The organism is Mesocryomonas lacus (genome assembly GCF_055730105.2).
This window is the reverse complement of the sequence record NZ_JBUZWF020000003.1, coordinates 673,291-730,961: the sequence shown is the minus strand read 5'-3', so window position 1 is coordinate 730,961 and position 57,671 is coordinate 673,291. Positions and strand designations below refer to the sequence as shown.

At 67.8% G+C, this 57,671-nt stretch carries 39 protein-coding genes and 1 pseudogene (2 of these 40 only partly in view); 21 read left to right on the top strand and 19 right to left on the bottom strand.

All coding sequences use genetic code 11. The features are described 5' to 3' along the window. The 4 genes from pstA to phoB form a co-directional block, all read left to right on the top strand. A protein-coding gene (pstA, locus tag ACZLZQ_RS13150) for a phosphate ABC transporter permease PstA (protein WP_472934042.1) crosses the window boundary here: on the top strand, positions 1 to 829 show its 3' portion. 491 nt of this gene lie to the left of the window's left edge; 829 of the gene's 1,320 nt are visible here — the last part of the coding sequence; its start codon lies off the left edge, out of view; the stop codon is at positions 827 to 829. 17 nt (positions 830 to 846) lie between these two features. Next, positions 847 to 1,656: a phosphate ABC transporter ATP-binding protein PstB gene (gene pstB, locus ACZLZQ_RS13145; protein WP_472934043.1), complete on the top strand. Its 810-nt coding sequence runs from the start codon at positions 847 to 849 to the stop codon at positions 1,654 to 1,656. 118 nt (positions 1,657 to 1,774) lie between these two features. Beyond that, on the top strand, positions 1,775 to 2,512 hold the full coding sequence (gene phoU, locus ACZLZQ_RS13140; RefSeq protein ID WP_472934044.1) for a phosphate signaling complex protein PhoU: 738 nt from the start codon (positions 1,775 to 1,777) through the stop codon (positions 2,510 to 2,512). Positions 2,513 to 2,522: 10 nt separating this feature from the next. After that, positions 2,523 to 3,293 carry a phosphate regulon transcriptional regulator PhoB gene (gene phoB, locus ACZLZQ_RS13135; protein WP_472934045.1) on the top strand — a complete coding sequence of 257 codons (771 nt, stop codon included), beginning with the start codon at positions 2,523 to 2,525 and terminating at the stop codon, positions 3,291 to 3,293. Positions 3,294 to 3,322: 29 nt separating this feature from the next. On the opposite strand, the gene ACZLZQ_RS13130 is transcribed toward phoB, so the two are convergent. Continuing rightward, the gene (locus ACZLZQ_RS13130) at positions 3,323 to 4,219 is read right to left on the bottom strand and encodes an alpha/beta fold hydrolase (protein WP_472949727.1); all 897 of its coding nucleotides are present in this window, start codon (positions 4,217 to 4,219) and stop codon (positions 3,323 to 3,325) included. Between the two features lie 342 nt (positions 4,220 to 4,561). On the opposite strand from ACZLZQ_RS13130, the gene ACZLZQ_RS13125 reads away from it, so the two are divergent. Further along, positions 4,562 to 4,807: a DUF3297 family protein gene (locus ACZLZQ_RS13125; RefSeq protein ID WP_472934206.1), complete on the top strand. Its 246-nt coding sequence runs from the start codon at positions 4,562 to 4,564 to the stop codon at positions 4,805 to 4,807. Between the two features lie 173 nt (positions 4,808 to 4,980). On the opposite strand, the gene ACZLZQ_RS13120 is transcribed toward ACZLZQ_RS13125, so the two are convergent. Next, positions 4,981 to 20,031: an Ig-like domain-containing protein gene (locus ACZLZQ_RS13120; protein ID WP_472949726.1), complete on the bottom strand. Its 15,051-nt coding sequence runs from the start codon at positions 20,029 to 20,031 to the stop codon at positions 4,981 to 4,983. Between the two features lie 293 nt (positions 20,032 to 20,324). Between ACZLZQ_RS13120 and ACZLZQ_RS13115 the strand changes: the two genes are divergently transcribed. Genes ACZLZQ_RS13115 through ACZLZQ_RS13100 form a run of 4 tightly spaced genes read left to right on the top strand, consistent with a single transcriptional unit; the run spans position 20,325 to position 26,569 of the window. Beyond that, positions 20,325 to 22,220 (top strand): TolC family protein, encoded by a 1,896-nt coding sequence (locus ACZLZQ_RS13115; protein ID WP_472949725.1) that lies wholly within the window; start codon positions 20,325 to 20,327, stop codon positions 22,218 to 22,220. A gap of 59 nt (positions 22,221 to 22,279) precedes the next feature. Then, on the top strand, positions 22,280 to 23,026 hold the full coding sequence (locus ACZLZQ_RS13110; protein WP_472949724.1) for an efflux RND transporter periplasmic adaptor subunit: 747 nt from the start codon (positions 22,280 to 22,282) through the stop codon (positions 23,024 to 23,026). Then, positions 23,019 to 24,404 (top strand): efflux RND transporter periplasmic adaptor subunit, encoded by a 1,386-nt coding sequence (locus ACZLZQ_RS13105; RefSeq protein ID WP_472949723.1) that lies wholly within the window; start codon positions 23,019 to 23,021, stop codon positions 24,402 to 24,404. The genes ACZLZQ_RS13110 and ACZLZQ_RS13105 overlap by 8 nt, the downstream gene beginning before the upstream one ends. Continuing rightward, positions 24,401 to 26,569 (top strand): HlyD family efflux transporter periplasmic adaptor subunit, encoded by a 2,169-nt coding sequence (locus ACZLZQ_RS13100; RefSeq protein ID WP_472949722.1) that lies wholly within the window; start codon positions 24,401 to 24,403, stop codon positions 26,567 to 26,569. Before ACZLZQ_RS13105 ends, ACZLZQ_RS13100 begins: the two co-directional genes overlap by 4 nt. Positions 26,570 to 26,573: 4 nt before the next feature. Here ACZLZQ_RS13100 and ACZLZQ_RS13095 read toward each other — a convergent pair whose 3' ends face one another. Together ACZLZQ_RS13095 and ACZLZQ_RS13090 are read right to left on the bottom strand one after the other, a co-directional pair. Next, entirely contained in the window at positions 26,574 to 27,329 is a 756-nt protein-coding gene (locus tag ACZLZQ_RS13095; RefSeq protein WP_472949721.1) for an IclR family transcriptional regulator, read from the bottom strand. Beyond that, on the bottom strand, positions 27,326 to 28,750 hold the full coding sequence (locus ACZLZQ_RS13090) for an MFS transporter (protein WP_472949927.1): 1,425 nt from the start codon (positions 28,748 to 28,750) through the stop codon (positions 27,326 to 27,328). Before ACZLZQ_RS13090 ends, ACZLZQ_RS13095 begins: the two co-directional genes overlap by 4 nt. 221 nt (positions 28,751 to 28,971) lie before the next feature. Here ACZLZQ_RS13090 and ACZLZQ_RS13085 point away from each other — a divergent pair, with 221 nt between their 5' ends. From ACZLZQ_RS13085 to ACZLZQ_RS13075, 3 genes are all read left to right on the top strand, one after another. After that, the gene (locus tag ACZLZQ_RS13085) at positions 28,972 to 29,568 is read left to right on the top strand and encodes a sigma-70 family RNA polymerase sigma factor (protein WP_472949720.1); all 597 of its coding nucleotides are present in this window, start codon (positions 28,972 to 28,974) and stop codon (positions 29,566 to 29,568) included. Then, the gene (locus tag ACZLZQ_RS13080; protein ID WP_472949718.1) at positions 29,555 to 30,325 is read left to right on the top strand and encodes an anti-sigma factor family protein; all 771 of its coding nucleotides are present in this window, start codon (positions 29,555 to 29,557) and stop codon (positions 30,323 to 30,325) included. Before ACZLZQ_RS13085 ends, ACZLZQ_RS13080 begins: the two co-directional genes overlap by 14 nt. 61 nt (positions 30,326 to 30,386) lie before the next feature. After that, positions 30,387 to 31,106, top strand: a complete 720-nt coding sequence (locus tag ACZLZQ_RS13075) for a Bax inhibitor-1/YccA family protein (RefSeq protein ID WP_472949717.1) — start codon at positions 30,387 to 30,389, stop codon at positions 31,104 to 31,106. Positions 31,107 to 31,239: 133 nt separating this feature from the next. On the opposite strand, the gene ACZLZQ_RS13070 is transcribed toward ACZLZQ_RS13075, so the two are convergent. Then, the gene (locus tag ACZLZQ_RS13070; protein ID WP_472949716.1) at positions 31,240 to 32,373 is read right to left on the bottom strand and encodes a GGDEF domain-containing protein; all 1,134 of its coding nucleotides are present in this window, start codon (positions 32,371 to 32,373) and stop codon (positions 31,240 to 31,242) included. 681 nt (positions 32,374 to 33,054) lie between these two features. On the opposite strand from ACZLZQ_RS13070, the gene ACZLZQ_RS13065 reads away from it, so the two are divergent. The 3 genes and pseudogenes from ACZLZQ_RS13065 to ACZLZQ_RS13055 all read left to right on the top strand — a co-directional run bounded on the left by ACZLZQ_RS13065 (position 33,055) and on the right by ACZLZQ_RS13055 (position 35,251). Beyond that, entirely contained in the window at positions 33,055 to 33,858 is an 804-nt protein-coding gene (locus ACZLZQ_RS13065) for a transporter substrate-binding domain-containing protein (protein ID WP_472934057.1), read from the top strand. A 5-nt stretch (positions 33,859 to 33,863) separates the two neighbouring features. Continuing rightward, a pseudogene (locus ACZLZQ_RS13060) lies at positions 33,864 to 34,523 on the top strand (amino acid ABC transporter permease); the annotation flags it as partial. A gap of 74 nt (positions 34,524 to 34,597) precedes the next feature. After that, positions 34,598 to 35,251 carry an amino acid ABC transporter permease gene (locus ACZLZQ_RS13055; RefSeq protein WP_472949715.1) on the top strand — a complete coding sequence of 218 codons (654 nt, stop codon included), beginning with the start codon at positions 34,598 to 34,600 and terminating at the stop codon, positions 35,249 to 35,251. A 139-nt stretch (positions 35,252 to 35,390) separates the two neighbouring features. On the opposite strand, the gene ACZLZQ_RS13050 is transcribed toward ACZLZQ_RS13055, so the two are convergent. The 3 genes from ACZLZQ_RS13050 to speB form a co-directional block, all read right to left on the bottom strand. Next, a complete protein-coding gene (locus tag ACZLZQ_RS13050) occupies positions 35,391 to 35,780 on the bottom strand; it encodes a response regulator (RefSeq protein WP_472949714.1) in 390 nt (129 codons plus the stop codon). A 54-nt stretch (positions 35,781 to 35,834) separates the two neighbouring features. Beyond that, a complete protein-coding gene (locus ACZLZQ_RS13045; protein ID WP_472949713.1) occupies positions 35,835 to 37,214 on the bottom strand; it encodes a sensor histidine kinase in 1,380 nt (459 codons plus the stop codon). Positions 37,215 to 37,347: 133 nt separating this feature from the next. Then, positions 37,348 to 38,238, bottom strand: coding sequence for an agmatinase (speB, locus tag ACZLZQ_RS13040; protein WP_472949926.1), 891 nt, complete (start codon positions 38,236 to 38,238; stop codon positions 37,348 to 37,350). 374 nt (positions 38,239 to 38,612) lie between these two features. Between speB and ACZLZQ_RS13035 the strand changes: the two genes are divergently transcribed. After that, positions 38,613 to 40,946: a DUF3772 domain-containing protein gene (locus ACZLZQ_RS13035; protein ID WP_472949712.1), complete on the top strand. Its 2,334-nt coding sequence runs from the start codon at positions 38,613 to 38,615 to the stop codon at positions 40,944 to 40,946. A 203-nt stretch (positions 40,947 to 41,149) separates the two neighbouring features. On the opposite strand, the gene ACZLZQ_RS13030 is transcribed toward ACZLZQ_RS13035, so the two are convergent. Beyond that, positions 41,150 to 41,392, bottom strand: a complete 243-nt coding sequence (locus ACZLZQ_RS13030; RefSeq protein WP_472934062.1) for a DUF6894 family protein — start codon at positions 41,390 to 41,392, stop codon at positions 41,150 to 41,152. A gap of 445 nt (positions 41,393 to 41,837) precedes the next feature. On the opposite strand from ACZLZQ_RS13030, the gene ACZLZQ_RS13025 reads away from it, so the two are divergent. After that, positions 41,838 to 42,590: a Crp/Fnr family transcriptional regulator gene (locus ACZLZQ_RS13025; protein ID WP_472934063.1), complete on the top strand. Its 753-nt coding sequence runs from the start codon at positions 41,838 to 41,840 to the stop codon at positions 42,588 to 42,590. Between the two features lie 54 nt (positions 42,591 to 42,644). Beyond that, entirely contained in the window at positions 42,645 to 43,814 is a 1,170-nt protein-coding gene (locus tag ACZLZQ_RS13020) for a bis-aminopropyl spermidine synthase family protein (protein WP_472949711.1), read from the top strand. A gap of 144 nt (positions 43,815 to 43,958) precedes the next feature. On the opposite strand, the gene ACZLZQ_RS13015 is transcribed toward ACZLZQ_RS13020, so the two are convergent. Genes ACZLZQ_RS13015 through ACZLZQ_RS13005 form a run of 3 tightly spaced genes read right to left on the bottom strand, consistent with a single transcriptional unit; the run spans position 43,959 to position 46,317 of the window. Further along, positions 43,959 to 44,204, bottom strand: coding sequence for an acyl carrier protein (locus tag ACZLZQ_RS13015; protein ID WP_472949710.1), 246 nt, complete (start codon positions 44,202 to 44,204; stop codon positions 43,959 to 43,961). Beyond that, positions 44,201 to 45,961 (bottom strand): HAD-IIIC family phosphatase, encoded by a 1,761-nt coding sequence (locus tag ACZLZQ_RS13010; RefSeq protein WP_472949709.1) that lies wholly within the window; start codon positions 45,959 to 45,961, stop codon positions 44,201 to 44,203. The genes ACZLZQ_RS13015 and ACZLZQ_RS13010 overlap by 4 nt, the downstream gene beginning before the upstream one ends. Next, positions 45,961 to 46,317: an S-adenosylmethionine decarboxylase family protein gene (locus ACZLZQ_RS13005; RefSeq protein WP_472949708.1), complete on the bottom strand. Its 357-nt coding sequence runs from the start codon at positions 46,315 to 46,317 to the stop codon at positions 45,961 to 45,963. The genes ACZLZQ_RS13010 and ACZLZQ_RS13005 overlap by 1 nt, the downstream gene beginning before the upstream one ends. Before the next feature lie 173 nt (positions 46,318 to 46,490). On the opposite strand from ACZLZQ_RS13005, the gene ACZLZQ_RS13000 reads away from it, so the two are divergent. Continuing rightward, entirely contained in the window at positions 46,491 to 46,988 is a 498-nt protein-coding gene (locus ACZLZQ_RS13000; protein WP_472949706.1) for a GNAT family N-acetyltransferase, read from the top strand. Between the two features lie 33 nt (positions 46,989 to 47,021). Here ACZLZQ_RS13000 and ACZLZQ_RS12995 read toward each other — a convergent pair whose 3' ends face one another. Continuing rightward, on the bottom strand, positions 47,022 to 47,783 hold the full coding sequence (locus ACZLZQ_RS12995; RefSeq protein ID WP_472949705.1) for an SDR family NAD(P)-dependent oxidoreductase: 762 nt from the start codon (positions 47,781 to 47,783) through the stop codon (positions 47,022 to 47,024). 277 nt (positions 47,784 to 48,060) lie between these two features. Here ACZLZQ_RS12995 and ACZLZQ_RS12990 point away from each other — a divergent pair, with 277 nt between their 5' ends. Then, positions 48,061 to 49,200: a glycosyltransferase family 4 protein gene (locus ACZLZQ_RS12990; protein WP_472949704.1), complete on the top strand. Its 1,140-nt coding sequence runs from the start codon at positions 48,061 to 48,063 to the stop codon at positions 49,198 to 49,200. 149 nt (positions 49,201 to 49,349) lie between these two features. Here the strand turns inward: ACZLZQ_RS12990 and ACZLZQ_RS12985 are convergent, their stop codons facing one another. After that, positions 49,350 to 51,077, bottom strand: coding sequence for a peptidoglycan D,D-transpeptidase FtsI family protein (locus tag ACZLZQ_RS12985; protein WP_472949703.1), 1,728 nt, complete (start codon positions 51,075 to 51,077; stop codon positions 49,350 to 49,352). Between the two features lie 347 nt (positions 51,078 to 51,424). Here ACZLZQ_RS12985 and ACZLZQ_RS12980 point away from each other — a divergent pair, with 347 nt between their 5' ends. Beyond that, positions 51,425 to 51,982 (top strand): hypothetical protein, encoded by a 558-nt coding sequence (locus ACZLZQ_RS12980; protein ID WP_472949702.1) that lies wholly within the window; start codon positions 51,425 to 51,427, stop codon positions 51,980 to 51,982. 110 nt (positions 51,983 to 52,092) lie between these two features. On the opposite strand, the gene ACZLZQ_RS12975 is transcribed toward ACZLZQ_RS12980, so the two are convergent. From ACZLZQ_RS12975 to ACZLZQ_RS12955, 5 genes are all read right to left on the bottom strand, one after another. Next, the gene (locus ACZLZQ_RS12975) at positions 52,093 to 53,742 is read right to left on the bottom strand and encodes an FGGY-family carbohydrate kinase (protein ID WP_472949701.1); all 1,650 of its coding nucleotides are present in this window, start codon (positions 53,740 to 53,742) and stop codon (positions 52,093 to 52,095) included. Between the two features lie 171 nt (positions 53,743 to 53,913). Further along, positions 53,914 to 54,585, bottom strand: a complete 672-nt coding sequence (locus ACZLZQ_RS12970; RefSeq protein ID WP_472949700.1) for a MarR family winged helix-turn-helix transcriptional regulator — start codon at positions 54,583 to 54,585, stop codon at positions 53,914 to 53,916. 127 nt (positions 54,586 to 54,712) lie between these two features. Next, positions 54,713 to 56,179, bottom strand: coding sequence for a mannitol dehydrogenase family protein (locus ACZLZQ_RS12965; protein WP_472949699.1), 1,467 nt, complete (start codon positions 56,177 to 56,179; stop codon positions 54,713 to 54,715). A 153-nt stretch (positions 56,180 to 56,332) separates the two neighbouring features. After that, a complete protein-coding gene (locus ACZLZQ_RS12960; RefSeq protein ID WP_472934076.1) occupies positions 56,333 to 57,340 on the bottom strand; it encodes an ABC transporter ATP-binding protein in 1,008 nt (335 codons plus the stop codon). A 14-nt stretch (positions 57,341 to 57,354) separates the two neighbouring features. After that, a protein-coding gene (locus ACZLZQ_RS12955; protein ID WP_472937260.1) for a carbohydrate ABC transporter permease crosses the window boundary here: on the bottom strand, positions 57,355 to 57,671 show its 3' end. Its footprint extends 514 nt past the window's final position; only the last 317 of its 831 coding nucleotides appear in the window; its start codon lies off the right edge, out of view — the gene reads right to left on this strand; its stop codon occupies positions 57,355 to 57,357.

The window sequence follows — 57,671 nt, the reverse complement described above, 5'->3', positions numbered from 1 at the left end:
GGGCCAGTTCGACAACACCGTCGAGGAAAGCCGGCGGCCGATCAACGACCGCCAGCTCGGCTGGATCAAGCAGCTCGAGGAAGCCGGCCAGCTGGAGCAGCGCTTCAACTGGGGCCTGTTCACCTTCGGCGGCTCGAGCCGCGCTGAAACCTCGGGCGTCGGCGTCGCGCTGATCGGCTCGGCCTACATGATGCTGATCGTTCTCGCTCTGGCGCTGCCGATCGGCGTCGCCGCCTCGATCTATCTCGAGGAATTCGCCCCGAAGAACCGCCTGACCGACCTTATCGAGGTCAACATCAACAACCTCGCGGCGGTGCCCTCGATCGTCTACGGTCTGCTCGGTCTTGCGGTCTTCATCAACTATTTCGGCATGCCCCGCTCGGCCGCGCTGGTCGGCGGCCTCGTGCTCAGCCTGATGACCTTGCCGACGATCATCATCGCCACGCGGGCAGCCCTCAAGGCGGTGCCGCCCTCGATCCGCGCCGCGGCCCTCGGCCTTGGCGCCTCCAAGATGCAGATGGTGTTCCAGCACGTCCTGCCGCTGGCCGCTCCCGGCATCCTGACCGGCACGATCATCGGCCTGGCGCACGCCCTCGGCGAGACCGCGCCGCTGCTCCTCATCGGCATGGTGGCCTTCGTCGCCGATGTGCCGTCCTCGCCGCTGGCAGCCTCGACCGCCTTGCCCGTGCAAATCTACATGTGGGCGAACGAGGCGGAACGTGCTTTCGTGGAACGCACGTCCGGCGCCATCATGATCCTGCTTCTTTTCCTGGCTGCAATGAACCTTGCAGCCGTCATCCTTCGGCGGCGCTTCGAGCGTCGCTGGTAGAACGGTGGACAGAAATGATGGAAAATATCCAAGCGACACTCAATAAAGGTCCCGCCGTGCATTCAAACCGTCCGATCAAGATGAAGGGCGAGAACGTCACCGTCCATTACGGTGGCAAGCAGGCGCTGCATGGCGTCAGCCTCGACGTCCAGGATCGCCAGGTCACCGCGCTGATCGGCCCGTCGGGCTGCGGCAAGTCGACCTTCCTGCGCTGCCTCAACCGGATGAACGACACCATCGACCACTGCAAGGTCGGCGGTCTCATCACCCTCGACGGCGAGAACGTCTACAACCCCGCCATCGACGTCGTCGAGCTCCGGGCCCGCGTCGGCATGGTGTTCCAGAAGCCTAACCCGTTCCCGAAGTCGATCTTCGAGAACGTCTCCTACGGCCCGCGCATCCATGGCCTCGCCAAGTCGAAGACCGATCTGGAAGAGATCGTCGTCACCAGCCTGCGCCGCGCCGGCCTCTATGAAGAGGTCAAGGACCGGCTCGACGAGGCCGGCACCGGCCTCTCCGGCGGCCAGCAGCAGCGCCTCTGCATCGCCCGCGCGATCGCCGTGTCGCCCGAGGTCATCCTGATGGACGAGCCCTGCTCGGCCCTCGACCCGATCGCCACCGCCAAGGTGGAGGAGCTGATCGACGAGCTGAAGCAGAACTACACGATCGTCATCGTCACCCATTCGATGCAGCAGGCGGCCCGCGTCAGCCAGGTCACCGCCATGTTCCATCTCGGCAACATCGCCGAGGTCGGCCCGACCGAGAAGATGTTCCAGAACCCGGACGACAAGCGCACGCAGGACTACATCACCGGCCGCTTCGGCTGAACCAGCCGGCCGCGCCCCAAGACGGGCGCGGCCGGCGTATCCAATGATCCGCATCGCCGGCCGCGACCCGAGAGTCCCGCGACGGCGGCTGCGCCCAACGAGAACAGGGAGACGAACCATGGACGAGCACATCGTCACGTCCTACGACGAGGAACTGAAGTTCATCGTCCGGCGCATTTCCGAGATGGGCGGCCAGGCGGAACGCATGGTCGAGCGCTCGGTCGCCGCGCTCATCAACAGCGACTGGGGCCTGGCCCAGTCGGTTGTCGCGGATGACCTGATGCTCGACGCCGCCCAGCGCGAGCTCGACGAACGCGCCATCATGACCATCGCCAAGCGTCAGCCAATGGCGCAGGACCTGCGCGAGATCGTCGGCGCGATCCGCATCTCCAGCGACCTCGAGCGCATCGGCGACCTCGGCAAGAACATCGCCAAGCGCGTCATCGCCGTGCACGAGCACCAGCAGCCGATCAAGCTGGTGCGTGGCATCGAGCATCTCTCCGAGCTCGCCATCGAGCAGCTGAAGGAAGTGCTTGACGCCTATGCCAGCCGCGACCACGTGCGCGCGCAGGCTATCCGCGAGGCGGATGAAGAGATCGACGCGATGTACACGTCGATCTTCCGCGAGTTGCTGACCTACATGATGGAAGATCCGCGCAACATCACCGCCTGCACGCATCTCCTCTTCAGCGCCAAGAACATCGAGCGCATCGGCGACCACGCCACCAACATTGCCGAGACCATCTACTACATCAAGACCGGTGAGCAGATGGAATCCGAGCGACCGAAGAGTGACACCACCCCGTCGATGACCGTCGGCGTGAAGGATTCCGGCCCGTCGACCGGAAACATGTAGGAACAGGCAGATGAACGCGCGCATCGTCGTCGTCGAGGACGAGGAGGCCCTGGGCGTCCTCCTCCGCTACAATCTCGAAGCCGAGGGCTACACCGTCGAGGTCATCGACAATGGAGACGAGGCCGATCTTCGGCTGAAGGAGCAGACGCCCGACCTCATCATCCTCGATTGGATGCTGCCTGGCATTTCCGGCGTCGAGATCTGCCGTCGGGTACGCGGCCGGCCGGCGACGGAACGGCTGCCGATCCTGATGCTCACCGCCCGCGGCGAGGAGAAGCAGCGGATCCAGGGACTGACGACGGGCGCCGACGACTACCTCGTCAAGCCCTTCTCGATGGCCGAGCTGATGGCCCGGGTGCGGAGCCTGCTCTGGCGCTCCAACCCGCAGAAGCTGTCCGACCATCTGACCGCCGGCGACATCAAGCTCGACCGCGCCAACCATCGCGCCTACCGCAACGGCCGCGAGCTGAAGCTCGGACCGACCGAGTTCAAGCTGCTGCAGTTCTTCATGATCTCGCCCGGCCGGGTGTTCTCGCGCGAGCAGCTGCTCGACGGCGTCTGGGGCCGCGACATCTATGTCGACGAGCGCACCGTCGACGTCCACATCGGCCGCCTGCGCAAGGCCATCAACCGCGGCCGCCAGCGCGACCCCGTCCGCACCGTCCGCGGCGCCGGCTACTCCTTCGACGAGCATTTCGCCGCCGTGGTGCCGACGTTGCAGCGTAGCGCCGACGACGAGGGCAAGATGGCGCTGGCCGAGCGTCAGGCAAGCGAGGGCTGACGCCGCAGTTTTAGGGAACGCAGCTCCGCTCACCCTCCGCCGCGAACCGCCGGACCAGCCTTGCCCGGTGACGGGTCCTTGAAATCCTGCAGGACCGTGCCGGCCTCGTCGGCCTGCAGGCTCGCGGCGCTGCCGGGGGCGTCGACGAAGGCGAGCACTGCCTCGGCGTAGCCGACCGGGTCCTCCAGCGGGGCGGAGTGTCCAACATTCGGGAGCAGCAGGAAGTGCGCGCCGGGAATGGCATTGGCGATCATCTCGGTATGCTCTCGGCTGATCGCCTCGTCGTGGTCGCCGATGACGATCATCGTCGGCACGGTGATCGAGGCCAGCTGCGCCAGCGTGAAGTTCGGCTCGTTCGCCCAGAGCGCGAAGATTTCGTCGTCGATGTTGTCGTAATGGCCGAGCGCCGGCAGCGCCTTGCCTTCCGCGATCGCCTTGCGGTTGGCGAGGGCGCCGTCGGGCGTCACGTTGGCGGCCTGGATGAACATCCCCGACAGCCGGTCGGGGTGGTGGATGGCGATGTCGAGGCCGATGATGCCGCCATCGCTCCAGCCGACCAGCGATACTTTCGGCAGCTTCAGGAGATCGAGGAGCTTTAGGTAGTCGCGCGCCATCAGGTGATAGGTGATCGGCTTCTTGTCGCGCGTCGAGCGGCCCTGCCCGCGGCTGTCGGCGACGATAACGAGGTGATGCGCCGAGAGCGTCGCGATCTGCTGCCGCCAGACGTCTCCGCTGGCAAGGCCTCCGGGGATCAGCAGGATCGGCGGCCCCTTGCCGTAGATCTGGTAGAACATCGAGATGCCGTCGACATGCGCAAAGCCTGAATCGCGTGGTTTGACGAGCTTCAGCCGCGCTTCGGCTGTCTGGACCCCACCCACGCTCATCGCCAGTGCCAAGGCGCAGAGCAATCCGACGATCCGTTTCATGGGCGGCTCCATGTCCAAATTTTCCCAATCCTGAGCGCTTGCGCGTTGCAGCACAAGCATTGGAAGCGTCGAAAGATCCGGCTTTCCGTGCCTCCGGCTCGGCGCTGCAGGGTCTTCAGGCAGGCGGACACTCTCCCGTCAAGCACGACTGCGTGAGCGGCTGCCGGGAGCGCGCCAGGGCATGGAGCGCCGAGGCGTATTGCAACAAGTGTTGGCGAAACCCCGCCAAGCTTGTATCTCCGGCGCAACGCATCAAAAGATGAGACGCTGGACATGACCGACACACCCAAGGCCGAGACCTCCGAGACGCCAGCCACCGAGACGGCCGAGCAGGCGGCACCGATGGCCGACATCGCCTTGCCCGACCGCCTTGCGGCCGATCCGTCGAGCCCGTTCCACAATCCTGAACTGCTGGCGATGGGGATCGGCGTCCGGTTCAAGGGCGTCGAGAAGACCAATGTCGAGGAATACTGCGTCAGCGAAGGCTGGATCCGCGTTCCCGCCGGCAATGCGAAGGACCGCCGCGGCAATCCGATGACGCTGAAGCTGAAGGGCCCGGTCGAGGTCTATCTGCGCGGCGAGGACTGAGGGCGCCGGCAAGGCGCTTTCCATCTTGGACTGCCGCACTTTGGGGCGCGGCAATCCGTCGAATGCGGTCCGACAGAGCACCGTGCGTCCCTGAGGGACACACGGTGCTCTGTCTTTTTTGTACTGACAGCATTTTTCCTTAATTGGGTAAGTCCAACCACTTGCGGGATGCTCTAGAAGCGGAGCGCGTTGTAGAGGTCGACAATGCCCTCGCCGATATCGGCAAGCTCGGCTCTCAGCTGCTGCGAGAACAGGGCGGCGCCCGCCGTCGTAGCCTCATCGCCCCGGAGGTTCTCCGTCACCGCCCCGCTGCGCACGTCGATGGTGATGACGCTCTGCGACACGGCCCCGTTCTCGTCCACCGCCTGGACTTTCAACGCGATCGTCTCGAGGCCCGCCGGTGGGTAGCCGAAGACGACGCCCCCGTTCTCAGACGACAGCCAGGCCGGCAGCGCGCGCCCGTCCGCCAGCGTCACCCGCGTTTCATGTCCGATCCGCGCGCCTTCGCGCGTCTCGCTTGCGGCCACCATCACGTAGAGGACGCCCTCGTTGATCGTGGTGTCGACGACGAAGGAGGTGCCGTCCCGTTGCGACAGCAGCTGCCCGATATCGGACCCGCCGAGAAAAGGCGCTGCGCTGAAGCTGTCGAGGCGGCCTCCTGTCTCGCTCCAGTCCGTCTGGGCCCGCACCGTGCGGGCGATCAGCTCGTCCGCCGGCATCCCGGCAAGGCCGTTGAGGTCCTGCATCGCGTCGATCGCGTTGTCGAGCGAGCGCTGCCCGACAGGCCCCGCATCGATGCTGCCAAGGCTGCCGACCGCCACCAGCACCTCGCCGTCGGCATCGACCGAGCGAACCGGCCGACCGATCGTCCTCAATGAAGCGTTCGCGTCCGGTCCGGGCGCGGGGACGTCGATATCGACCGTCACCGGTTCGGTGCGGCCAGGGCGAACGCCGATGGTCGCGCTGCCGGTGACCGTCGCCGTGCCATCGCTGACCGAGAAGCTGAAACTGTCGGAACCGGTATAGGCAGGCGTCGGCACGTAGCTGTAGCGGCCGTCCGGCGAAAGCGTCAGCGTGCCGTTCCGCGGCGCCTGCGTGACGGTGTAGACGAGCGGATCGCCATCGGGATCGAACCCGCCGAGCGTTCCGGTAGTCGGGCCGCCCGCCACCGCGTCGATGCGCAGCGGCGGCAGCATTGGCGCATCGTTGATAGCGGCCACTGCCCCGCCGACGCTGCCGGTGCTGGCAAGGCCGGCTGCGTTGCGGACGGTATAGCTGAAGCCCGCGGGACCGTTGTAGTTCGGCGACGGTGTGAAGCTCAGCGTTCCGTCCGGGTTCAGGGCGACCATGCCCGACGCGATCCGGACCGGCGCGCCGACCGCAATCGGCCGGCCGTCGATCTCGGTGACCGTCAGCCCGGTACCGTCGGGGTCGCGGTCGTTGCCGGTCACGTCAAGCGTCACGGTGCCGTCCTCCGGCACGGTGAAGCTGTCGGCGCCGGTCACCGGCAGGTCCGGCACGTCGGCGACCGAGACGCTGAACGTCTCGATCCGCGTCCCGCCCCGCCCGTCGGAGACCGCGACGGCAAAGCTGTCGCCGCCGTTGAAGTCGGCCGCCGGCGTGTAGGTGAAGGTCCCGTCGGCGTTGACGACGACGCTGCCGTGCGCCGGCGCCGCGGCAAGGGTGAACGTCACCGGATCGCCATCAACGTCGCGTGCCAGGATGGCACCGCTCAGCGGCCGGTCCTCGATCGCCGACAGGCGGGTCGGCGAGGTCACGACCGGTGCATCGTTTACCGCCGCGACCGATACGGTGACGGTGTAGACGACGGCCGTCGTCCCGTCGCTGACCGAATAGGTGAAGCTGTCGGAGCCGTCGAAGTCGGCGTTCGGCGTATAGGTGTAGCTACCATCGGCGCGCACCACCGCACGGCCGTTCGCCGCATCGGCCGCGAGCGCATAGGTCAGCGGCGCGCCTTCGGCGTCCACGGCCACCGGCAGCCGGCCGGTCAGCGGCTCGTCCTCGCGGGTCGCCGCCGAGACGTCGCTGCCCACCGGCGCCTCGTTCGGCCGGGTGACATCGACGACGACCCGCACGGTCGCGGTGCCCCCTTGGCCGTCGTCTAGGGCGACCTCGAAGCGAGCCTGTCCGGAAAAGTTCGGCGCCGGGGTAAAGCTGAAGCGCCCGTCGGGGTCGAGACGGACGGTTCCGCCGGGCGGCTGGGCGACCAGCCTGTAGGTCAGCCCATCGCCGTCGACGTCCCGGCCAAGGATCGCGCCAGACACCGGTTGCCCGACCTTGGTCGTCAGGCTGACATCGCTCGCCGTCGGCAGGTCGTTGCGGGCGTCGAGCAGAATGTCGGCGACGGAACTTGCCGATTGCGCACCGCCGGCGCCGGCATTGCCGCCATCGTTCGTCGTCATCGTCAGCCGCACCGTTCCCGTCGCGTCTTGCGCCGGCTGATAGACCGGCGCGTTCACTCCGGCGAGGAAGCCGTTGATCGACGCGAGCGTGCCGGTCAGCGTCAGGTGCGCCGTTCCCGATCCGCCGACCCGGACGCCGCCAGCGCCCGTCGCGATGAGCGTACCTAGGCTGACGTCGAGCGTGACGCTGATCGGGTTGCTGCCGGCGTCGGCATCCGCGACGGACAGGCCCGTTAGCCGCAGCGGGGTGTCCTCGACGGCATTGAACGTCGCCGGCAGCGTGTTCACCGGGGCGTCGTTCACTGCCGTGACGGCGCCCGAGACGGTGCCGATCGCGCGGCTGGGGCCGTCCGAAACCGTGTAGCTGAAGCGCACTGGCCCGCTATAGCCGGGCGTTGCGGTAAAGGTCAGCCTGCCGTCCGGTTCAAGCGTGACGCTGCCGCCGGTCACCGTGCGCGACTGGCCGGCGACAATGGTAATGCCGTCGATCTCGGTCACCGCCAGCGGATCGCCGTCGGCATCCCTGTCGTTGCCGAGCACCGCGAGAATGGCGGTGCCGTTCTCGGCGACCGTAAAGTCATCGGGGGCCGCCACCGGCACGTCGTTCACCGCGGTGACGTCGACCGTGACGGTATAAGGCACCGTCACCCCTCCGGACGTGACGGTGTAGGTGAAGCTGTCCGGGCCGTGATAGTCGGCCGCCGGCGTATAGCGGAAGGTGCCGTCGGCGCGGACCTGCAGGTCGCCATGCGCCGGTGGGGTGCCGATCCCGTAGACGACGGGGTCACCGTCGGGATCGCTCGCCGCGGGCAGCGTCCCGGAATAGGCCGTATCCTCGGTCGCCGTGAAGCCGCTCGCCGACCCGACCGGGGGCTCGTCGGTGCCGGTCACCGTCACCGTCAACACTGCCTCAGCCGTGCCGCCCTGTCCGTCGCTGATGGCGTAGCGAACGCTGGTGGCGCGGGTCTCTCCCGCACCGAGGCCGATGAAGTCGGTGCCGGGCGCGAAGCGATAGGTGCCGTCGTCATTCAGCGTGAAGGAGCCGCCGGCCGACCCGGCGACCGCGGCGCCCACACCGGCGGCACTGCCGGCGACCGACGACACCATCAAGGCATCGCCGTCGGGATCGCGGTCTGCGCCACTGCCGTTGTCGGCGAGGACCGAACCCGAGACGGTGCTGTCCTGGCTCGTGGTCACCCGGTCATCGATGGCGATCGGCGGGGGATTGGTGACGACGATCGTGAAGCGCGCCGTGGTGAAGGCCCCGGCAGCGTCGGTGGCCTGGATGACGACCGCATAGCGGCCGCCGCCAAGCTGGCTGGCGTCCGCATCGACCGTCCCGGAGAGGACGCCCGTCATGCGGTCGAGCGTCAGCCCAGCCGGGAGGTTTGACGCGGTGTAGACGAGCGTGTCGCCATCAGCGTCGCTGAAATAGCCGGCGAGCGATACCGTCGTTCGCGCCGCATCCTGCAGCGCGAGATCAGGCACGGTCGTAGGGCCGGTAGGCCCGTCATTGACGGCCGCGACCGTGACGTTGACGGTGTAGAGGACGGCCGTGGACCCGTCACTGACCGTGTAGGTGAAGCTGTCGGCGCCGTTGAAGTCGGCGAACGGCACGTAGGTATAGTCGCCGTTCAGCGATATCGACACGGTGCCATGCGCCGGCGCGGCCGCCACAGCATAGCGCAGCGCGTCGCCATCGACGTCGCTGGCGAGCGGCAGCGTGCCGGAGGCGGAGCCGTCCTCCTGGAGAGAGATGGCGAGGTCGGCGCCGACCGGCGCGTCGTTCAGGCCGGTCACGGTGACGCTGAGAACCGCCTCGGCCGTGCCGCCGATGCCGTCCGAGACGGTGTAGACCACCGACGTCGTCCGTGTCTCGCCGCCGCGGAGATCCTTGAAGTCGGCGCCGGGATCGAAGCTGTAGCGGCCGTCGGCGCGGATGACGAACTGGCCGCCGCTGGAGCCGGTTACCCCGGCACCCACCCCAGCGGACGCCCCGCCGACGGCACTGACTGTCAGGACGTCGCCCTCGGGATCGCTGTCGTTGACGAGGAGGCTCGGCGATCCGCCGAAGCCGAGCCGCGTATTGGCGTCGGTCGTGGCGGTGTCGGGGCGGGCGATGGGCGCGTCGTTGGCGCCCGCGACGGTGATGCTGGTCGTCGCCGTCGGCGAGGCGAGGCCGGCGCTGTCGGTGGCGGTGAAGGCAAAGCTGCGCACGCCGGCTGTCGGGTTGTCGCTGGTGTTCTCGTAGCGCAGGCTGCCGATCAGCGCCTGCAGGTCGGCCGCGGGCATGGCGGTGCCGTCGCCCGCCGCGCTGGCGATGGCGAGCTTGCCCGCGCCGTCGTAGCGGAAGGCGAAGTTGGTGCCGCCGACGACGATGGTGCCGCTGGCCGCGGTGCCGCTGACGAACGCGACGGAACCGCCGAGGCGGATGATCTCGGCGGCGCCGTCACGTCCGGCACCGGTCACCATCAGCTGAAGCGCGACGATGTCGTCCTCGGCGTCGATAATGGCGGCAGCCGCATCCGCAAGGCGCACCGGGGCGTCGCCCTCGTTGAAGACGGCGGCATAGTCGACGCCGGCCGCCGGGCCGTTGAGGTCGACCGAGGCGGCATCACCAACGGCTGCGATCGCGATCGTCACCACCGCATCGGCGGTCCCGCCCTGGCCGTCGGAGATCTGGTAGACGAAGGACTGGGTGCCGTTGGCGTTGGGATTGGGCGTGAACGTCAACTGGCTCGCGCCGTTCCGCGTGATCGTGCCTTGCGCCAACACCACGCTGCCGCCGTCCGCAATCGCCACGCCGTTGATCGCCGTGATCGTCAGCGGATCCCCATCGGGGTCGACATCCGCGACGCCGTCGACGGTGTTCGTACCGGTGATCGGATCGAAGCTGACGGGCGTATCCTCCGTCGTCGTCACCCGGTCGTTGCCGGCGGTCGGCGCGGGGTTCGCGATCGTGTAGGCGAAGGTCCTATCGACGCCGAGCTGGCCGTCGCTGGCCGTCACGGTCACGCGGTAGACACCGCCCCCGACCTGGCTCGCGTCCGCCTTGAGACGGCCCGAGACGACGCCGGTTGCCGCATCGATCGTCAGCCCGTCTGGCAGACCCGTCGCCGAATAGGTCAGCGTGTCGCCGTCCGGATCGCTGAAGGCGTTGGCGAGCTCAAACCGGACGAGGCCGCCGTCGACACCGCTGCGCGCCGGGATGGTGGCAGCGGTCGGCGCGTCGTTGCCGGCCGCGACGGTGACGGTAATGCTGGCCGAGGCCGTGCCGCCATTGTCGTCGGCGATGCCGTAAGAGAAGGAGTCGGTGCCGTTGAAGTCGGCGTTCGGCGTATAGCGCAGGACGGTGCGCAGGACCCCGCCAACGGCCGTGTCGACGAGTTCGACCTGGCCGTGGGCGGTCGCGACCGGGCCGCCGCCCCGGGTGATCGCCGTGCCGTTGACGCTGACGATGCCGATCGGATCGCCGTCGGGATCGCTGTCATTGGCGAGGACGTCGATGTCGAGCGGGGTATCCTCGGCGGTCGTCCGGGTGTCGAACGCGGCCACCGGGGCGATGTTGGTGACGGTCAGGGTGCTCGAGAAAGACGCGCTGCCCCCTCGCCCGTCGGTCGCGGTGACCGCAAGGACATAGTTCTTCGACCCGGTCGCGCCGGACGCATTGGCGGCGATGGTGCCGGAAATCATACCGGTCGCGGGATCGAAGCTGAGGCCCGGCGGCAAGCCCGTGACGTCATAGGTCAGCTTGTCGCCATCGACGTCGCGGAACGAGCCGGAGAGGTCAAAGGAGACCGGCGCGCCATCACTGCGCACGAGCCTTGGCAGTGGGGTGCCTACTGGGGCATCGTTGACCGCTGTCACCGTGACGGCGACGGTCCCGGTGGCAAAGCCGCCCTGCCCGTCGGAGATACGGTAGGTGATGGTGTCGGAGCCGTTGAAATTAGCGTTCGGCCTGTAGGTCAGGCTGCCGCCCGTCCCGATGTCCACGGTACCGTTGGCGGCGGAGGCGGAGACGAGGGTCAGCGTGTCGCCGTCCGGATCGCTGTCGCGAGCGTTACCGCCGGCTGTGCCGTCGAGAACGTTGATGACGACGGCCGTGTCCTCGGCGGTCGTGGCGGCGTCGTCGACGGCCACGGGTGCCGGGTTCGTCACGCTATAGCGCAGGACGGCGCTCGTCGTCTGTCCGTCCGGGTCGGTGGCGGTGATCGTGATGCTGTAGACGCCGTCACGGGCCGGGCCCCCGAGGCTGGCATCGGCGCTGATCGTGCCGGTGATCCGGCCGGCGGCATCGAGCGTCAGGCCATCCGGGAGGCCCGTCGCGGCGAAGGTCAGGCTGTCGCCATCGGGATCGCGGAAGAAGACGGAGACGTCCACCGGCTTGTCGGTCAGCGACTGTCCGTCGAGGCCGCGATGGTCGGGGATCGTGGAAGCCGTCGGCGTGTCGTTGGCGCCGCCAACGGTGACGGTCAGCGTTGCGGTATCTTTAGTGCCGTTGGTATCCGTGATCTCGTAGCTCACCACCGTCGTCCGGCTCTCGCCCGCCTTCAGGTCGTCGAAGTCGGCGCCGGAATCGAAACTGTAGCTGCCATCGCTTTGGATAGTGAAGCGGCCGCCGTGCGATCCCCTGATTTCAGCACCGACCTGGTTGCCAACGCCCTCGACGGCCGTGACGCTCAGCGTCGCGCCGCCGTTGGCGAGATCGTTGGTGAGGACGTTGCCCGAGGCCCGCTGGTTTTCACCGGCCGTGTTGTTGTCGTCGACCGCCTCGGGCGTCGTGGCAGCGACCGTCCAGTCGAAGCTTCGGGTCACGGTTCCGCCTCGCCCGTCGTCGGCGGTGATGCTGGTCCGGTAAGTGTTGCCGACCGTCCCCGTGACATCGAGCACCCCGGAGATCCTGCCGGTAGCCGAGTCAAACGCAAGGCCCGGCGGCAGGCCGGTCGCCGCGAAGGTCAGCGCGTCGCCGTCAACGTCGCTGAAAAAGCTGCCGGCTTCGAAAGCGATCGTCTCATTGGTGCTGTCGGTCCGATCGAGCAACGGCCGGGCGCTCGGGGCGTCATTGACCGCCGTGACGGTCACCGTCACGCTGGCCGATGCGGTCCCGCCATTATCGTCCGAGACGGTGTAGAAAATCGTGTCGGTGCCGTTGAAGTTGGGGTTCGGCCTGTAGCTGATCACGCCGTTCTGGAAGGTCACGGTGCCATGCGCGGCAGAGGGCTCAACCACGGTCAGCGGGTCGAGGTCGGGATCGCTATCGTTGTCGAGGACGTCAATGTCGACCGCGTTGTCCTCGGCCGTCGTCGCCACATCGTTGACGGCTAACGGCGGCGGGTTCGCGACCGTCCACTGGAAGGACTGCGTCTGGGAGGCCCCGGAGGGGTCCGTGGCGGTGATCACCACCTGGTAGAGCCCGCCATTCACCTGGCTCGCCGCGTGATCGATCGTCCCGGTGAGGCGCCCGGCGGCATCCAGCGAGAGGCCCACCGGAAGGTTTGACGCGGTGAACGTCAGCACGTCACCGTCGACGTCGGTAAACAGCGGGGCGAGGTTGCGGTCGATGCTCTCGCCATCCACCGCCGTCAGCGCAGGCGCCGGACCGGTGGTCCGCGGCGCGTCGTTGGTACCGTTCACCGTCACCGTCACGGCCGCGGAATCCTCGCCGCCGTTCGGGTCTGCAAGTATGTAGTCGAACGATTCCGTGCCGGTGAAGTCGAGTTTCGGCACGAAGCGCAGTACGGCGCGACCGTTGGCATCCGTCACCAGCGTCACGGTGCCGTTCGGGGTAGCGACCGCCGGCCCGCCGAGGGTCAGCGCGGTACCGTTGACCCGGACGATCGTCAGCGTGTCGTTGTCAGCGTCGCGATCGTTGTCGCGGACGTCGATGTCGACAGCGGTCTCCTCGGCGGTCGTCGCGCTATCGTCGCGCGCGTCCGGCGGGATGTTGACGACGGTGTAGTTGAAGGTGACCGACGCTTGCGAAGGGCTGCCGTCGCTATTGGTCAGGCCATCCCGGGCGGTGACGGTGATGGCATAGTCCTGAACGCCGGACACGCCGGACGCGCCGGCATTGATGGTGCCGGAGATGAGGCCGGTCTGCTGGTCGATGGCGAGGCCGGCCGGCAGGCCGCTCGCGGTGTAGGTCAAGCTGTCGCCGTCGGGATCGGAGAAGAAGGCGGACGCGTCCAGATATTCCGGCTGCCCATCGGTGCGGGTCCGATCGGGAATGCCGGTGCCGATCGGCTGGTCATTGACCGAAACGACCGTGACGGCGACCGTCGCGGTTGCCGTGCCGCCATCCACGTCGGCGATGACGTAGGTGATGGTGTCCCGGCCGGTATAGTTGGCGTTCGGCGTGTAGGTGATCGCGCCATCGGGCGTGAAGGCCACGGTCCCGTGCGCCGCACTTGCCGACACCAGGCGGATCGGGTCGCCATCCGGGTCGCGGTCGGCACTGCCGCCGCTGGCGGTCCCATCGAGGACGTTGAACGAGACGGGGACGTCTTCGCTCGTCACCGCCGCGTCGTCGACGGCGACCGGCGCCGGGTTGGTGACCACGGCCGTGTAGGTGCCTGTCACCGTGGCGCCGCTCGGGTCTGTCGCGGTGATCGTCACGGTGTAGACGCCATCGCCGTTCGGACCACCGCGGCTGGCGCTGCGGTCGATGGTGCCGCTCACCTGTCCGCCGGCGCTGATCGTAAGGCCGGCCGGCAAGCCGGTCTGCGAAAAGGTCAGCCGGTCGCCATCTGCATCGGTGAAGTACTGCGACGCGTCGAAGCTCTCGGCTTCACCGTCCAGCCGCAGGCGGTTGGGCATCGCCGTGCTGGTCGGCGTGTCGTTCACGGCGGTGACGGTGACGGCGACGGTGTATTCGCGGCTGCCGCCCTGCCCGTCGCTGACGCTGTAGCTGAAGCGGTCGGTGCCGTTAAAGTTGGCTTTCGGCGTGTAGGTATAGGCGCCGCCGGGCGAGATCGTTACCGTGCCCGAGGCGGGCGCGGTGGTGCCGAGAGCATAGGTCGGCGTGTCGCCATCGGCGTCGATGGCCGTCGGCAACTGGCCGCTGACGGCGGTGTCCTCGGCGGTCGAGAGGCTCGTATCGCCGGCGGTCGGCGCGTCGTTGACCGCCGTCACCGTGCCGCTGACCGTCGCACTGGTGCTCAAGCTGCCGTCGGACACCGTGTAGTCGAAGCGGATCGGCCCGTTGTAATCCGCGGCCGGGCGGAAGGTAAGGCTGCCGTCGGCGTTCAGCGTGACGGTGCCGTGGCCGTTGCTGACGGCGACGGTGCCGCCGACACCGATCGACTGGCCGTCGATCGCGGTGATGGCCAGGGCGTCGCCCTCGGGATCGGCGTCGTTCTGTAAAGGGGTGAGGATAATCGCGGTGTCTTCCGCGGTGGTGAAGCTGTCGGCCTGCACCACCGGCGCATCGTTCACCGCGGTCACCGAACCCGAAACGCTCGCCGTCGCGCTGCCGCCCTTGCCGTCGGAGACCGTGTAGCTGAAGCCGACGGGCCCGTTGACGTCAGCGTCCGGCGTGAAGGTCAGTGTCCCATCGGCGTTCAGCGTCACCCGGCCGCCGGCGACCGCCAGCGTGTTGCCGGCCACAATGCTGGTGCCGTTGATCTCGATCACGCTGATCTCGTCGCGATCGACGTCGCTGTCATTGCCGAGGACGTCAATCACGACAGCGGTGTCCTCGGCCGTGACGAAGCTGTCGGCACGCGCCACGGGCGCGTCATTAACCGCGACGATCGTGCCGGACACCGTCGCCGTCGAGACGTTCCCCTGCCCGTCGGACACGGTGTAGGAAAACGAGACCGGTCCGTTGAAGTCGGCCGCCGGCACGAAGCGAAGCGTTCCGTCGGCATTGAGGGTGACGGTCCCGCCGACCGTTGCCACTGTCCCGCCCACCGCGATGGCGGTGCCGTCTATCGCCGTGATCGTCAGCGCGTCCCCGTCGGGATCGCTGTCGTTGGCAAGGACCGCGATCGTGGCCGTTCCGTCCTCGCTGGCCGAGAAGCTGTCGGCGCCGAGACGCGGCGCATCCTGCACCGCCGCCACCTCGATCAACGCAGTCGCGCTCGCCGTGCCGCTGCGGCCGTCCGAGATGGTGTAGCCGAAACGCACGGGACCGTTGACGTCGGCGGTCGGCGTGAAGGTCAGCGTCCCGTCGGCGTTCAGCCGGATGCTGCCGCCGGACACCGCCACCGATCCGCCGGCGACGATGCTCTGCCCGTCGATCGCCGTGACGGCGAGCGGATCGTTGTCGCGATCGCTGTCGTTGAGGCGCACGTCGAAGGTCACCGGCGTGTCCTCGGTCGCGGCAATGCGGTCGTCGGCGGCAACCGGCGCGGTCTCGACGGACGACACCGTGCCGGAGACCGTGCCCGTCGCCGTGCCGCCTTGCCCGTCCGACACGGTGTAGCGGAAGCTCGGATTGCCGCTATAGGGCGTCGTCGGCGTGAAGGTCAGCGTGCCGTCGGCGTTGAGCGCGACGCGCCCGCCGGTGACCGACACCGCCGGACCGCCCGCGGAGATCGTGGTGCCGTCGACCTCGGTTACCTGCAAGCTGCCGCCGTCGACATCCCGGTCGTTGGCGAGGACGTCGAGGGTCACCGCGGTCTTGTCGTCGGTGCTGAAGCTGTCGGCGCCGGCCACCGGCGCGTCGTTCACCGCGGTGACGCTGACCGTCGCCACCGCAACGTTCGAGCCGAGTGCGCCGTCGCTGACGGCGATGTTGATGCTGCGCGACACCGTCGACGGGTTCTCCGAGGTCGAGAGAAAGCGCACCTGGCCGAGCGCCGCGGCATAGGCCGCCTTCGACGCTGATCCCGACAGGGTCAGCGTCGCGGTCGCGCCGTCATAGCTGGCGCTGATGCCGGACGGCAGCGTGCCGCTGATCGCCAAGAGATCGCCCGCCTGTGCGTTGGCGATGACGATCGTGGCTGAGGTCAAGTTGGCGTTGTCGACGTCCGAGACCGACAGGTTGGCGCTGACCACCGCGACGCCGGCGCCATTCTCGGCATAGGCCACCGCCGTGCCGGTGCCCGACGCCCTCGCGTCGAGGTCGATCACCGGCGCGTCGTTCACCGCCGCCAGCGTGATCGCCACGCTGTCGACGTCGCTCATCGGCCCGCCCGGACCGGTATTGCCGCCGTCGTTCGTCGTCATCGTCAGCGTGACCGGGCCGTTAACGTCGGTCGCCGGCACGTAGACCGGGGCCGCTGCGCTGGCGAGGTAGGCGTTGAGGTTTGCGAGCGTCCCCGACAGCGTGAGGGTCCCTGTCCCCGATCCAGAGACCACCACACCGCCGCCCGAGACGGCGCCGAGGCTGCCCGAGGCGACCGCGAGCGTCACCGTCATCATGCCCGATCCCGCATCGCTGTCGGCGATCGACAGGCCGGTCAGCGTCAGTCTGTTGTCCTCGGTGCCGGAATAGCCCGCCGGCAGCGTGTTCACCGGGGCGTCGTTCACCTCAGCGACGGTGATCGTCGTCGTGTCGGTGTCGGAGAGCGATCCGCCGACGCCGGTATTGCCGTTGTCGCGCGTCGTCATCGTCAGCGTGACCGGGCCCGACGCGTTCGCCACCGGCACGAAGACCGGCGCCGATGCGCCCGCAAGAAAAGCGTTGAGCCCGGAAAGCGTGCCCGTAAGCGTCAGCGTCGCCGAACCCGAACCCGAGACCGTCACGCCGCCGCCGCTCGCCGCCGTCAGTGTCCCCGACCCGACGCCGAGGGTCACCGTCAAGGCGCCCGAGGCCGCGTCGGCATCCGAGATCGACAGGCCACTCAGCGTCAGGCGGGTGTTTTCGCCGGTGGTGAAGCCCGCCGGGAGGCCGTTTACCGGTGCATCGTTCACGGCCATAACGGCGATCGTCGTCGTCGCCGTGTTCGAGAGGAGGCCCCCGTCGCTGACATTGACGGTAACGGTTCGCGCGACGGTCGGCGGGGCGTCCGAGGTCGAGAGATAGTGCACCTGACGGATCGCCGCCTCGTAGCTGGCGCGGCTCGCCGTGCCGCTGAGCGTCACGGTAATGCGGCCGGCGACGTTGGTATCGGTCGCGACGCGGATGCCGGATGGCAGCGCGCCGTCGATGACCAGGAGATCGCCGGCCTGCGCATTCGTCAGCGTCACCACCGCCGCGGCCAGCGTGGTGCTGTCGGGATCGAACACGCTGAGTTGGGGACCACCCACCGAAACGCTGGCGCCGTTTTCGGAATAGGACGTCGCATAGTCGAAGTCAGGCGCGGTGACCGTCAGTGTCCCCGACACGCTGCTCGCGTAATTTCCGCCAGTATTGGTGAAGTCGATCGTATTGCCGCCCTGCACGAAGACCGGCAGCGTCACGGTGCCGCTGTCCGGCACCAGGCGCTCGAGCACGGTCGAACTGGTCGTCCGGGTGCCCCAGAACTCGATGCCCTGTGGCGTCAGGATCACCTGGACGCGCGGCAGCCGGTTCGTGTTGGCGAGTTGCGGACTGGCGACCTCCGCGCCGTCGGCGAAGCGCAACAGGACCTCGCCGGTGGAGCGCGAGTCGGCAACCAGCTGGAAGTCGGTGGCAGAATGGATCGCGCTGCCGTTGACCGCGATCTTGAACGAGCGCTCGATGGTCGAAAGGTTCAGCACGGCCCGCGTGCCCGCGACATCGAGGGGCGAAGCGACCGCAAAGTTCCAGGAGAAGGCGTTGTCGGCGCTGCCGAACAGCGCAATGTTCGGCGAGGCGCCGGAGAAGGTCCCGCCGGAAACGACGTCGCGGGAGCTCGATGACCCAGTGAGCGCGATCGCGGTCGGGGTGCCGCCGTCGAGATCGATCAGCGGCGGGCGCGCGTTGTAGCCGAAGTCGGCGCTGAGATCGCTGCCGCCGACGCGTGATATCGTGACGGCTTTCGTGGTGCCCGTCGTCGCCGGAGCGGTGCCGAGGACACCGCCGGCATCGGAAATGCGGACGACGTAGGCGCCCGGCAGGACGCTGGTGAACAGGTAGCGTCCGGCGGCGTCGGTGGTGTCGGTGGCCAGCACCCGCTCCCCGGCATCCGCCGTGCCATTGCCGTTGACGTCGTCGATCAGTTGGACCGTGACGCCGGACAGTCCGGTATCCCCTGCGCCGAACACGCCGTCGAGGTTGTTGTCGTCGAACACCCGGTCGCCGATCATGCCGGTCTGCGGCGTGAAGGTCGTGGCGTCGGACGGCGCCCCGAGCGGATTGGCGCCATTGGTGGTGATGGTAATCGCCGAGCCGATCAGCGCCCCCGTCACCGGGTCGATCTGCTGGAAGGACGCCCCGACGAGATAGGCGTTGCCTTCCGCGTCGCCGCCGCCCTGGAAGGTCGTGCTGCTGCCGGTGACGGTACTAAGGATTTCCCCTGAGGCAAGGTCATAGCGGGTAATCGTGGCGTCGCCCCCACTGATGCTCAGCAGCACGTTCTTGGCGGGATCGAGTGCGAAATCGCCCCAGTTGTTGCCGCCGCCGACGAGCGCCCCAAAAGTCGAGATCGCGGCGAGCGTGCGGCCGTTGTCGTTGAAGGTCAGGCGGTAGATCTGGTCGTCATTGCCGGAGACGTTCTCGACGCCGAGAAAGAGCGCGTTGTTGGCGAAGGCAGCCGCCCCGCCGCCCAGACCGCTGCTGCCCACCACAAGGCTTCTGCCGGCACCGTTGTCGGTGAGATCGCTGTCGATCAGGAGGTAGCTGTTGTTGACGTAGTCGTAGGCGAAAAGACCGCGGTTGGCGTTCTGCGAGGCGCTATCGGTGAAATAGATCAGGCCGTTCGCCTGGTCGGAGCCGAGCGAGTTCAGGGTGTTGCTGACGTCGATGCTGCCGATCGTCCCCGGCGCCGTCGAGATCGCGGTCGCCTTTCCGGTGGTGGCGTCGACGCTGTAGAAGGTGCGGCCCACCACCACGACGAAGGCGCCCTTGCCGGTGCTGGCGGACGCGTTGAGCGTCGCCTCGAAGGCGGCCTGGGTCGCCGCGTCGATGGCCACGCGGCTCTCGATCTGTCCGGTCTGGCGCTCCAGCACCCAATTGCCCTGTCGGTCGGCAGCGCCCGTCAAATCGGTCGAGGCGGCGATATCGGCGCCGGTCAGCCGGCCCAGCAGGTCGGTGGCGACCGCGCCGCGCGCGCCTTCGCCGAAATTGCAGCCGTAGACGAGGATGTCGGCATCGGCGGAGAGGCTCTCGCCGATCTCCTTCAGCGCCTGCGCGTGCTCGCCCGCCATCGACAGCGAATCCAGCGTCGCCGTGCCGAGGGAGAGCGTGCCGGCATTGCCGTGCGAGATGATGTGGAGAGCCGAAACGTCCCGGCGTCCGGAGAGCGCCGCGGCGATCTGCGCGACGCCGTCCCGGCCGGCATCGAGCACGACCACCTCGAAATTCCCACTAATGCCCGCGACGAGCTGGTCGGTTCCCTCGACCGTCGGATCGACGAAGACGATCTCTACCGGGCCGCGGGCGGGCGCCGTGTCCGCCGCCTGCGGCGTGCGCTCCGCCAAGGCTTCGCGGTGCACGCTCTCGACGGCGGGAGCGGGATGGGCGAGCGCCAGCGCCGCCGACAGCGCCGCTATGTCGTGGTGGCCGGACGCAGCGTCGGCGGATGCCGGGGCGCCACCCTCGTGCGCGCCTTGCTGGGACTTCTCCACCGTCTCCGCGCCGGCGCCGTCGAACGCGATCCGCGCCTCCAGTTCCATGAACATCGCGGCGTAGCGAGCCCCCGTGGAAGGCGTGGCTGCGGCTTGCTCCGGCGTCGCACGGGTCGGCTTGGCCTGCTCCGGCGTGGCACGGGCTGGCTTGGATTGACGGATTGCCATCGGACACTCTCCGCTGTCGGTCGCAAGGACCGCCTTTCGGTTCGATGCTCACCCGCCGCCTATCGAGCTGACCGCAGAACGCATCCCATGCGAGCAGAAACCATAAGTAGCGCAAGGCGAAAAGGGGGTTTTAGTAATCGGCTAACTTACCGTCAGCCTGAGTTAAGTTTCGGTCGTTAAATCGATGAATACTTTCACTCCAAGCATAGGATGGACCGGATACGGCGGTCTGGACGATGCGTTTCCGGCGGCAAGCATTCGTCAGGAGCTTCCGCACACCAACGGGGTATTTCGTGCAGCGCCATCTCGTCCTGATCTCGCTGGCCAGCCTGCTGGCCGGCTGCACGACCCAGCCAAAGCCGTTCGGCAGTGCCCAGCACTATGCCTTCGCCACAGCACGGCTGGCCGATGTTACGGCGCTACAGGAACCCGTCTCGGGCCGCCTCGGCCTCTATGACGCCATGGCCCGTGCGCTGAAGTACAATCTGGACGCGAAGGTCGAGATCATGGCCTCGGCGCTGAAGATGCGCGAGCTGCGGCTGTCGGGCTACAGCATGCTGCCGGGCCTCGTCGCCGGCTCAGGCTATGCCGGCCGCAACACGCCCGACGCCTCGACGGCTGCGCTGCGCGATCCCAGCATCGCCAGCGCCGATCTCGGCTTCACCTGGAACATCCTCGACTTCGGCCTGTCCTACGTCCGCGCCCAGCAAGCAGCGGACGACGTGCTGATCCAGGAGGAAAAGAAGCGCAAGGTGGTCAACCGGATCATCGAGGACGTGCGCACCGCCTACTGGCGCGCTGCCAGCTACGAGCGTCTGGTCGACCGCCTCCGCGCGCTCGAGGGCCGCGTCCAGGGCGCCCTGCGCGACACCCGCAAGCTGGCCAGCGGCGACGAAACCTCGCCGCTGGTCGCCCTCACCTATGAGCGCGAGCTGATCCAGGTGCAGCGGCAGATCGAGAAGCTCGAGGGCGAGCTAAAGGTCGCCAAGAGCCAGCTCGCCGCCCTCGCCAACATCCGGCCGGGCTCGGAGTTTCGCCTCGACGTTCCCGCGCAGCGGCCGGTGGCGCTCGGTCTGCCGCGCGATACCGCGAAACTCTACGCGATCGCTGCGACCAACCGCCCGGAAATGCGCGAGATCGCCTACGAGCTTCGGGTCAACGACCGCGAGGCCGACGCTGCGATCCTCGAACTGCTGCCGAGCTTCAACCTCTATGCCGGTCCGAACTACGATTCGAACCGCTACATCCAGACCAATGACTGGGTCTCCTACGGCGCCAAGGTCAGCTGGAACCTGATGAAGCTGCTGGCCATGCCGTCCACCAAGCAGAAGATCGCGGCGCAGGAGGACCTCCTGCAGCAGCGATCGCTTTCGGTGGCGATGGCGATCATGACGCAGATCCAGGTCAGCCTGATCCGCCACGACCATCTGCAGAAATCCTACGACACCGCCCGCGGCCTTGCCGCCGTCCAGCACAAGATCGTTCGCCAGGTCCGCTCCGAGACCGAGGCGCAGCGGACCTCGGATCAAATCCTGATCCGCGAGGAGATGAACACGCTGGTGGCGGACGCCGAGATGGACATGGTCTATGCCGATCTCCAGAACGCCTATGCCAACGTCTATGCCTCGCTTGGCATCGATCCCTTCCCGCCCGGCATGAGCACGTCGCAGAGCGTGGCGGAAATCTCTTCCGCGCTGCAGGCGATGTGGTTCGAGCGCGGCGAGAAGCTCGGCGATCCCAAGGTCCGCGCCGCCGCCGGACGCAGCGTGACGATCACCGGCTCGGTTCCGGACAGAAGTGCGCCGGCGCAAAAGCGCGAGGCAGGATCACCATCGCCGCTGCCGGAAGTGCCGGACCCGACGATCACCGCTTCCATCGCGCCTGCCACCCTGGCGCCCCCGGCCGCCAGGGCCGCGTCAGCGTCGGCGGCCGAGGCCGTATCGGACACCGCCGCGGCACCGCCGCCCGAGGGCCCTGCCCCGCGCGCCGTCGCACGCCGACCTCGCGCCCCGTCGCGCCCGCCGGAAGCTGCGGCGCCGCCCGCTTCCCCACCGCTGCTCGGACCCGGATCCGAAGCGCCCGCGCTGCGCGGTGCCGTCTCCGCGGCAGCGGAGGATCCGGATGGCCCGGCCTTGGCGGTGCTTGTCGCTGCGGCAACCCCAGACGGCGACGCATCACCTGCACGCTGATGTTCGAGACCGCCCCGATCCTCGGAGAAGGGCCTGAACTGTCGAGACTGGAATTTCCCATGCGCCTGCCGAAGCGGCTGATCTGTCTTGCCGGAGCCGCGACGCTCGCGCTGTCCGCTGCCGCGCCCGCATGGGCCGATGATGCCAGCCTTCGCGGCATTGTCCGGGCGGTGAACGAGGCGTGGATCTCGAGCGATCTCGGCGCACCGATCGCCGTGCTGCCGCTGCGCGAGGGCGAGGCCTTCGTTAAGGGCGATCTCCTTGCCGGGTTCGACTGCGCGGGTCTTGCCGCCGAGCTGAAGTCGGCCGAGGCGAAGCTTCGGGGCGAACAGATCACCTTCGAGAACAACCTCCGCCTCGCCAAGTCGCGGGCGGCGGGCCGCGTCGAGGTGCAGCTGTCCGAGGTGAAGGCCGCCCAGGCCGCGGCCGACGTCGAGGCCTACCGCGCCAAGTACGGACAGTGCGAGGTCCGCGCGCCTTATGCCGGCCGCATCGGCCAGCTGCGCGCCCATGCGCACGAGATTCCCGTGCGCACCGAGCCGATGATGCAGATCGTCGGCGTCGAGGAACTCGAGATCGACATGCTGCTGCCGGCGGCCTGGCTGCGCTGGCTGGCGCCAGGCACGCGGTTCACGCTCGCGATCGACGAGACCGGGGCGCCGGTCGAGGCAGAGGTCGCGCGCATCGCCGCGGTCGTCGATCCCGTCAGCCAGACCGTCAAGGTCATCGGCCGCTTCACCGGCGGCACCGAGGGCGTGCTGCCCGGCATGAGCGGCCCTGCGGGCTTCGTCGTGCCGCATGGTTGAGCCGGTCCGGATCACCGCGGCCGTTCCAGCGCGGCAGCCCACTGCTGTCCCGGCGCCGGAAAGACGCCAGCCGCTGGAGATGCTGCTGCAGATCGAGGCGGAGGCGCGGCGCGCCCCGACGGTCGCCGAACTCGCCTTCCTCGCAGCCAACGAGACGCTGCGCCTCTCCCGCGCGCGTCAGATCTTCGTTCTCGCCGCGAGGGGTCCGGGTTTTCGCATCGCCTCGGTGTCCTCGATCGGCCAGGTCGACCGCAACGCCTTGCGCATCCTTTGGATCGAGAGCGTCGTCGACGCGCTCGCCGCCGATGTCGGGCTCGACCAGCCGCGCGAGTTCACCTTGCCGGCCTATGGCGACGCGGATCCAGTTGAAGCCGGCAGCTATCCCTTCCGCTATCTGCGCTGGCTGCCGTTCCGCTTGCGCGACGGCCACGTCTTCGCCGGCATGCTGCTCGCCCGCGAGATCCCCTGGAACGAGGCGGATGATCTGGTAACCGCGCGCCTCGCCGAGACCTATGCGCATGCCTGGTCCTCGCTCGCCGGGCCGCGTCGCCTGAAGCAGCGCATCGCCATGCGGCCAACGCTCGCCGCCGCCGCTTTCGGCCTTGCGATCCTCGCGATTTTCCCGGTCTCGCTGACAGTGCTTGCGCCCGCCGAAGTCGCCGCGATCGGGCCGCGCATCGTCGCTGCCCCGCTCGACGGCGTGATCCGCGAGATCCGCGTCGAGCCGAACCAGGCGGTCGCGGAAGGCGACATCCTCCTCACCATGGCCGACACGGTGCTGCGCAACGAGCTGGCGGTGGCCGAGCGCGACGTCGGCGTGGCGCTGGCCGGCTTCAAGCGGATCAGTCAGGCCGCGATCGGCGACGCCAAGATGCGGGCCGACCTTGCCGTCGCCCGCACCGAGCTGGAGCTCGCCACCGCCAAGCGCGACTACGCCCGCGACCTCTTCGAGCGCAGCACCGTGCGCGCGCCCGCCGCAGGGATCGCCGTCTACACCGAAAAGCGCGACTGGATCGGGCGGCCGGTCTCGACCGGCGAGCGCATCATGGAAATCGCCGACCCGAACCGGCTGGAGCTGAGGATCGACGTGCCGGTCGCCGATGCCATCGCGCTCGGCGTCGGCGCCAGGGTGCGCGCCTTCCTCGATTCCGATCCCCTCCGCCCGGTCGCGGCCCAGCTGCGCTCGGTCTCGTTCGAGGCCCGTCGGATCGAGGACAATACGCTGGCCTACCGCAGCTATGCCGCGGTCGAGGGCGACAGCCCCGCGATGCGCCTCGGCGTGCACGGGACCGCCCAGGTCGCCGGCCAGACGGTGCCGCTCGCCTATTATCTGTTCCGCCGGCCGATCGCCGCGATCCGGCAGTGGATCGGGCTGTGACAACGGCAGCCCTCGCGGCGCCGAATGCGCCGCCATATGCGACGCCAAATGCCCCGGCGGACGTGCCGCTGCCGGCGCTGCGCGAGGACCTCTCGATCCAGCGGGGCGGCGTCGGCTATTCCGGCGCGCCGGTCTGGATCGTCCAGGATCCGCTGCGCGGCAAGTTCTTCCGCGTCACCTTCGAGATCTTCCAGCTCTTGTCGCTGTGGAACGCCAGCCGCACGCTGCAAGGACTCCGCGCCGCGGTCGAGACACGCTTCGGGCGCAGCATCGAGGCCGACGAGGTCGCGGCCGTCCTGCGACTGCTTGATGCGCGGCACCTCCTGGCGCAGCCGGTCTCCGGCTGGAAGACGCTGCATGCCGCCGCCACCCAGCGCCATTCGCTGACGATGAGCGTCGTCCACAACTACCTCTTCTTCAAGATCCCGCTGGTCCGGCCGGAGCGCTTCCTGCGGGCGACCTGGCCCTCTGTCGCGGTGTTCTGCACGCGCTGGTTCCTTACCGCCGTCGCCCTCATCGGTCTCGCCGGCCTCTACCTCGTCTCGCGCCAATGGGATGCCTTCGTCGGCTCCATTCCGCACGTCTTCACGCTCGAGGGCGCAGCCACCTCGCTCCTCGCCGTGGTGCTGATCAAGGCCCTGCACGAGCTCGGACATGCCTATTCCGCGCATCGTTTCGGCTGCCGCGTTCCGACCATCGGCGTCGCGATGATGCTGATGATGCCGCTTCTCTATACCGACGTCACCGAGGCATGGCGGCTGCGCTCGCGGGCCCAGCGCTTCTGCATCGATGCCGCGGGCGTCGCCGTCGAGATGGCGGTCGCGGCGATCGCGCTCTTCCTCTGGGTGTTCGTGCCGGACGGCGCGGTGCGCAGCGCCCTGTTCGTGCTGGCGGCGACGGGCTGGATCCTCAGCCTTCTCGTCAACGTCAATCCGTTCATGCGCTTCGACGGCTACTACATGTTCGCCGACCTCCTCGGTGTCGAGAACCTGCAGCCGCGGGCCTTCCAGCACATGCGCTGGCGGCTGCGGAAGTTCGTGCTCGGCGTCGATCGCGGGGCTGCCGAAAGCTTCCCGCCGCGGCTCGACGCCATCCTCCTCGCCTATGCCGTGGCGACGACCGTCTACCGCGTGATCCTCTATGTCGGCATCGCGCTGCTGGTCTATCACTTCACCATCAAGCTCCTCGGCGTCGCGATGTTCGCGGTCGAGGTCTGGTTTTTCCTCGCCCGTCCCGTCTATGCCGAACTGAAGGAGTGGTGGGCGATGCGCGCCGATATCGTGACGAGCCCACGGGCCCGCCTTTCCGCAGGCCTTGCCGCCGCCGCGCTGCTCCTGTTCATGCTGCCGCTGTCGGCAAGCGTCACCGCCCCCGCCCTCCTGGAACCCGCCCGCTTCGTCCGGCTCTATCCCGCCGAGCCCGGCCGGGTCGAGCGTGTCGCGGTGCGCGAGGGTCAGGCGGTCCGCCAGGGCGACGTCCTGTTCACGCTCGCCGCGCCCGCCCTCGACCAGGAGCGCTGGCTGACCGAGATCGGCACAGCGCTCGCCGAGCGGCGGCTGGCGCGCATTGGGGCGAGCGCCGAGGACCTGTCGGAGAAGGCGCTGAACGACAGTCGCCTTGCCAGCCTTTCGGCGAAGGCCGTCGGCATCGCCGAGCGGACCGCGGATCTGACGGTGCGCGCGCCGTTCGACGGCGTCGTCAGGGAGATCAACCCGGACATCGCTCCCGGCCGCTGGGTCTCGCGCAAGGAACAGCTCGGCTATCTCTCGGCCGATCAGGACGGCTTCATGGTCCGCGGCTACGTGGCGGCGGGTGCGCGGGCGCGCCTCGACATCGGGGGGGCCGGACGCTTCGTCCCGGACGACGTCAGCCGGCCGGCTGTCGACGTCGCGGTCGAGAACCTCGGCATTGCGGGCCTCGCGGACGTCGGCATCGCCCAGCTCGCCTCGAAGCATGGCGGCAAGTTCGCCGTGCACGAACTCGCCGGCGGCCGCCTGACCCCCGTCGATCCCGCCTACGACGTCGCCGCCCGCGTTCGCGGCCCGATCCTGCCGGAAACCCAGACGGTCAGCGGCATCCTAATTCTCGACGCCGCTCCGCAGAGCATGGCGAGCCGTGCCGTCCAACAGATCCTGCGTGTTCTGGTGCGCGAGGCCGGCGCCTGAGGCTTCAGGCCTCGGGCAAGCCGCTGAGTGGCGCGACCGTTGCGATCAGCAGCGCCGCGTCGCCGCCGAGCAGCACGCTGCAGCGCGCCGCCGCCGCGCGCAGCGCTTCCTCGATCGATGCCCGTGCTTCCTCGATCCGGCGGCGTGGCCCGCCGACGGTGAGCGCGCCGATCAGCACCTGGCCGACGCCGAATACCGGCGCCGAAACGCTGGCGAGGTCGGGATCGCGCTCGCCCGCCGTCGACCAGCTGCCGCGGGCGCGGATAGCCGGATAGTCTTCGCCCTCAGTGCCGAGGAAGGCGGCGAGCACCCGCCCCGTGGCGCCGCCCGGCAAGGGATGCGTATCGCCCACCCGCACGCGGTAGCCGAGCGAGCGGTCGACATTGACCCGGTAGAGGCAGACCCGCTGGTCGCCGTCGGCGACGTAGAACCCGGCGCTCTCGTTGACGATCGCCGTCAGCGCCCGCATCTCCGGAAGCAGCACGTCGCCGGGCACCTGGGTGTTGCGGTAGACGGCGCCCAGCCGGAAGGCCGAAGCGCCCATGCGGTAGCGGCCATCCGGCAGTCGCTCGAGGTAGCGCCGCCGCAGCAGCGTCTCCGCCAGCCGCAGCAGGGTGCTCTTGTGCAGGCCGGTTCGGTCGGCGAGCGTCGCCAGCGTCAGCGGGCCGTCATCCATAGAGAAGGCTTCGAGCAGGCCGAGCGCCCGCTCCACCGCCTGGACGCCGCCCTCGGGGCTCTCGGGCTTGCCCGTGTCGCTCACCGTGAAAGCCCCCCTCCCGGCGCCGGAACGGCAGCCAGATCCTCGTCCGACGCGGCATTGCGCGAGAGATTGGGGCCGACATGGCCGAGCCGCAAGAGGCTGACACATGCCCCCAGCATCGCCGTCCCGGCGGCGACGAAAAGCGAGATCTCAGCCCCGTCCATGCCGTAGCGCGCGAGGAGAAGGCCGACGATCGCCGTCCCGGTCGCCTGGCCGGACAGCCGGGCGGTGCTGAGCATGCCGCTGGCCGCGCCGCTGCGCGATTTCGGCGCGGCGCCGATCATCGTGCGGTTGTTGGGCGACTGGAACAGGCCGAAACCCACGCCGCAGAGCGCCATCCGCCAGACGATGTCGGCGATCCCCGGCTGTGCCGGCAACAGGCCGAGCGCAACAAGGCCCCCCGCCAGGAGGACAAGCCCAATGCCGCCGAGAAGGCCGGGGGCGTGTCGGTCGGACAGCCGTCCGGCGATCGGCGCCGCGATTGCCACCGCGATTGGCCAAGGCGCCATCAGCAGCCCGACGGTCACCGGCGGGAAGCCATAGCGGCTGAACAGGAGGAAAGGCAGCGCTACCTGCGCCATCATATGCGCGGCAAAGGAAGCGATCGAGGTGCCGATTGAGAGGGCGAAGATCGGCTTGGCCAGGAGATCCAGCGGGAGCAGCGGCAGCGGGTTCGGCAGTTCGCGCCGCACCAGGAGGACCGCGGCCACGAGGCCGACGCCGATCTGCAAGGCGACGAGCGTGAGGTCGACGCCATGACCGATGCTGTCGACGCTGGTGATCAAGAGGCCGAACATCGCCGCGCTGAGGAGCGCCGCCGTGACGTCGAAGCGGCGTGGCGACAGGTCGCTGTCCGGCAGCGCCCGCACTGCCAGCACGGCGGCCAGCGCGCCGAAAGGCACGTTGATGGCGAACAGCCAGGGCCAGGACGCCCAGTGCAGCACGAAGCCGGCCAGGGTTGGCCCGATCGTCGAGGCGACGGCCACCACCATCGCGTTCATGCCGATCGCCGTGCCGAGCCGCGCCTTGGGGACGATGTAGCGGATCACCGCAGTGTTGATGCTCATCAGACCGGCCGCGCCGAACCCTTGCGCGATCCGCGAGAGCGTCAGCACCGGCAGCGACGGCGACAGCGCGCAGGCGAGCGAGGCCAGAGTGAACACGGCGAGCCCGGCGCTGTAGACCCGGCGATAGCCGTAGATCTCGCCGAGGGCGGCGAAGGGCAGCAGCGAGATCACCAGCGCCATCTGGTAGCCGTTGACGATCCAGATCGAGCTCGCCGGCGTGACGCCGAAGTCCGCCGCGATCGCCGGCAGCGCGACGTTCGCCACCGAGCTGTCGATGACGGCCAGGCTGATGCCGATGATCACCGTCGCCAGCGCCCATTGCCGCCGTGGCGATTCCAGTCCGTCCGTGTGCATGCCATCACCCGTTGCCGAACGCGCCAGAAATAGAACGTCGTTTCGTCTAGCGAAATACTCCTCGCTGCATTTGAAGGAAAGGCCGAAACTGTTCATCTCCGCAGAATCCAGACCCATGCCCGAGAGACCCGCCACGGGGTGAATGCAGCCCTCCTCGACGACACGGTAAAAAAATCTGGCCGCCGGTGGATGGGAATCCGGCGGGCGCCGTATACCCGGTCATGAAGGACGAAAACCTCGACGTCACAGGACAGCTCGGACCGCTGCGGCGCTATGCGCTGTCGCTGACGCGGCATTCCGCCGATGCCGAGGATCTGGTGCACGACACGCTGGTCAAGGCGATCGAGCGGCAGGCGCAGTTCCGGCGGGGCCACAACCTCCGGACCTGGCTCCTGTCCATTTTGCACAACGCCTTCGTCGACCAGAAGCGGGCGCGCCGCGCGGAAACGCTGCGCAGTGCCGAGTTCGGTCGCAGCACCGAGACGGCCGCTCCCGCAGGCCAGGAGCATTCGGCCCGCCTTGCCGACGTGCGCGACGCCTTCCTGTCGCTGCCGGACGACCAGCGCGCCGCGTTGCACCTCGTTTCGATCGACGGGCTATCCTACGAGGACGCTGCAGCAGCGCTCGGCGTGCCCGTCGGCACCGTCGTTTCGCGCATCTCGCGCGCCCGCGCCCGGCTGCGGGCGATCGAAGACGGCACCGCCGCGGGAGCCAACGTCATTCCGCTGCGTGCCCCCGAGTCCCCGCGAGAATCGTCCGCGCGAGTGTCGCCGCGGCAAACCCCGCTTGCCCTTGGAGGTGTCGATGACAACGCCTGACCCGATTATCGAGACCGACCTCGTTTCCTATGTCGACGGCCAGCTGTCGCCAGAACGGCAGATCGCGGTCGAGGCGCATCTGGCGAGCCAACCCGCGCTTGCCGCCCGGATCATGGCGGACCTGCGTGGCCGGCACGAACTGAAGCTGGCGCTGGCCGAGCCGCCGCTGCCGGGAAGTCTTGCCACTGTCGAGGCCGCCCGCCGGCTGGAGCGCACGCTCGGCCGCCGCCGGGTCGGCGCCAGCCTGCGCCGCGTTGCGGCCGTCGGCCTCTTCATCGCCGTCGGCTGGCTGGCGCACGCCGAGATGGGCCCGCTCGGCGTGCGCGAGGTTTCCGCGTCGGCGCAGCCGCCGGGCTTCGTCGGTGACGCCGTTCTCGCCCACCGCACCGCCGCCGTCAGCGCGAAAATGCCGTCGCACGGCGGCACCAGCCGCTACGCGCCGGCCGAAATCCTCGCCGCCACCGCCATCGCCATGCCGAAGCTGCCGGCCGACTGGACCGTGACGGACGTGCAGCTCTTCCCCTCGCCTTTCGGCCCGAGCGTCGAGATGGCGGTCGAGACCGAGCTCGGATCGCTATCGGTCTTCGCCGTGCGGCCCGGACGGTTCGACGTTGTGGAACCCCGCACCACCACCGATGACGGCGTCACGGCGGCCTACTGGCAAGTCGGCGAGGTCGGCTACGCGCTGGTCGCCGACGCCGCCCCGCGCGAAGCCCTCGGCCGCGCCGCCGTAGCGCTCGCCCGTACCCTCTACTGAAGGCCGCGGCCCTCGGGCCAAGCTTTCGGTCGATCTCCCCCACCCACCAAGGAGCTTCCTGATGAACACACCCACTCAATCCGGCTGGGGCGCACAAACCGCCCAGCAGTCCGGCGTCATCTTCGACGAGGGCCTGCGGCAGCATATGCTGCGCGTCTTCAACTATATGGGCCTCGGCCTCGTGGTCACCGGCTTGGTGGCCTACGTCGTCGGCACGACCCCGGCGCTTTACGTGCCGATCTTCTCCTCGCCGCTGAAGTGGGTAGTGATGCTGGCGCCGCTCGCCTTCGTCCTGGTCTTCTCGTTCAAGATCCAGACCATGTCGGCCGCTACCGCCCAGTTCGCCTTCTGGGCCTTCTGTGCCGTCATGGGCCTGTCGCTCGCCTCGGTGTTCCTGGTCTTTACCGGCGCCAGCATCGCCAACACCTTCTTCATCGCCGCGGCGATGTTCGGCGCGACCAGCCTCTACGGCTACACCACCAAGCGCGACCTGACGAAGATGGGCTCGCTCCTGATGATGGGCCTCATCGGCGTCGTCATCGCCAGCGTCGTCAACATCTTCATCGGCTCGTCGGCGCTGCAGTTCGCCGTTTCGGTGATCGGCATCATCGTCTTCACCGGCCTGACCGCCTGGGACACCCAGAACATCAAGGAGCAGTATGCCGAGAACTTCTCCGAGGAGTCCCGGCAGAAGATGGCGGTGTTCGGCGCCTTCTCGCTGTTCCTCAACTTCGTCAACATCTTCCAGCTCTTGCTGAACTTCACGGGCGAGCGCGAATAGCCCTTCAGCCTTCATCAACCGACAAAGATGGCCCCGGCGTTTGCCGGGGCCATCTTTGTTTGGGAGGCATGCATCGCGCCGATAGCGCGAGCATTTGTCGTCAGGGACAACAGACCGCCGGCACGGGCCGGTTTCAAGCGACCAAAGTGGCTGACGTCGGCTGGTCGAAGATGCGCACCGCGTTGCGCCCGGCGATCTTCGCCGCATAAAGCGCGATGTCCGCGCGCCGCGCCACCGCCTCGTAGCTGTCGCCGTCCTGCACCCGCGCCAGACCGACGCTGCCGCCGAGACTGACGCTGCCGCGGGAGATCACGATCGGCTGGGCGAGCGCGGCGACCAGCGCGTCTGCCACGGCAGCGGCGCAGCCCGCGGCGGTGCCGGTCAAGAGCATCGAGAACTCATCGCCGCCTGTCCGCGCCATCAGCTGCCCCGCCGGCGCGCCGTCCACCAGCCGCCGGCTTACCTCACGCAGCACCTCGTCGCCGGTCTCGTGCCCATGCGTGTCGTTGATCGGCTTGAAATGGTCGAGGTCGATGGCCAGCAGCGTCGCATGCCCCTCAGCCTCGGCAACGAGCGGCATGAACTTCTCTTCGAAGTGCCGGCGGTTCCAGAGACCTGTCAGGAGATCGGTCCGGGCGATCCGGTCGAGCTCCCGGCGGCTCTCCAGCATCTCGCGCACGCTGTCGTACTGGACCTGGATGTTGCTGAGGATCGCCACCCAGCCGAGCAGCAGCGTCAGGGCCATCATCTGGTACATGGGGTCGCCCGTCGTCAGGCAGCCGAGGATGCCGAGCGCCATGACGATGAAGCTCTGCACGCTGGCGATCGCCGGGCGCATCGCGACATACCCGACCAGCCCGGCCGCATAGCCGCAGCCGAGACCGTAGCACCAGGCAAAGGTCGGTACGTCGCCGAGGACAGCGGAGCGGAACATCATCCCGCCGAAGGCGGCGGAGTAGAGAAAGGCGGCGAGCGCATACCGCAACTGCCAGGCCTGCAGCTCGGCGCGAGTCTCGCCACGGCGCCGACGCGACAGATAGGCCACGCTGTTGGCGATCCGCAGCGTGCCCGCTATGGCCGCCGCCACGCTGAGGGCGATGAAGACGCCATCTCCGGTCCGCAGCGAACAGTAAACCGCCGCGACCATCAGCATGGCCGTACTGAAGCAGATCGCCTTGGCGGAGGCATACATCTGGTCCAGCATCTCGCCGAAGACCCGGCCGTCTACGTCGTCGCCCCGGACCCGACGGATAATACTGCCGATCATGCTTGCCCCACTCGAACACTGCCTGAAAGCTAGCACACGATTATTAATTTACTGCGGATAGTTGCTAGCCGGCAGTGGGATAGCCAGCTCATATTCACGTAAGCTTGTCTTTCTCAGTCGGGGCTAAGAAAACTGTCGCTTATACCGCCTTGGCAAAGTCGACAAGCTGCACCTTAGACGGGAAACATTGAGCGGTGCTTCTGCAAGAATGAATCGCGGGACAAACTGCCTGCCCGGACAGATGGCCGGTAATGCACCGGGACGGGAGCGTGGTGACAGGCCGCGCCCGGCGGGAGTGCCGCGCCGCAGAGCCTTTGCAGAAGCCCTTTCAAAGGTTGCCGCCTTATGAGGCGCACTGCTCAAAACTTCGTCTTGGAAATCCGCTCGTGCCGCCGTTTCAGCGTGGATTCACGTGAGGCTTCCCGATATCGTCATATTCGACAAATCATAACCATGCCGCCCTCGGACGAACGGCAGCCGGGCTGAAACCTGAAGTATAGCCCGGCGCAATCAAAGCAACGCTGGCTCACCCCGACGCTGCGGCAAGGTGACGCGCCTGCGAGCCCAAACGGTTCGGGCCCCCCTCTCACCGGGCGCGACGCCCGGCCTTCGCGAATCCGCCGCATCCGCGTCGGTTCTGTTCCCTCGATCCAGTTCCTGCCCCTCGATAAGGACACGCCCATGCCGAACCTCACCCGCCGCGCCCTGGCGCTCCGTGCCGCCTGTGCCGCGGTCGTCCTTGGCTTCAGCCTCGGGGCAACGGCCGCCCGTGCGGATGGCGTCGACACCATCAAGTCGGCCGGTGTCCTTAATGTCGGTGTCTTCTCCGACTTCCCGCCCTTTTCCTCGGTGTCCTCCGACATGAGCCTCAAGGGCTACGACATCGACGTCGCCGAGATCCTCGCCAAGACCATGGGCGTCAAGCTGAACCTCGTCAGCGTCACCGGCCAGAACCGCATCCCGTTCCTCACCGAGAAGCGCGTCGACATCCTCCTCAGCGTCGGCCACAGCGCCGAGCGCGAGAAGGTTATCGACTTCACCAAGGCCTATGCGCCCTACTACATCGGCGTCATCGGCCCGAAGGCGCTTGCCGTGACCGACAAGGCCGGCCTTTCCGGCCACTCCATCGCGGTCAACCGCGGCACGCTGGAAGACACCTCGCTGACCGAGGCGGCGCCGAAGGATGCCGAGATCAAGCGTTTCGACAACTACAACTCGGTGATCCAGGCCTTCCTGTCCGGCCAGGCCGACATGATGGCAGTCGGCAACGACGTCGGCGCGCAGGTGCTGGCCAAGCAGACCGACCTCGCACCGGAGCAGAAGTTCCAGCTAATGAGCTCTCCCGATCACATCGCGCTGGCCAAGGGTGAGCCGAAGCTGAAGGCGATGCTCGAGGAGACGATCGACAAGCTTCTGGCCGACGGCACGCTGAACGAGATCTCGGTGAAGTGGCTGGGCAAGCCGCTGGATCCCAAGGACCTCTGAATCGCATGCATTACAGCCTCGACTTCAGCTGGCTGGCCGAGGCTGCCACGATTCTGGCGAACGGCGCCGTCACGACGATCCTCCTGATCGCCGTGGCCGCGCCGCTCGGCATCCTCATCAGCATCCTCGGCGCCAGCGGCCGCCGCAGCCGGCTGAAGCCGGTGCGCTGGCTGGTCAGCTTCTATGTCGAGCTGATCCGCAACACGCCGTTCCTGGTGCAGCTGTTCTTCATCTTCTTCGGCCTCCCCGCGATCGGCCTCCGGCTCGACGGCATGACCGCGGCGATCCTCGCCATGACCATCAATCTCGGCGCCTACGGCACGGAAATCGTTGGCGCCGGGCTAGATGCCGTTCCGGAGGGGCAAAGCGAGGCGGCAATGGCGCTCGGCCTCAAGCGCTACCGCGTCTTCGTCACCATCGTGCTGCCGCAGGCGCTGAAGGTGATATTCCCTGCCCTCACCAGCCAGCTCGTCATCATGATGTTGGAATCGGCCGTCGTCTCGCAGATCGCGGTTCGCGACCTCACCTACGAGGCTGACCTCCTGCAGGCCCGCACCTTCCGCGCCTTCGAGACCTATCTCGTCGTCACCGCCGTCTATCTCGGCCTGTCGATGGCCTTGCGGCGGTTGATGAACCTGATCGGCACCCGCTTCATCGCCCGCGGCCCCGCGCCCGAAGGGAAGACCTCCCGTGCCGCCCAGGCCGCGACCGCGCTGGCGCCGACGCCGAGGGGCGGCGCATGATCGAGTTCACCCTCTGGGACATCCTGCGAAACCTGCTCCTGGCGGCGCGCTGGACCGTTCTCCTCTCGGTCGCCGCCTTCGTCTGCGGCGGCACCGTCGGCCTTCTCGTGCTGCTCGCGCGGACCAGCCGAGGGAAACTCCTGCGCCGTACCGCGCAAGGCTACATCGCGCTGTTCCAGGGCACGCCCTTGCTGATGCAGCTGTTCCTGGTGTTCTTTGGACTGCCGCTGCTCGGACTTCGGATCGAGGCGTGGACAGCCGCCGTACTCGCGCTGACGCTGTTTGCCAGCGCCTATCTCGCAGAGATCTGGCGCAGCGGCGTCGAGGCGATCCCGGAGGGGCAGTGGGATGCCGCGCGGAGCCTCGGCTTGCACACGGTGACCCAGCTCCGGCTGATTATCCTGCCGCAGGCCTTCGCCATCACCCGTGCGCCCACGGTGGGCTTCCTGGTTCAGCTGGTGAAGAGCACGGCGCTGACCTCGATCATTGGCTTCGACGAGCTGGTCAAGACCTCCAACGCCATCAACAACGCGACCTTCGCCCCGTTCACCGTCTACGGGCTCGTCGCGCTGATCTACTTCGCGATGTGCTTTCCGCTCACCCGCTACGCCAAAGCGCTGGAGCAGCAAGCCGCGGTCGCGCGGCGCTGAAGGGGCGTCGTACGACCCAGCGGCGCATGGTATCGCCTACAGGTCGGCTCTGCGGCAATCGCCAGCAAACGCTGGACTCGGACATGAATCTGCGAGCCGCCCCGCCCAACAGCGCCATAACCGGAATGCAGCGTAATCGTTAATTGAGGATTTCGCCGGCGATGCGGTTAAGCGTGCTGACGATCTCGGCTGGCGGATAGGGCTTGGCGAAGAACATTCCGTTCTCCGGCATGTCCTCGGCGCCGACCTTGACCCGCCCGGAGGTCATGATGATCGTCACCGGTGGCCAGCGATCGCGGACAGCGCGGGCGAGCTTCAACCCGTCCATCGAGCCCGGCATCTCGACGTCGCTGAACAGGATGCGGATATCGGGGTGGCGCTCCAGAAGACCGATCGCCGCATCGGCGTCGCGGGCGCCGTAGGCCGTGAGGCCGGCATCCTCGACCAGCTCCATCGCATCCATCAGAAGAATGGGGTCATCTTCGACCACGAGAACGGCATACTGCCGGTAGTTTAGCGATTCACCCATGCAGCCAGAACTTCATCCCGGACGAAAGAGTTCCTGCAATACGTTGAAACAAAATCATGATTTTGTTTTGCCAGCGAGTTCGCTGATGCCGCTGACGAGCCGAAAACGCACTCCGGATGGGTCGAAATCGAGTGCCGCCTTACCGTTGAAGTACGGCGCAACGACTCGTTCCACGAGCTTGGTTCCGAACCCTGTCCGCTCCGGCAACACCACGCGCGGCCCTTCGCTTTCCACCCAGTCGAAGACGAACTCATCTTCCGGCGTCACCCTCCAGGACACGTCAACACGCCCGTGCTCGGTCGAGAGAGCGCCATACTTGGCCGCATTCGTCGCCAGTTCGTGCAAGGCGAGCGACAGGCCGAGGCCCTGCTGCGATCGCAGCGGCAGGTCCGGCCCGGCAATGCTGATGCGCTGGCCGGTCCGGTGCGCCTCCAGCGCCCCCTCGACGATGCTGAGAATGCCTGCATCCGGCCGGTCGGGCTGGATCAGGATGTCCTGCGCGCGGGCAAGCGCGTTCAGTCGCGCATTGATCGCCGTGCGTCCCTCCTCGACCGTCTTCACCTGCTGGAAGGTTTGCGACGCAATCGCCTGCACCATGGCGAGAATGTTCTTCACCCGGTGCGCCATCTCGTGCGCAAGGTCGTTGCGGCGCTCCTCGGCAAGCTTGCGCTCGGTGATATCCACGGACGCGCCAGGGAACCGCAGCGGCACGCCGTCGCCATCGCGCACCAGCTTGCCGCGCGCCAGCACCCAGCGCACCGAACCATCCGGCTGGACCACCCGGTACTCGCACGAAAACTCGGGAGCACCGTCGAACAGCCGTCCGAGCTCGGCTTGGAATTCGGGCATGTCGTCGGGGTGGAAGTTCTTGATGTACTCGCTGAGCGGCGCCCCGGCATTCGCCCAAGCGGGATCGACGGTGTAGATGCGGGCGAAGTTCGGGTCTGAATAGATCAGGTCGGTCTGCAGGTCCCAGTCCCAGACGCCGACCATCCCGGACGCCCCGAGGGCAAGGTTCAGCCGCTCCTCGCTGCGCGCGATCCGCGTGTTGGTGATGTCGCGCGAGACCGACAGCAAGGCCTCTGGCTTGCCGTCGTCCCCGAGGATCGGCGTCACCTTGACGTCCCAGTACCGGGCGCGCCCCTTCAGCGTGTCCGCCATCCCCTGGAAATGACCCACACGTCCGGCCCGCGCCGCCTCCACGGCGGCCAGCGCTTCGATGTTGCCTTGCTCGATCCAGAAATCTGGCCAGAAACAGCCGCGGATCGCCTCGAAGTCGTCGACCTCCATCACCCGCTGCCCGCCGACGCTCATGAAGACCAGCCGCGCGTCGAGATCCATCACCTTGATGCAATCATTCGAAGAAGCGAGAATCCGGGCGAGGAAGGCAGGATCGGCAAGCTCTGCGGGGGTCAGGATGGGAGAGGTGATCACGCAAAAAATCCGAGCGGCATTAATCGCCACTGAAGCCAGCTATACGATGCAAGGGTCCGAAATCAACTCTCGCCCGAATTCGAGGTTACGAACTCTTATTCCATTCGCTAGCGTCGCTACCGGGCAGATCCTTTCAGCCGCGGCTCTGCTGCTTCGCCCGCGCCATGACGCAGAGCAGCTCGAACAGCATGGTCGCGCCGGCCAGCGCCGTCATCCCGCCGAGATCGAAGGGGGGCGAAACCTCCACCACATCAGCGCCGACGATGTCGACCCCTTCGAGCAGACGCAGCATCTGCTGCGCCTCGCGCGTCGTGAAGCCGCCGACCTCCGGCGTCCCCGTGCCGGGCGCCATCGACGGGTCGATGCAGTCGATGTCGAAGGTGACGTAGGTCGGGCCCGTGCCGACGATCGCCTGCGCCTCGGCCATCACGTCCACGACGCCGCGCCGCACGACTTCCTCCATATAGATCACCCGCATGCCCTCCGCCCGAGCCCAGTCGTGCTCGCCGACCTCGTAGACGGAGCCGCGAATGCCGATCTGCACTACCCGTCGCGGGTCGAGCAGCCCCTCCTCGACCGCGCGCCGGAAGGGCGTACCGTGGGTGTAGAGGTTGTCACCGAAATAGCGGTCGTTGGTGTCGGAATGGGCATCAAACTGGATCATCCCGACCGGACGATCGGCCGCGACCGCGCGCAACACCGGCAGCGTGGTCAGGTGGTCCCCCCCGGCGCCAAGCGGCCGGGCGCCGGCGGCGACGATCGCCGCGACGCCGGCCCGAATGATCTCGAGATTGGTCTGCAGGTCGACAGGATTGACCGCTAAGTCCCCTATATCGGCGACATTGGCGAGGCTGAATGGCTCGATACCCGAAACATGGTGCACTCGCCGCATCAGGCTCGACTGGTTGCGGATTTCGCGCGGGCCGTGCCGGGCACCGGTACGGTTGGTGGTGCCGCCGTCCCAAGGAATGCCGTAAAGGGCGATGTCGAGACCTTCGGCGCTCGCAACGACCGGCAGGCGCATGAAACTCGCGATCCCGGCGAATCGCGGAACGAGGGCGGCATTGATCGGCTGGAAGCGGTCCAAGTCTTGCTCCATTCTGGTTCTAGGCACCACCGCGCCGGCAGCATTCCGGCCTACAACATCGACGCGGAAATCGGAACTGGTCGACGGTGGTTCGACCGCGTCGATTCACACAGTGAGGACGTCTTTTAGGCGCGTGCAGGCTCGCACCGCGCTCCATTCATCACACCACCGGGACCGGCAAGCAGCCGCCCGCCCCATCGACCGGCGCCACGCCTGCGGGATGCTCCGCGGGACAAAGCATGCGAGAACTCAGGTGGCTCTCGCCTTCTCCCCTTCAGCAAGGACCTGCGGCCGCCGCGGCCCCGACCATAATGATCAAATTCCTTCGTCTCCTCGCCATCGCGACCCTCCTCTTCATCGCCGCCGCAGGTGCCTTCGCCCCGACGGCATCGGCGCAAGGCGAGCCGAACCCGGTGCAGGTGATCGACGCCCAGAGCGCCGAGTTCGACAACATCAGCAAGGCGCTCGGCAACGATATGGCCTCGGCGCAGCGCATCTCGCTGCGCGACCGGGCAAGTGCCGTGCAGTCGCGCGCCGCGGCCGCCGCCACGGCGCTGGTGCCGCAGCTCGAAAGCCTCGACTCGCGCCTGAAGGAGCTCGGCGAACCGGCCGAAGCGGAATCTGCGGACATCAAGACCTTGCGCGAGCAGCTCGGACAGGAGCGCAGCGACATCGATTCCGCCATCAAGCGCGGCCGTCTCCTCTCCACCGACGCCAATGATGCGGTCGACACGATCAACCGGTCGCTGGCCGAGGAGTTCAACCGCAACACTTTCGAGAAGACGGCGTCGCCGCTCAGCGCCAACTTCTGGAAGCCTATCCTCGTCGCCTGGCCGGCCGACGTCGTCCGGTTGAAAACCTTCGGCTACCACCTCGTCGACGGGTTCTGGGAGGGGCTCAGCGGTTCCAACCCGATCATCATCGGACTGTCCGTCCTTCTGGCCAGCGTGGTCTGGCTGCCGGTGCGCCGCCGCCTGCGCAGGATCGGCCGGCAGTTCGCAATCGACCATGCCCCTGGCTCGCGGGCCCGGCGTTCGGGTCTCGCCCTCTGGTTCGTTCTCGTCGGCACGCTCAGTGCCATCATCGCCCTGTTCATCATCATCCAGGGCCTGCGCTGGGCGAATGCACTCACGCCGGACGTCGACGCGGTGCTGTCCAGCATGGTGCTCAGCGGCTCGATCGGCGCCTTTATCGTCTCGCTCGGCGCAGGCCTTCTGCTGGTCGACCAGGCGTCGTGGCGGCTGCTGCCGATCGGCGATGCGGCGGCGCAAAAGCTGCGACCCTATCCGCTGGTCACCGCTTTAATCGGCGCCTTTGGCATCGGCCTGATCCAGCTGAACAGCACCATCGCCGCCAGCCCGCCTTCCACCGCGGTCGCCAATCTCGTCATCGCGCTTGGCTATGCCGGCCTGACCCTTGCCACCCTCCTCACCGTCCGCAAGCTGCGCCGGCAGGATCCCGATGCGGAGGAAGCCGCGCAGCCCTCGGCGACGCGCTCGCTGGTGACGCTTGCCTCGATGCTGGCCTGGGTCGCGCTCGCCGTCAGCCTCGTCGCAGCGCTGCAAGGCTACATCAACTTCTCGCTCTTCATCGGCCGGCAGACCTTCTGGGTGGCGATTATCGTGGCGGCCGCCTACCTGCTCCTGACTGTCACCGACGACTTCGCCACCATGCTCCTGTCCGGCGATGGCTGGCTCGGGCGCGCCGCCAATGCCGGCCTCGGCATCCGCAAGAGCCGGGTCAGCCAGGCCGGTGTCGTCGTCTCCGCCTTCCTGCGGATCGCCATCGTCCTCCTCGCCGTCGCGCTGATCTTCGCGCCTTTCGGGCCGGGCACCGGCGCGCTGTTCTCGCAGTTCGGCGACCTCTCCTCGATCAATCTCGGCGGCTTCACGCTGGCACCGGGCGCCATCCTGAAGGCGCTCCTGGCACTCGCCCTCGGCCTTTCCGCGATGCGCCTCGTCCGGCGCTGGCTCGACGAGACCTACCTGCCGACGACCGAGCTCGACGCCGGCGCGCGCAACTCCGCCAGCATGATCGTCAGCTATGCCGGCATCATCTTCGCCAGCTTCTGGGCGCTGACCTCGCTCGGCATAGGCGTCGAGCGCATCGCCCTCGTCGTCTCCGCATTGTCGGTCGGCATCGGTTTCGGCCTCCAGGCGATCACCCAGAACTTCATCTCAGGGCTGATCCTGCTGGCTGAGCGGCCGGTCAAGATCGGCGACATCGTGCGCATCGGCACCGACGAGGGCGACGTCAGGCGCATCAACGTGCGCTCGACCGAGATTCAGATCGCCGACCGCTCGACGCTGATCGTGCCGAACTCGGAGCTGATCACCAAGTCGATCCGCAACATGACCCTCGCCGACCCCATCGGCCGCGTCCAGATCATGTTCACCGCGCCGATCACGATCGACGCCATCGCGGTGCGCGAGACGTTGCTGCAGATCTTTGACAAGCACCCCGCCGTGCTCGACGACCCCAAGCCCAACGTCTTCATCGACGCGATCTCCGACGGCAAGATCAGTTTCAACGCGCTCGCCTTCGTCGCCGGCCCTCGCCAGGTCTACTCCACCCGCAGCGCGCTGCTCTTCTCCGTCCTCGAGAAATTCCGTGCCGACGACATCCAGTTGACCGCACCGGCGTAAGCGTCGCGCCTGAAAGGCCTGGTCCGAGGAGTAGGAGTATCTCTCGGGCCTCGGAGGGCCACAGCGGCATTGCATCAGAGCTTTAGCGCTGCTGCGTGGAAAAGATGACCGCACTCGCGGCGGAAGAGGTACCCCGTCTGGCGACGCCTGGGGCCTTTACGGCAGACGCTTCTCTCCACCTTCTGTCGCCGGCCGCGGCCACATCAGTGAGTCCAGAGCCGAAACGCCTCGCAAAATGGCACGGTCGAGAGCCTGTGCCCTTGCGAATCGCAGATGTCGATCTGTTGTCCGCCGACCATCTGGCCGGTCCGGACCCGCTCGGCGAGGATCTCCCGTGCGGTGGCCAGCGCTTCTTGCCGTGCCGCCTGAAGGTTGAGAAAGGCGCTGCCCTCCGGATCCTCGATGACGTCGTTTCCATCCCGCAGGTGGAAATAGTAGTGCGGCATATCCCGACTTCCTATGTCGAATGCAATCCACCTGGCTCCATCATGCCCGTATCTTCGGAATTTTCAGGAACGATGTCCATGCGGGTAACCTCGCTATTCATTTAGGCATGGTGAGTGAAGCGGAATACAATAGCCCCGCAGCGATAGGCGGATGCCTAAACTCGGATGTTGCTGTGCGTGGCTTTTCTTGCACTGCAATACAGCACCCGAGCGTCAGCGATCGTACCGCCTATCTCTTGGCAAATCTATCGGCGGGAGGCTGGCATCCGCCAGAACTCTCGGGGCGGATCGGCAGGACAACCGAGCGACCTTAACGCTGTTGACAAACAGTAGGCGCCTAGCGGATGCCGTTCAGGAACTAAATATGCAATGAACACTTAGACGGCAGTTCGCTGATGCCGCATACTGTCCAACTGGCCCGAGAGCGAGGGCGTAAGGGTCGTAGATGTCCGTGCCAATCCTGCAGTCCAACGTTCGCAACCGCCTGCTGCAGGCGCTTGCACCGGCGGATTTCTCGCTGCTGGCGCCGCATCTGACATACCGTCCCTTGCCCCTTCGCAGCATCGTCGAGGGCCCCGACAGCCCGAACGACGGCGCGATGTTCTTCGAAAGCGGCATCTGCTCGTCGGTCGTCGTCGGTCAGGAAGGCGATCTGTCGGAGGTCGGCCATATTGGCCGGGAGGGCATGTCCGGCCGCCACATCCTCCATTGCGCACCCCTGCCCTCGAGCCAGATGATGGTCCAGGTTCCCGGGTCGGCGCTGCGGATCGACGCCGCGCCGCTGACCCGCGCCCTCGATCGGAGCGCCAGCCTGCGCGGACTGCTGCTGCGCTACCTCCAAAGTGTCGACATCCAACTGGCCCACTCCATGCTCGCGGTGACGCGCTTCAACGTCCACCAGCGCCTGGCGCGCTGGTTGCTGATGTGCCACGACCGCGTCGACAGCAACGACCTGCCGCTGACGCACGACATCCTCGCACGAATGCTGAGCGTCCGGCGCGCCAGCGTGACGCAGGAGATCCAGATGCTCGAAGGCCTCGGCGCGGTTCGGGCCATGCGCGGCAATGTCCGCATCCTCGACCGCAGCAGGCTGATCGCCATTACCGCCGGCAGCTATGGGATCCCCGAAGCCGAATACGAACGCCTGATCCAGCCGCCTTGCCACGCCGATCGCCGGTCGCTGGCGACCGTCGACTGACCCTGTGCGCCCCGTCAGAGTGGACATCCGGCCGCCATCGCGCTTAATCCGGCGATGACCGACGCCCAGCTTCTCGCCACCATCGCCGCGTCGACCTCCCTGCGCGAAGGCGCCGAGGGGGTCGCGCTGATCCTGCGGACCGCCTTTCGCGACGGTCCGCTGCTGCTGCGCGATCTGGCGCGGCAAGTGCGGATGCCCTTGCCCGTGGTCGGCGCAGTGCGGCGGGAACTGGAACTCGCCGGCCTGCTCGACCGGGGCCAGGGCGTCGAACTCAGCGAAGCCGGCAAGGCCTTCTGCACGGAGATCCTCGGCATCTCCACGCGGCACGATGCGCGCTGCTCCTGCTGCCATGGGCATGGCGTCGTGGTGGCGCCCGATCTCGCCGATCTCGTCCGGCTGATGGAAGAGCACGTCGCCCGGGGACCGGCGGTGGACGTGACGCTCGACCAGGCGCCTTGCACTCCGGAGACGGCGGTGCGGCGGGCGCTCGCGATGCACGAGGCCGGCGCGCTCGATGGGCGCTCGATCCTCATTCTCGGCGACGACGATTCGATGTCGGTCGCCTTGCTGCTGCTCGCCCGCGCAATCGGCGCCCGGCCGCGCCGCCTGACCGTGCTGGAACTCGATGCCGCCCGCATCGCCCACATCACAGAGGCCTCCGAACAGCACGGCCTCGCCATCGAGATCGTCGCCCAGGACCTGCGGGAGCCGCTGCCCGAGGTGCTGCGCCGCCAGTTCGACGTGTTCGAGACCGACCCGCCCTATACCGTCGACGGCATGGCGCTGTTCGTCTCCCGTGGGCTCGAGGGGCTGCGCGAGGAGCCCGGCCTGCCCGGCTTCCTATCCTATGGCGACCTCGCGCCCGACGATCTCCTGGACCTGCAGGCGCGGCTGACCGAGATGGGTCTCGTCGCCACCCGCATCCGGCCCTCGTTCAACGCCTATCAGGGGGCCTCGATCCTCGGCTCCGTCGGCCAGCTGATCGATCTGCGGACCACCAGCCGGACTCGGCCGCTGACAGCGGCTGACGGTTCCTTCACCGCGCCGATCTACACGGCCGAGGTCCGCCCGCGCGACCGCCGCTACCAGTGCCGCGCCTGCAGCACCATAACGCCGGTCGGCCCGAAGGAGATTTTCACCACCGTCGAGGCGCTGAAAGCGGCCGGCTGTCCGCATTGCGGCGCGACGGTGTTCAAACGGCTGCACGCCAAGACCGCGTACTGACGCTGCCCAAGGCCTCCTTACTCGGGAGGCCTCTACGTTCGACGCGCAAAAACCAGCGCTACCCGCCGATCGAGCTCACTTGCGCCCCGCGCGGTAGGCTCAGTCGAAGATGGCAGAGCCTGTGAGCAAGCAGGCGCGCCTGGCTCAGGCCGCCCGCTTCTGCGCCGCCTCGACCGCGGCGACGAGGCCGGCCACGCTGTCCGAGCGCTCGATTTCGGCCATGGTCAGCTCGACGCCGAACTCGGCCTCAAGGGCCAGAACGATGCGGACATGGCCAAAGCTGTCCCAGGCGCCGACATCGGCGGCCTTGGTATCGGGCGAGAGTTGGTCGGGCGAGAGATCGAGCACGTCGGCGGCGGTGGCGATGATCGCCTTGGCAAGGGTGGTCAAGTCGGCGCTCCCGGCGTGAGGATGAGATCGATCCCCTCGGGTACGCCCTCGAGCGGCCCGCCCGCAAGGCCGAGATCGTAGATCCACACCCCGTCCGCCGCGACGAAGCCGAGACCAGCAAGCGCTTCGCGGGCCGGTTCGTTGCGCGGCAGATGCTCGATCCCGGCGCGGATGCGTTGGAGCCCGGCGGCCTTCGCCTGACGGGCGAGACCGTGCAGCAGCGCGCCTTCGACGCCCCGCTGCAGCGCGCGGCAACTGAGGAAGAGGTTGTCGATGACGGCCTCCTCGCCCTCCCGGTGCGCCAGAACCAGCCCGACCAGCCCGTGCGCGCCGAAAGCGTCGTCGAGGCGCGCCATGGTGTCGAGGCCGTCCGGGCGGGCGGCGAGCTGCGGTCCGTTCGGCCGGTAGGCGGTGAACAGGAACTGGTTGACCCGGCTCGCCAGCTCGGCGGCGCGCGGGCGCAGCGACGCGTCGAGCGGCAAGAGCGTGACGCGGGTGTTGAGCCTCCGCAGGAAGGCCGCCTCGTCCGCCGCCGTATCGCGCAGGCGCTCGACCGCCGCCCGGCGCCGGTACTGCGCCGCGCGTTCAGGCCCGGCAGCGCCACCCGCCAGCAGCGGATCGGCGAGGAGCGCTGCAGCAAACGCATCCGGGTCCCCGGCGAAGAGGCGAACATCCATCGCCGGAAAGCGCGCGGCGACGGCGGCGCAGTTCACCGGGTCGTCGTCGATGAACATCGCATGCTCGGGCGCAAGGCCGAGCCGGTCGAGGATGTCGGCGACGAGCGAGGCCTTGTCGGCCCAGCCGACGGCGCGGGCGGCAAAGGCGTCGGGCCCAAGCGGCGCGGCGGTCCGCAGCGCGGTCTCGACGTCGGCGGGATCGTTCCGGCTGGCGATGGCGAGCACCAGGCCGCGGTCGGCGAGGCCAGCCAGCGCTTCGGCATAGGCGCGGTGAACAGGTGGCACGCCCTCACCCGTTTCGCTTTGGGCGCCCTCGCCGAGAACCCCCTTCCAGAGCGTCCCGTCGAGATCGGAGATCACCAGTTTCGGCGCCGTGCCCTCAAGCCGGGCGGCAAGGCCGGCGGCAGCGTCGGCCAGGCGATCAGCAGCCTCGCTGGTCAGGATCGCGCCAAAAGTGGCGGCAAAACGCTGGTCGAACACCGCGGTAACCGGAATATCGAGCGGCACGACATCGGCGCCCTCCGCGGCGATGCCCTCCGCCGGAAGGCCAGGCAAGCGGAACCTTGCCAGTCCAACCGGCGCCATGGTCCGCATTGCCAGCTGTGCCGCAAGATCGCCCAGCGCGCCGGCACTCTCGGGCAAAGCGCCGTCATCCGGCATGGACAGCAAGGTCATCCGCACGCCCGCAGCCGGATCGACGTCGGCGGCAAGCTTTTCCTGCGGATCGGCCGGCGCGTCCGTCCCCTCCGCCAGCAAGGCGCGCGCGGCAAGAATACCCTCGACGCTGCGCAGCGTCAGCGCGAAGCCGGCGATGGCAAAGCCAAGGGTCAGCGCGTCGGCGAGCGAGCGCGGCTGCTGGGTGGTGGCGAGGAGAACCGGCATCGGCCGGCCGAAACGGTGCCCGGCCTCGGCCTCGGCCGCCTGCAGGAGGGCGGCCGCCCGGGCAGCGCCGAGGATGGCCCGTGCCGCGCGCAGCTCCCGCGCCAGCGCGGCCGGCCCGGTCTCGGCGGCGGCGAGAAGGCTGTCGCGGCTCGGCCGTTCGCCGCCGGAGGGCAGGAAATGCCAGCCGGCGGGGCGCATCAAGCGGTTCCGAGCGACTCGATGTGGCGGGTGACGTAGCTGCGCTCGACGACACCGTCCGGGCAGATACGCCGGGCGATCTCGTCGATGGCCGCATCCTCCGACATGTCGGGATTGCAGAGGAGGATGTCGGCCATCACCAGCCGGTATTCCGGCCATGTCGTCAGCATGATGTGGCTTTCGGCCAGGAACAGCACGAAGGTCACGCCGTGCGGCACGTAGCGCTGGGCGTGCTCGCCGATCACCGTGGCGCCCGCGGCGGTCGCGGCGGCGACGGCCGCCTCGCGCAGGGCGGTCTCGTCTTCCATGAGCGCGTTGCAATTGCGCATGTCCGCAAGGACCTGCCGGATTCTCATGGCGTCACCATTCTGCAAGCTGTATTCAGGCCGCGCCGGGAAACGGCGTCAGGACGGGCGGCGGCGATCGCTCGCCTTGGCCGGTTCTATGAAGCCGGTTCTATAATGATTGCGCCGCCGAGCGGCAAGCACAGCGGACTTTTCGAGGCCCGCTTCTCCTTGGAAAGGGCGCGATGCCGGCCGATACCCCCCGCTTCACCTTGCGCGACTTCCGCCCCGCGGACATCGACGCGGTCGCCGGCTTCGAGGCCGAGATCGCCGTGCGCTCCTTCGCCGACGAGGCGGTGACCGACCTCGACCATTACCGCAAGAAGCTCGGCAAGCTGCTGAAATACGGCGACGACTGGACGAAGGTCCTGGTCGGCGCGGACGGTGCCGTGATCGGCTGGGCCTGGGTCGCGGCGCGGCAGAACTTCATCACCGGCGACAGCTATGCCGACTTCCGCAGCCTCTATGTCGACGGCGCCCGCGCCGGGCCGGCGGCGGCGGTAGCGCTCCTGCGTGCGGTGATGGCGCATGCCAAGGCCAAGGGTTTTACCCGCATCGTCGGGCGCACCGCCACCAGCAATGCCGCGATGCGCTCGCTCTACCAGCTCGCCGGCTTTGCCGAGCGGCACGTGGTCTACGAGCTCGACATCGGCCCCGACGCCCCGCGACGCCGGACCGAGTAAGACGCCCGACCTAGGCGACCGAGCTCACATTGGTCAGGTCGAGCCGGCGTCGACGAAGAAGTCCTGCCCGGTGCACATGGCAGCATCGTCGGAGGCGAGGAATAGGATCATCCGGGCGAGGTAGACCGGCTCGATCTCCACCGGAATGCACTGGCGCTGCAGGTGCGCGGCGACCCCCTCAGGCGTTGCCCAGAGCTCCTTCTGTCGCTCGGTCATCACCCAGCCCGGCACCACGGTGTTGACGCGAATGCGGTGCGCGCCGAGGTCGCGGGCAAACGAGCGCGTGAGCCCGTGCACCGCAGCCTTGGCCGAGGCGTAGACCGGCATGCCGCCCATGGTCTGCATCCAGGAAACCGAGCCGAGATTGATGATCGAGCCCTTGTTCGCGGCGATCATGCCCGGCGCGACGGCCTGAATCGCAAAGAACTGGTGGCGAAGGTTCGTCGCCATGCGCTCGTCGTAATAGTCCGGGGTCACCTCGGCAAACCCATGCCGGTCGTCGCGGGCGGCATTGTTGACAAGGACGCCGCAAGGCCCGTGCGCGGCCTCTAGCGACGCCATCACGGTGCGCAGCGCATCGATGTCGCGGAGGTCGCAAGCCTCGAAGCGGACCCGGCCGCCGGATGCCGAGAGCTCGGCGGCAAGCGCCGCGCCGCGGGCCGCGTCGATGTCGATGAAGCCGACCCGCGCGCCTTGACCCACAAAGGCGCGCACGGTCTCGGCGCCGATGCCGGAAGCGCCGCCGGTGACGATGACGGCAACGCCCTCGAGGCTGGGATAGGTGGCGTAGGTCATCGGTGCGCTCCTGCGGCCTCGGTCTCTCGTCCGCACTCGCGCCGGACGCCCGCGAGCATCCACCACCGCCGCCGCGGCCGGTCAAGCCCCCGCGCCGAGCGTCTCCGGGAGCGTGCGCCGGATGCATTTGCTGTGACGCCGAGGCCGTCAGAGCAGCGGGCCCTCTTCTCCTGTTACCAAGTTCAATAGTTCCCGCAGAAAGCGCCATTTTGCGGGAACTTTGCAATGCGCTATGGGAGCTACATCCCCCTTTCGGGGCCTCGATCCCGGACCGCTCATGCCAGTTTCCACCGCCCAAAAGATCCTGTTCGTCGTCACCGAGGACTGGTTCTTCGCCTCGCATTTCCTGCCGATGGCGCGGGCGGCGCGGGAGTTGGGGCTGGAGGTGCGCGTCGTCTGCCGGATCCGCGGGCATGCCGGGGCGATCGCGGCGACCGGGGCCGTGCCGATCGCGCTCGAGGCCGAGCGGCGGAGCCTCAATCCGCTGGCGGCGGTCGGCGTTGTCCGCCGTCTGGCGCAGGTGATGCGGGCGGAGCGGCCGGACATCGTCCACTGCATCGCGCTGAAGCCGATCCTCCTCGGGGGCATGGCCGCCCGCCTTGCCGGGATCGACCGGCGGATCTTCGCGCTGACCGGTCTCGGCCTGATTGGCGCCAAGCAGGACCGCGTCGGCAAGAGCGCTCGCGCGGTGGTGAAGGCGGCGATCCGCGGGCCGCTGTCGACGCCGCGCACCCGCTATCTGTTCGAGAATGCCGACGATCCCGCGCTTCTCGGGCTCCATCCCGGCGCGCCAAACGTGACGATCGTCGGCGGCGCCGGCGTCGACCCCGTCGCTCTTCCCGAGCTGCCGCTGCCCGGCCAGCCAGCGCTCCGGGTGGCGCTGGTCGCCCGGATGCTGTGGTCGAAGGGCGCCGACATCGCCGTCGAGGCGGTGCGGCTGGCGCGGCAAGCGGGCGCCGACGTCGAGCTATCACTCTACGGCGCGCCGGATCCGTCGAACCCCAAGGCGGTGCCGCAAGCGACGCTCGAGGCCTGGGCGCGTGAGGACGGCATCGGCTGGCACGGCCATGCGGGCGACGTCGCCGCTGTATGGCGGGCGCATCACGTCGCTTGCCTGCCCTCACGCGGCGGCGAGGGCCTGCCGCGGACGCTGCTGGAGGCGGCGGCCTGCGGGCGGGCGATGGTCACAACCGACGTGCCGGGCTGCCGCAGTTTCGTTGAGGACGGCATCAGCGGGATCGTGGTGCCGCCCGGCGATGCGCCAGCCCTGGCGGCGGCCCTCGTGCGCCTTGCTAGAGAGCCGCAGACCGTTGCCGCCATGGGCCATGCGGCCCGCGCCAGGGTGCTGGCTGGTCATACCGAGCGTCAGGTGATGGACCGCGTCAAGTCGCTCTACGCCGCCCTGCTGGCGCCCTGACAGCCGGGCCAGGCATCGCTGCGGACGGCCGGTGACGGGTCATTCAGGCGGGCGTGACATCCTGAGAGTCGCCGATGCGGGCGGCGTTTCCCTCTTCCCGAGCTGTCACGAAGCTAGCTGCGAAGGGCGTTCCGCCCGGTGGCGTTAGCTCAGTACTTCACCATCAGCGTGCGGCCGATATCGCCGAAGTCGGGCTTCACGCCGAGGAAGGTGGCGGAGCGGCGGACGATCTCGCCGACCATGGGGGCGGCGTTCCAGCCGGCCTGGGCGTTGGGCTTGCCCGGCTCGGTCTTCGGCTCGTCGATGATGGCGAGGACGAGATAGCGCGGCTTCTCGATCGGGAAGGCGCCAACGAAAGCGTTGAAGATCTTGTTGTGGTTGTACTTGCCATGCTCGACCTTCTCGGCCGTGCCGGTCTTGCCGCCGACGTGGTAGCCGGGAATGTTGGCATTGCGTCCCGAGCCTTCCTCGCCGTTGATGCGGAAGATCGTGCGCATGTCCTTCGAGGTCCGGTCCTCGACGACCCGCACCTTGATCGCATCGGCCTCGGCCTTGGTCCGCGGCAGGAAGGTCGGCGGGATGTAGAAACCGCCATTGACCAGCGCCGCGGCGGCGACCGCCGTGTTCAGCGGCGTCGTCGACACGCCGTGGCCGAAAGCAATGGTCATCGAGTTGATCTTCTTCCAGACCTTCGGCTGGGTCGGCGTCGCGACCTCCGGCAGCTCGGTCTTGATGCGGCTGAGGAGGCCAAGGCGGGTGAGGAAGGCCTGGTGCCCCTCGATGCCCACCATGTCCGCTTCGCGCGCCGAGCCGACGTTCGAGGAGTACTTGAAGATCTCCGGCACGGTCAGCGAGGAGCCCTTGTTGTGGAACTCCTTGATCGTGTGGCCGGAGACGCGGAACGGCGTCGTGTCGATAGAGCTGTTAATGTTCACCTTGCCCGAGTCCAGCGCCATGCCGGTGGTGAAGATCTTGAAGGTCGAGCCCATTTCGAACACGCCGGCGGAGATGCGGTTGAGGTTCTCCTTCTTCTGCGCGTCGACCGGGTTGTTCGGGTCGTAGTCGGGCACCGAGCCCATGGCGACGATCTCGCCGGTCTCGACGTCCATCACCAGGCCGCCGGCGGCGATCGCGCGGTACTTCTTCATCGCCGTCGTCAACTCGTCGCGCAGCACGTGCTGGACGCGCAGGTCGAGCGCGAGCTTGACCGGCTCGAGCTTGCCGTTGCCGGCAAAGCCGCTGGCCTGCAGGTCGCGGAAGCCGCTGTCGTCGACATACTTCTCCATGCCGGAGATGCCCTGGTTGTCGATGTTGGTGAGGCCGAGGACATGGGCTGCGGTGTTGCCACCGGGATAGAAGCGGCGCTTCTCGGTGCGGAAGCCGATGCCGGGCAGGCCTAGGGCAAAAACCTGCTGCTGCTGGCGCGGGGTCAACTCGCGCCGCAGCCAGGCAAAGCCCTGCTCGGAGGACAGTTTCGCATGCAGGCTCTTCGGGTCGAGGTCCGGGAGCACGCTGAGCAGCGCTTCGGTTGCCTCGTCGACATCGACGATGCGCTTCGGCTCGGCGAACAGCGACGCCATCTTGATGTCGGTCGCCAGCACCTCGCCATTGCGGTCGAGGAGGTCCGGGCGGGTGATCGGGCCGCGCTGCGCCCCGGCCTGGTAGGCACCGGTCGGATCGCCGGCAATGCCGATCATCGCCAGCCGGCCACCGATCACGCCGTAGACGCTGCAGAACAGCCCGACGGCCAGCAGAAAACGGCTCTTGCTGCGGCGGGCATTGCGCGGCTGGACGGTCCAGCCGTCCGCCGTCGGACCGGGCGCGGCGGCGACCTTCGGAAGGCGGATCGGAAGGGCCGGAAGCTTGGGAAGACGCATGGAGATATCCTGTCGCAAGCCGGCGCGGACGGGCTCGACCCCCGCTCGCGCCAGCAGCCCGCCTGAGAGTGCGAGCCCGGCCCGTTTTCGATCCCTATTGGTCCCACATTCATCCTAAAGACTTGGTAAATGTCCGCGGAAGAATTTCACTGATCATCAAGGGCTCGGCGCGACCCGGACACGGCAGCAGCGCAGTGCGGATGCGACCTGCGCCCGCGTGACGCTGCCCGCCGCGATCATTTCCGCGTGGGCACGCGGCGGAGAGCGCAGGGCGTCGTGACGCCGCGGCAAGGGCCGTGCTACGGCTTAATTCGGGGCGGGAGGAGCCCGTTTCTCAGGAGAATGAGATGACACTGGTTTCGGGACGGGCTGCGGCGACCATGCTGGCCCTTGTGACGGCGGGTCTGGCATTGCCGGCCTTGGCGACGATGGCGTCGGCGCAGACGATCGAGGCGCTGCAGACGGCGGAAACCGCCAGCAAGGCGGCCTGGGAACAGCTGCCGCTGACCGAGAAGAAGGTGACCTTCGTCAAGGCGAGCTCGACCGGCTACGGCATGTACGACGCGCGCGACAACAACATCTTCAAGCCCGGCGAGCCGATCATCTCCTATGTCGAGCCGATCGGCTTCGGCTGGAAGCCGGTGGATGGCGGCAAGTACGAGATCGGCTTCGTCATCGACCTCGCTTTGAAGACCTCGGACGGCACCCTCGTCAGCGACCAGAAGGGCTTCATGTCAGTCAAGCAGGAGAGCCACGAGCAGAACCAGGAATACTCCATCGACATGACGCTGACCCTCGAAAGCGCCCCGCCCGGCAACTACACCGTCACCTACACGCTGCACGACACGTCGAGCGACGAAGTCTCGAGTTTCGACCAGGATTTCGTGGTGTCTCAGGCGGAATAGCGGGAGGTCGCCAGCGACCCCCGAATGCCGAATGCAAGACTGCCAGTCCTAGAACCTGGTTCTTGCCGGCAGCCAGAGGGTACAGGGAAAAGGAAGCTCGGGCACCCTCTTCAGACGCCCAGCATGTGCCGGCGTGAGGCGCGCTCGGCCGTCTGGAGAATGCCGTAGACCGCGAACTTCGCCTGGTGGAAGGCGGCGATGTCGCCGCCTGCGGGCGTGATCTCGTCGCCCGTCCGGCACATGGCGGCCGCCGCCTGCCGGAGATCGGGATAGGTGCCGGCGGCCACGGCGCCGAGCATCGCCGACCCCAGCAGAACCGGCTCTGCAGTCTCCGGAAGCGCGACCTTCAGATCGGCGGCATCCGCAAGAATGCGGCGCAGCAGCGGGCTGCGGGCCGCGCCGCCGCTGGCGACGATGGTGCCGATGTCGACCTTGCGGGCGCGCGTCGCCTCGACGATCTGGCGGGTTCCGTAGCAGAGACCGCAGAGGCCCGCGACGAACAGGCGGACGAGGCTGTCGAGGCTGGTGTCGAGGCCGAGGCCGGCGATCACCGCCGTCGCCTTCGGATCGGCTTCCGGCGACCGGTTGCCGAGGAATTCCGGCACGACATGGATCCCATTCGCCAGCCGCGCTACCGCCTCGATCGAGCCGGCCAGCGCGATCGCCCGCTGCTCCAGGAAGTCGAGCAGGCCGATCCCCTTCAGTGCCGCGGCTTCCCGGGCTGCCGGCGTCGCCGGATGCAGGCCGACGAGGTAGTCGAGCCCGGCGCCATAGGCCGACTGGCCGCCCTCCAGCAGCCAGTAGCCCGGCAGCAGCGCGCCGTAATAAGGCCCCCAGACACCGTCGACGAAGGCCGGCTGGGTGGTGAGCATCATCGCGCAGGACGACGTTCCCATGATCATCGCCATCTGCGCCGAAGGGTCGGCCGGCTCGGCACCGACGCTACCCTTGTCGCCATTCTTGCCGCCGAGCGTGCCGACGCCGCCGGCATGCGCGTCGATCAGCGGTGCGCCGACGGGGGTACCGGCGACGAGGCCAAGCTCAGCGGCGGCGGCGGCGGTGAGGCCCTGGCCGAGCGGCGAGGCGATGTCGACGATCTCCGTGCCGATACGCCGAAAGCCCTCGTCGGCGAGTTCGCCGAGGCCGATGGCGTGAAAATAGTCGGCATCCCAGCGCGACTCATGCGCGAGATAGGTCCATTTGCAGGTGACCGTGCAGACCGACCGCGCCAGACTGCCGGTAGCGCGAAAGGAGAGGAAATCCGCGAGGTCGAAGAAGTGCCCCGCGCGGGCGAAGACCGCCGGACGGTTCTCCTTCAGCCACAGCAGTTTCGGCGTTTCCATCTCCGGCGAGATGACGCCGCCGACATAGGTCAGCACCGCATGGTGGGTCTCGTTGATGCGCCGGGTCTGGTCCATCGCGCGGTGGTCCATCCAGACGATGATGTCGCGCTGCGGATCCTCGGACGGTCCGACCGGCAGCGAGTGACCCTCGCCGTCCAGCACCACGAGCGAGCAGGTCGCGTCGAAGCCAAGGCCGCGCACGGCGGCGGGATCGGCGCCGGCGCGCTCCATGGCCTCTCGGACGGATGCGACCACGGCGGCCCAGATGTCGGCGGAGGACTGCTCGACCAGCCCGCCCTCCTCCGTCCAGATCCGGATCGGCCGCTTGGCCGCGCCGAGCAGCCGGCCGGTCTCATCGAAAACGCCGGCGCGTGCGCTGCCGGTGCCTACATCAACGCCGATGAAGAGATTCTGCATGGTCGCTCCCGAAGTCTTTCGGGAAACGGGTTAGAACATCGAGCGGGAAATCGGAAGCGGCCTCCGCCACGACTTTGAATGGCCCCGCTTCTGAGAACGGTCTTCCCGGCCTGGCCCGGAAAGCGCTTCCGAAGCGCTGCGCGGGCCAGGTCAAACAACCGGTAGCCCGGGTTAGCGCGCTTTCCGGAGCGCCTGCTTCATGTTCTTCTTGACGTCGTCGAGCACGCTTCTGACCACATCGAGCCGATCGACGCTGAGCCGGCTGGCAATGTCTTCGCCGACCATCCGGTAGATGGTGGAGATATACGACCGGGTTTCCTTGCCGGACTCCGTCAGCGTGATCACGTTGCCGTCGACGTCGACGAGATTGCGGACGCGCAACCGGTCATATGCAGCGGTCACAGCGGTCGGATGAACACCGAGTTCCTCCGCCGCCTCGGCGAGGTCGGTCGGCGCACGGGGGCTCAGCGCGAGCATGTAGTCGTCTTCGCCGGGGGACAGTGCGATCGTGGCGAGATGCAGCGCCAGGAGATCACGCGTCAGCTTGGAGACCTCGATCATCGACGTCGCCAGGCGTTCCTTCTCGGCGTCTTCCGTCAGGCTTTCTTCAAAAACAGTCGCGGACATATCGTATCCTTTCGGGGCCAGTACTTGGGATACAGTTGTCGGGGTCCATGCTGGCGCGAGGCTGGAGGCACGGACCGTGCCACGCGATTTGGGGATTGCGCTGGCGACAGAAATCGAGGGGCCCTCGCCGATCGGATCGGCTGCGCCACGGCCCGTGGCGTTACCATCAGGATTTTTGCCAGCCCATGCCAGTTTACTGCCACGGCCTTGCTTCATCGCCAGCCACCTCTCCGGCGGAGAGGAATGAATCCCAGCGAAACCGTCGGTTTCGCTGGGATCAAGGCCGGGAAGATAAGGTTTTGGCGTCGGCGCTGCGCTTTAGAGGCGAGACCGTGACTGCGCCCTAGCGGAGGTAGGCCGTCAGCGTCTCGACGACACCCTTGTCCCACAGCGAGCGCAGCATGAAGGCGAAGCGTTCGCGGAAGACGGCGTTGCCGGCGAGGTCGCCGTAGACATCCTTCAAGGCGAGGAAGGCGTCGGGATCGGTCTTGGCGGCGACGGCGGCGGCGCGGATACGGTCGATGTTCGGGTCGACCAGCGGCATGTCCTTGCCGGCCTCCGACGGGCCGCCCAGCGCCCGGCACCAGAGCGCGGAGACGAGGGCGAGGCCTTCGATCCCCTGCCCGGCGGCGAGCCGGTCGCGGATCGTCGGCACGATGAACTTCGGCTGACGGTTCGAGCCGTCGAGCGCGAGGCGCGCGACGGTGTCGGCGATCTTCGGGTTGAGGAAACGGTGCTCGATGAGCTTGCGGTAGTCTTCGAGCGAGGTGTCGGGCACCGGCGGCACGACCGGGATGATCTCGTCCTTGGTGAGCTTCTCGAGGAAGGCCGCGATCAAGGGATGCTGCATCGCCTCGTGCACGAACTGGATGTCGAGGAGGATGCCGGGATAGGCGATCGCCGCATGGCCGCCGTTGAGGATGCGGATCTTCATCAGTTCCCATGGGGCGACGTCGTCAACGAAGGTGACGCCGACCTTCTCCAGCGCCGGGCGCCCGGCCGGAAAATTATCCTCCATCACCCACTGCTTGAACTCCTCGCAGTAGACCGGCCAGTTGTCGTCGATGCCGAACTCGGCGGTGAGGTTCTCGATCTCGCGCGGGCTGGTGGCCGGGGTGATGCGATCGACCATCGAGTTCGGGAAGGCGACGTTGGCGCGGATCCAGTCGGCGAGCGCTGTGTCCGAGAGCGCCGCGGTGCCGGCGACGGCGTCCTTCGCGACGACGCCGTTGTGCGGAATGTTGTCGCAGGACATCACCGTGAACGGCGCGGTGCCGGCCTCGCGGCGGGCTTTCAGGCCGGCGGCGATCAAGCCGAAGACGGTCTTCGGTGAGGTGGGATTCGCGCCGTCCGCGACGATCGCCGGATGGGCGGGATCGAAATGGCCGGATGCGTCGACGAAATAGCCACCCTCGGTGATGGTCATCGACACGATGCGGATCGCGGGATCGGCAAGCCGGGCGACGATCGCCGCGCCATCGCCGATCGGCAGGTAGTCGATCATCGGGCCGGTCACGCGAGCGGCGGTGCGGTTGTTGTCCTGCTCGACGACGGTGGTGAGATAGTCCTGCGCACCGAGCTTGTCGCGCATCGCCGTCTCGAAGGAGAGCATGCCGGCCCCGACGATGGCGAAGTCGTGGCCCTCGCCCGTATTGAACAGATCGTCGAGGTAGACCGCCTGATGGGCCCGGTGGAAATTGCCGATGCCGAAATGCAGGATGCCGGCCGACAGCGTCGCGCGGTCGTAGCTTGGCACGGAAGCGGTGGCGGCGATGGCCGGAAGGGTCGCGGAGGACAGCCTGACGCTCATGGTTTGGGCTCCTGAAATGGCATCGCGGCCGCGCGGCATGGATCGGCCAGGCGGCGGTCAGGTGGATGGGTTGTCATTCGTCGCGGAGAGGCCGCCGGGCCCCTCCCATGCTGTCGCCGCCTGGCTCGGACCCGGGCCAGCGGCAAGGACGGTTCAGGCCTTGCCGAGCGTCAGGCCGGCGGCATCGAAGCGGTGGGTGCGGTTCGGCTCTGGCGTCAGCCAGACCGGGTCGCCGTGGCTGACGCGGTAGTCGCCGAGGCCCCGCGCGGTCACCTGGTCGCCATTGTCCATCTTGATGTGGATGAACGTGTCGGATCCCAGATGCTCGGAGACGCCGGCAATGCCCCGAAGGTCGCCGGAATCCTTCGAGATCTTCAGGTGCTCGGGGCGGACACCGACGGTCGGAGCGCCGCGGGCCTTGGCGTATTCGCCGGTGAAGAAGTTCATCTTCGGCGAGCCGATGAAGCCGGCGACGAAGAGGTTCTTCGGGTTCTCGTAGAGGTCGAGGGGCGAGCCGACCTGCTCGATATTGCCGCGGTTGAGGACGACGATCTTGTCCGCCATGGTCATCGCTTCGACCTGGTCGTGGGTGACGTAGATCATCGTCGTCTTCAGTTCCTGGTGCAGCTCGGAGATCTCGAGCCGCATGTTCACGCGCAGCGCCGCGTCGAGGTTCGACAGCGGCTCGTCGAACAGAAAGCCCTTCGGCGAGCGCACGATGGCGCGGCCGATGGCGACGCGCTGGCGCTGGCCGCCGGAGAGGTCCTTCGGCTTGCGCTCGAGGTAGTCGGTAAGGTTCAGCGTGGCGGCGGCGGTGCGGACCTTCGCCTGGATCGCGTCCTTGCTCTCGCCGGCCATCTTCAGCGGGAAGCCGATGTTCTGGCCGACCGTCATGTGCGGGTAGAGCGCGTAGGACTGGAACACCATGGCGAGTTGGCGGCCCGCGGGCGAGACGTTGGTCACGTCCTTGCCGTCGATCGAGATGACGCCGCCAGAGACGTCCTCGAGCCCGGCGATCAGGCGCAGCAGCGTGGACTTGCCGCAGCCGGACGGCCCGACGAAGACCACGAACTCACCATGCTGGATGTCGAGGTCGAGACCAGGAATGATCACCGCATCGCCGAAGCGCTTGGAGACCTGCTTGAGAGTGATGGAAGCCATGCCGATCCCTTCCGTTACTTGACGGCGCCGAAGGTCAGACCGCGCACCAACTGCTTCTGCGCCAACCAACCGATGATGAGGATGGGGGCTATCGAGAGCGTCGAGGCGGCGGAGAGCTTGGCGTAGAAATTACCCTGCGGGCTGGAAAACGAGGCGATGAAGGCGCTGAGCGGTGCCGCGTTCGTGGTGGTCAGCAGCAGCGTCCAGAACGCCTCGTTCCAGGCGAGAATGACGTTGAGGAGAACGGTCGAGGCGATGCCGGGGATCGCCATCGGCGCCAGCACCTGCGTCAACTCCTTGCGAAGGTTCGCGCCGTCCATGCGCGCAGCCT

What these genes read in the sequence shown, in the direction of transcription:
- pstB (WP_472934043.1), top strand. Translation starts at nt 847, where the DNA reads ATGGAAAATATCCAAGCGACACTCAATAAAGGTCCCGCCGTGCATTCA.
- phoU (WP_472934044.1), top strand. Translation starts at nt 1,775, where the DNA reads ATGGACGAGCACATCGTCACGTCCTACGACGAGGAACTGAAGTTCATC.
- phoB (WP_472934045.1), top strand. Translation starts at nt 2,523, where the DNA reads ATGAACGCGCGCATCGTCGTCGTCGAGGACGAGGAGGCCCTGGGCGTC.
- ACZLZQ_RS13130 (WP_472949727.1), bottom strand. Translation starts at nt 4,219, where the DNA reads ATGAAACGGATCGTCGGATTGCTCTGCGCCTTGGCACTGGCGATGAGC.
- ACZLZQ_RS13125 (WP_472934206.1), top strand. Translation starts at nt 4,562, where the DNA reads ATGGCCGACATCGCCTTGCCCGACCGCCTTGCGGCCGATCCGTCGAGC.
- ACZLZQ_RS13120 (WP_472949726.1), bottom strand. Translation starts at nt 20,031, where the DNA reads ATGGCAATCCGTCAATCCAAGCCAGCCCGTGCCACGCCGGAGCAGGCC.
- ACZLZQ_RS13110 (WP_472949724.1), top strand. Translation starts at nt 22,280, where the DNA reads ATGCGCCTGCCGAAGCGGCTGATCTGTCTTGCCGGAGCCGCGACGCTC.
- ACZLZQ_RS13105 (WP_472949723.1), top strand. Translation starts at nt 23,019, where the DNA reads ATGGTTGAGCCGGTCCGGATCACCGCGGCCGTTCCAGCGCGGCAGCCC.
- ACZLZQ_RS13090 (WP_472949927.1), bottom strand. Translation starts at nt 28,750, where the DNA reads ATGCACACGGACGGACTGGAATCGCCACGGCGGCAATGGGCGCTGGCG.
- ACZLZQ_RS13085 (WP_472949720.1), top strand. Translation starts at nt 28,972, where the DNA reads ATGAAGGACGAAAACCTCGACGTCACAGGACAGCTCGGACCGCTGCGG.
- ACZLZQ_RS13080 (WP_472949718.1), top strand. Translation starts at nt 29,555, where the DNA reads ATGACAACGCCTGACCCGATTATCGAGACCGACCTCGTTTCCTATGTC.
- ACZLZQ_RS13075 (WP_472949717.1), top strand. Translation starts at nt 30,387, where the DNA reads ATGAACACACCCACTCAATCCGGCTGGGGCGCACAAACCGCCCAGCAG.
- ACZLZQ_RS13070 (WP_472949716.1), bottom strand. Translation starts at nt 32,373, where the DNA reads ATGATCGGCAGTATTATCCGTCGGGTCCGGGGCGACGACGTAGACGGC.
- ACZLZQ_RS13065 (WP_472934057.1), top strand. Translation starts at nt 33,055, where the DNA reads ATGCCGAACCTCACCCGCCGCGCCCTGGCGCTCCGTGCCGCCTGTGCC.
- ACZLZQ_RS13055 (WP_472949715.1), top strand. Translation starts at nt 34,598, where the DNA reads ATGATCGAGTTCACCCTCTGGGACATCCTGCGAAACCTGCTCCTGGCG.
- ACZLZQ_RS13050 (WP_472949714.1), bottom strand. Translation starts at nt 35,780, where the DNA reads ATGGGTGAATCGCTAAACTACCGGCAGTATGCCGTTCTCGTGGTCGAA.
- speB (WP_472949926.1), bottom strand. Translation starts at nt 38,238, where the DNA reads ATGCGCCTGCCGGTCGTTGCGAGCGCCGAAGGTCTCGACATCGCCCTT.
- ACZLZQ_RS13035 (WP_472949712.1), top strand. Translation starts at nt 38,613, where the DNA reads ATGATCAAATTCCTTCGTCTCCTCGCCATCGCGACCCTCCTCTTCATC.
- ACZLZQ_RS13030 (WP_472934062.1), bottom strand. Translation starts at nt 41,392, where the DNA reads ATGCCGCACTACTATTTCCACCTGCGGGATGGAAACGACGTCATCGAG.
- ACZLZQ_RS13025 (WP_472934063.1), top strand. Translation starts at nt 41,838, where the DNA reads ATGTCCGTGCCAATCCTGCAGTCCAACGTTCGCAACCGCCTGCTGCAG.
- ACZLZQ_RS13020 (WP_472949711.1), top strand. Translation starts at nt 42,645, where the DNA reads ATGACCGACGCCCAGCTTCTCGCCACCATCGCCGCGTCGACCTCCCTG.
- ACZLZQ_RS13010 (WP_472949709.1), bottom strand. Translation starts at nt 45,961, where the DNA reads ATGCGCCCCGCCGGCTGGCATTTCCTGCCCTCCGGCGGCGAACGGCCG.
- ACZLZQ_RS13005 (WP_472949708.1), bottom strand. Translation starts at nt 46,317, where the DNA reads ATGAGAATCCGGCAGGTCCTTGCGGACATGCGCAATTGCAACGCGCTC.
- ACZLZQ_RS13000 (WP_472949706.1), top strand. Translation starts at nt 46,491, where the DNA reads ATGCCGGCCGATACCCCCCGCTTCACCTTGCGCGACTTCCGCCCCGCG.
- ACZLZQ_RS12995 (WP_472949705.1), bottom strand. Translation starts at nt 47,783, where the DNA reads ATGACCTACGCCACCTATCCCAGCCTCGAGGGCGTTGCCGTCATCGTC.
- ACZLZQ_RS12990 (WP_472949704.1), top strand. Translation starts at nt 48,061, where the DNA reads ATGCCAGTTTCCACCGCCCAAAAGATCCTGTTCGTCGTCACCGAGGAC.
- ACZLZQ_RS12985 (WP_472949703.1), bottom strand. Translation starts at nt 51,077, where the DNA reads ATGCGTCTTCCCAAGCTTCCGGCCCTTCCGATCCGCCTTCCGAAGGTC.
- ACZLZQ_RS12980 (WP_472949702.1), top strand. Translation starts at nt 51,425, where the DNA reads ATGACACTGGTTTCGGGACGGGCTGCGGCGACCATGCTGGCCCTTGTG.
- ACZLZQ_RS12975 (WP_472949701.1), bottom strand. Translation starts at nt 53,742, where the DNA reads ATGCAGAATCTCTTCATCGGCGTTGATGTAGGCACCGGCAGCGCACGC.
- ACZLZQ_RS12970 (WP_472949700.1), bottom strand. Translation starts at nt 54,585, where the DNA reads ATGAAGCAAGGCCGTGGCAGTAAACTGGCATGGGCTGGCAAAAATCCT.
- ACZLZQ_RS12965 (WP_472949699.1), bottom strand. Translation starts at nt 56,179, where the DNA reads ATGAGCGTCAGGCTGTCCTCCGCGACCCTTCCGGCCATCGCCGCCACC.
- ACZLZQ_RS12960 (WP_472934076.1), bottom strand. Translation starts at nt 57,340, where the DNA reads ATGGCTTCCATCACTCTCAAGCAGGTCTCCAAGCGCTTCGGCGATGCG.